Here is a 43,786-nt window from a genome sequence, read left to right as displayed (position 1 = left end):
GGTCAGGGCCGCGGCGTCGGCTGGATCGACGGCGTCGAAACCCCGATCTCGATCAGCGCCGTCACGGACCTGATCAGCAACAGCGGTCAGCAGAAAGTCGTCATCACCGACGAGGGACGCATCATCGCCCTCAGCTCACCCGAACGGTGCTTCACCGCCGCGTAACGCCGGGCGATTCAGCTCCGCGACGGCACCTGCATCATCCCGGGCTGCAAAATCCCGGCCGCGATGACCGAGATCCACCACGTGATCCCGCACTCCGAGGGCGGACCGACGCACACCGACAACGGCGTGTGTCTGTGCTGGTGGCATCACCGCTACCTCGCCGCCTCCGGCTGGGCAATCCGGATGGTCCGCGGCGCCGTGCAGATCATGGCACCACCCTGGCTGGAGACCGGGGCCCGCAAATGGCGGAACGTGACCAAGTCCCGCACCCGGTTGACGGACGCGGTCGAACGGAAGAACGGATAGGGGGTCCCTGGCCCCTGGTCCCAGGTCTCGACATGCTCGACATGCTCGACATGCTCGACATGCGTCCGCTTTTTCACCCAGCGACAGTGGGACCGCTCCGCTTAGGCTGTAGGCATGGAATTCCGCTATCTCGGTTCATCAGGCCTGAAAATCTCCGAAATCACCTACGGCAACTGGCTCACGCACGGTTCGCAGGTCGAGAACGACATCGCCACGCAGTGCGTGCATGCCGCGCTCGACGTGGGGATCACCAGCTTCGACACCGCCGACGTCTACGCCAACACGAAGGCGGAGTCCGTTCTCGGCGACGCCCTCAAGGGCCACCGCCGCGAAAGCCTCGAGATCTTCACCAAGGTCTATTGGCCGACCGGCCCGCGCGGCCACAACGACGTCGGGCTGTCCCGCAAGCACATCATGGAGTCGATCAACGGTTCTCTGACCCGGCTGCAGACCGATTACGTCGACCTTTACCAGGCCCACCGCTTCGACACCGAGACCCCACTGGAGGAGACGATGCAGGCCTTCGCCGACATCGTTCGGCAGGGCAAGGCGCTCTATATCGGCGTCAGCGAGTGGACCGCCGCGCAGCTGCGAGCCGGCCACGCCCTCTCCCAGGAGTTGGGCTTCAGCCTGATCTCGAGCCAGCCGCAGTACTCGATGCTGTGGCGCGTCATCGAAGACGAGGTCGTGCCGACTTCGCGCGAGCTCGGCGTCGGCCAGATCGTCTGGTCCCCCGTGGCCCAGGGTGTGCTCACCGGCAAGTACAAGGCAGGCCAGGCCCCGCCGGCCGGCTCACGCGCCACCGACCTCAAGGGCGGCGCCGACATGATCAGCCGCTTCATGAACGACGACGTGCTCACCCGGGTGCAGAACCTTGAGCCGATCGCCGCCGACCTCAACCTGTCGATGGCTCAACTGGCCGTGGCCTGGGTGTTGCAGAACGACAACGTCTCGGCAGCCCTCGTCGGAGCTTCCCGCCCCGAGCAGGTGCGCGAGAACGTCGAGGCCGCGGGAGTGAAGATCCCGGCCGAGAGCATGAGGCAGATCGACGAGGTACTCGGCGACGTCGTGGAGCACGATTCCGCGATGACCGCGGCTACCGCACCGCAGAGCCGCCCGGCGTAGGGCAGGCTCGGCGTCACACTGCTCGGCCCGAACGAGAATCGCCGTTTGTGCCGAGAGTCGCCGCAACGGCGGGTACTCTCGGCACAAACGGCGACGGTCGCTGCGGTTTTCCTAGAGCAACATTTCTAGAGCACCACTTCTAGAGCACCTTCGACAGGAACGCCTGCGTGCGGCGGTGCTGCGGGTTCGTCAGGATCTCGTCCGGGTCGCCCGCTTCGACGACCACACCGCCGTCCATGAAGACGAGCGAGTCGGCGACCTCCTTGGCAAAGCCCATCTCGTGGGTGACCACGATCATGGTCATGCCCGATTTGGCCAGACCCTTCATCACGTCGAGCACCTCGCCGACGAGCTCAGGGTCGAGCGCACTGGTCGGCTCGTCGAAGAGCATGAGCTTGGGTTCCATCGCGAGTGCGCGGGCGATCGCCACCCGCTGCTGCTGCCCACCCGACAGGTGCGCCGGGTAGTAGTCGGCGCGTTCGGCCAGACCCACCCTGGCCAGCAAATCGAGAGCGCTCCGCTCCACCTGGGCCTTCGACAGCCCCTTCACCCGGATCGGCGCCTCCATCACGTTCTGTAGCGCCGTCATGTGCGGAAACAGGTTGAACCGCTGGAACACCATGCCGATGTCCCGTCGCTGACGGGACGCTTCCTTGGGTGCCATCTCGTAGAGCTTGCCGTTGGTCTCCCGGTAGCCGATCAGCTCGCCGTCGACGCTGAGCCGACCGGCGGAGAGCACCTCGAGGTGGTTGATGCAGCGCAGAAACGTGGACTTGCCCGACCCACTGGGCCCGACCAGGCACATCACCTCGCCACGCTTCACCTCGAGGGAGATGCTCTTGAGCACCTCGTTCGAGCCGAAGCTCTTCGATACCTGCTCGGCCAGAACCATGGGAGGAATCGTGACGGATGCCCCGGCCTGCGTGTTCACGTCGGTCATTTCACGCCTCCGGGGTGGGCTGGTGGATCGTTCTCGCGCGGCGGTGCGATCACCGACGGCTGCCCGGAACCGATGACGGGGACGACCCCGGTGAGGGTTCCCGTTCCGGTGCCGACGGCATCCTTGCGATCCGGCTGCCGGTCGCCCACGCCGCGGGCGAACCGCTTTTCGAGGAAGTACTGGCCGACCATCAGGATGGACGTGAAGAACAGGTACCAGATCGAGGCCACGATCAAAAGCGGGATCGGGTTGAACGTCTCCGCGGAAATATCCCGCGACCGGGTGAACAGCTCGAAGCTGAACGGCACGGCGGTGACGAGCGACGTGGTCTTCAGCATCGAAATGACCTCGTTGCCCGTCGGCGGGATGATCACGCGCATCGATTGCGGCAGGATCACCCGCGTCATGGTCTGCGACCAGCTCATTCCGAGCGCCGTCGCAGCCTCCTCCTGGCCGCTGTCCACGGCCAGGAGGCCGGCGCGCACGATTTCAGCCATATAGGCCGCTTCGTTCAGGGCCAGCCCGATGATGGCGATGGTGAACGTGCTCAGTGCCGCGTTGGTCGAGAAGGACACCCACGGGTCCATGAACGGGATGCCGATGTCGATGCTCGAGTAGATCAGCGAGATCAGACCCCAGATCGTCAGCTGCACGTAAACCGGGGTGCCACGGAAGATCCACAGGTAGAACCAGGCCAGGCTCTTCACCACGGGGTTGGGCGAGAGCCGCATGACGGCCAGGATCACCCCGAGGACGATCGCGATGACCATGGAGTACACGGTCAGCTGCAGGGTCACGACGGCCGCCTGCGAGATGCGGCGGTCGAAGAGGTACTTGCCGACGGCGGGCCAGTCGTAAGCCGGCCGGAGCGCGGCGTCGACGACGATGGAGACGAAGACCACCACAAGCAGAATGGCGAACACCATCCTCCACGGATGCCGCAGCTTGATGGCCTTGATCGGCACCGATGGGGCCGGTTCCCCGGGCGGGCGGGTTGCCCCGCCCGCCTTCGGTGGAGTCGTGGTGCTCATACGTTATCCGTTCGACGCGGCGTTGATCGTGATCGTCTCGATCGCACCATCCGCGACGCCCCACTCGTCGAGGATGTCACCGTAGGTGCCGTCGTCGACCATGGACTGCAGCGCAGCCTGCACGGCCTTGGTCAGCTCGGAGTCCTTGGCGACCACGATGCCATAGGGCGCCACGTCGAAGGTCTCTCCGGCCGGCTGCAGCTTGCCCTCGGTCTGGGCGATCGCGTAGAGAGTGACGGGCGAGTCGGCGCTGAGCGCGTCGGCCTGGCCCAGCACGACCGCGTTGGTGGCCTGGTCCTGGGTGTCGTACTTCAGCTTGTCGATCGCCGGCTTGCCGGCCGCGACGCAGGCGTCACTCTTGGCCGGCACTTCGTCGGTGTCCTCATACGTGGTGGCCTGCACGGCGACCTTCAGCCCGCAGGCGTTGTCCGGGTCGACGTCGTTGCCGACGGCCGAGGCCCACTGGATGCCGGCGACGAAATAGTTGACGAAGTCGACCTGCTTCTCCCGCTCGACGTTGTCAGTGAAGGAGGACACGCCGATATCGGCCTTGCCGCCGGTCACGCTCGGAATGATGTTGTCGAATTTCGCGACCTGGAATTCCGGCTCCAAGCCGAGCTTGGCTGCGACGGCCTCAGCGATCTCGATGCCCCAGCCGATCGGCTCACCGGCTTCGTTCTTGAACTCGTTGGGAGCGTAGGTCGGGTCGGTCCCGATGACGAGCGTGCCGGAGTCGGCGACCTCGGCGGGAAGCATCGCGGCGGCGGCGTCGTCCACGGCGATCTCGCTGGCGGAGGAGTCGGCCGTCGCTCCGCCCGTGGTGTCCGTGGAGTTGTCAACGCAGCCGGTGAGCAGGAGTGCCGTGACGGCGGCGAGAGCCGGGAGCAGGTATTGAGCGCGCATTGCGTAACCTTTTTCGTGGTTGTCGGATGTGTCTGGTTCGTCTTTGAGGTCCGTTAACGGAATTCGACAAAAGCGAGCATATAACAGCACGCTCACGCGGATTCCGTGCGCAGATAACGTTTTGGGCCAGCCCTACTGAGCGTGGACAGGCTTCCCCGTGTCTCAGTATGACCGGAAGCGTGTTTCGCGCGGATTTCACGCCCGAGGGCCGCCCGTCGCGACCGGGCGGCCCGGCAGGTTGGACCACTGCGACCACGAGCCGGGGTAGAGCGCCGGTGAGAACCCGGCGATGGCCAGAGCGGCCGCCTCGTGCGCGGCGGTGACGCCGGAGCCGCAGTAGACGCCCACCGTGCCGCCCGCCGTGACTCCGAGCGCCTCGAACCGGGCGCGCAGTTCGGCGGCCGGGAGGAAGCGCCCGTCGAGGGTGAGGTTGTCGGCCGTGGGCGCGCTGATCGCGCCGGGGATGTGGCCGGCGCGAGGATCGATCGGCTCCGTGTCCCCGCGGTAGCGCTCCGCAGCGCGGGCGTCGAGGAGCGCGCCGGTCTGCGCGAGCGCGGCGGCGGCATCCGTGTCGAGCACAGGCAGCACCCCGTCGGAGAGGGTGATCGTGCCCGGACGGACCGTTTCCGCGCTCAGCTCTGTTGTGGCCAGCTCGCCGACCGCGAGCGGCAGGCCCGCGGCGCGCCAGGCGGCGAGCGCCCCGTCGAGAAGCAGCACGTCGCGCACCCCGGCGTGACGCAGCAGCCACCAGGCACGGGCTGCCGACACCCCGCCCAGGTCGTCGTAGACCACGACCGTGTCGCCGTCACGAAGCCCCCAGCGGCGCGCGGCTGCCTGCAGAGTCGCACGGGTGGGCAACGGATGCCGCCCGTCGGCCGGTTCGCCGGGCCGGGCCAACTCGGTCTCCAGGTCGACGTACACGGCGCCGGGGATGTGGCCGGCCCGGTATTCGTCCGGCCCGGGCGGGCCACCCAGCTTCCAGCGCACGTCCAGCACCCGAACGTCGCTTCGGGACTCAAGCATGGCTGCCAATTCGTCGGCCGTGATCATTATTCGCACGCGCTCACGCTACCTCGGCGGACGTAGACTTGAGTAAGTGAGCAGCTATTGGACCCTTTTGAAGACTCCGGGCGTTGCTCGCGTCATCGCCGCACAACTGACAGCTCGGTTCCCCTTTGGGATGCTGTCGCTCGCGTTCCTGATCCACATCGAGCAGGTCTTCGACTCCTATGGCGCCGCCGGCCTCGTGCTGGGCGCCATGAGCATCGGCCAGGCCGTCGCCGGGCCGCTCACCAGCCGACTGATGGGCCGCTGGGGCATGCGTCCGGTGATCACGGCCACCCTCGTCGTCTGCGCGACCTCCATCGTGACAATGGCTCTGGTCAGCATGCCCATTTATGTTCTGATGGCCGTGGGGCTCATCGCCGGGTTGTCCACACCGCCGATTCAGCCGGCCGTGCGCACCATCTACCCGAAGATCGTCAACTCCCGCCAGCTCACGCCGCTGTTCTCGCTCGACGCGTCGGCCCAGGAGATCATCTGGGTGCTGGGCCCGGTGATTGCCACGTTCGTGGCCATCCAGGTCAGCCCGGTCGCCGGCATCCTGCTCGCCGCCATCTTCCTCATCGGCGGCGGCGTCTGGTTTCTGGTGCTGCCCGAGGTCGGCCGGGTGCGCATCCCCCGTAGCCGCCGCAAACTCGGCGTCGTTCTCAAACGCCCGGCGGTCATGCTCAGCACCATCGTCGGCTTCATGCTGGTAGCCGCCTGCGCCTCGGTCGAGGCGGGTGTGGTGGCCGCGTTCGGGCACGGCAGCGCGGACTCGGGCTGGGTGCTCGGCATCTTCGCTCTCGGCTCGCTGATCGGCGGGCTCGCCCTCGGCCACGCCCCGATCGGCCCTTGGGCGTTGGCCGCACGGATGCTCATCGTCACCGTCGGCCTCGGGCTCGCCACCCTCGGGCTCAGCTTCTGGTGGCTGGCCGCCACCCTGCTGCTGGCGGGAATCGGAATCGCGCCGGCCTTCGCCGTTCTGTTCGGCATCGTGTCCGCGAGCGTCAAGTTCAGTGACACCGCGGAGGCCTACGGCTGGGTGGGCACCGGCCAGCTGATGGGCGCCGCCCTGGGTTCCGCCATCGCCGGTTTCATGATCGACCAGAGCGGCGCCACGGCGGCCATCCTGGTCGCGGCCGGCTTCGCGGGGCTCGGCACGATCATCCCCGCGCTCGGCCGGCGCTGGCACCCCGACCTGCGCGGCCGCGATGCGAGCCCGCTCCCCGACACCGCACCGATCCAGGTGCAGGTCTCCTAGCCGCCTCCGCTCATCGCGCGGTGAACCGACACAATTGCGAGGTTGAGCGTCGCGCGCACCCCTCAATCGTGTCGGTTCACGCCTCGGCGCAGTAGGACGAGGTTAGATGGGGGGATGACGCTCTCACCGTTACTTCCCCTGCATGACGGACACGGTATCCCCCAGCTCGGGCTCGGCGTGTACAAGATCGCGGATGCCGCGGCGGCCGACGCTGTGCAGGTCGCCCTGGAGGCCGGTTACCGCCACATCGACACCGCGGCGCTCTACGACAACGAGACCGGCGTCGGCCAGGGTATCGCCCGCTCCGGCCTGCCCCGTGAGGACGTGTTCGTCACCACGAAGGTCTGGAACGACCAGCACGGCTACGACAAGACCCTGCGCGCCTTCGACGTGAGCCTCGGCAAACTCGGCTTCGACTACGTCGACCTCTTTCTGATCCACTGGCCCGCACCCCGCCAGGACCTCTTCGTTGACACCTGGCGCGCCCTCGAGACGCTGCGCGCCTCAGGTCGCGCCCGGTCGATCGGGGTGTCCAATTTCCAGCCGCACCACCTGGACCGTCTGCTGGCCGAAACGGATGTCGTTCCAGTCCTCAACCAGGTGGAGCTGCACCCGTGGCTGCAGCAGTCCACCGTGCGCGAGTACGACGCGGCCCACGGCATCCTCACCGAGGCCTGGTCGCCGTTGGCCCGCGGCCGCGCGATCGGCAACGAGACCCTCGACGCCATCGGCGCCCGGCACGGCAAGACGGCCGCACAGGTGGTCATCCGCTGGCACCTCGAGCTGGGCAATGTGGTGATTCCGAAGTCGGTGACACCGGTGCGCATCCGGGAAAACTTCGACGTCTTCGACTTCACACTCAACGCCGGCGACCATGCCGCCATCGCCGCCATCGACGCCGGCCAGCGCACCGGCAGAGATCCCGACGACCTGGACTGAATCTCAGCTCGACCCGGATCGGTGCCCGCGGGTCGCGCTCAGAGCCCCGCGCCCCTCTCCCGCACCCCTGACGAATTCGACGGAGATTTCGACCGAAACCCGCCCAAACAAACCGGAAACCGGCTTCAAGCCAAAAATCTCCGTCGAATTGGTTCGCCGGAGCCGCAGTGCCTTGCGACAATGCCGCCTCCACAGGTCCGCGCGAGAGTCCCCGTTCCGGTCGAGAGCGACCCGCGGAACGGGCACTCCCGACCGGACAGGTGCTACCAGCGGCGGTGGATCTGCTCGCGCAGCATCCGGTCGTAGATATCCTGCACGCCCTCGTTGAGCCCGAGGCTGAGCGGGGCGACCGAACCGGCAGCGGCGTTGCCGAGAGCCTGCTGCACCGATCGGGCCCCGGGGATGACCGAGCTGATGCCGTCAATCTGGGCCACCCAGGCCAGCGCGGCCTGCGCGGGCGTGAGCTCCTCGGTCAGGGAGCCCACGAGCGCCGCGAACTCCGCGGCGGCTGCCAGGCCGGTCTCATAGTCCACACCGGAGAAGGTCTCGCCGACGTCGAAGGCGCTGCCGTCGCGGTTGTAGTTGCGGTGGTCGTTCGCCGCGAAGGTTGTCTCCCGGGTGTACTTTCCGGTCAGCAGGCCGCTCGCCAACGGAACGCGGGCGATGATGCCCACACCGGCGGCGCGCGCGGCCGGCACGACGGCCTCGAGCGGCTTCAGCCTGAACGCATTCAGGATGATCTGCACGCTGGCCAGGCCGGGCCGTTCGATGGCTGCGAGAGCCTGGTCGCAGGTCTCGACGCTCACCCCGTAGCCGGCGATGGCTCCCTCGGCGACGAGTGTGTCGAGCGCGTCGTAGACCTCGTCGGATTCGATCACGTCGCTCGGCGGGCAGTGCAGCTGCACGAGGTGCAGGGTGTCCATGCCGAGGTTCGTGCGGGACCGGTCGGTCCAGGCCCGGAAGTTGGCGAGCGTATAGTTCTCGGCCAGCTGGTCGACCCGTCGGCCCATCTTGGTGGCCACGGTGATGCCGGCGGCGGCGTCGCTGCCGGCCAGGAATCGACCGATGATCTGCTCGCTGCGGCCATCGCCGTAGACGTCGGCGGTGTCGAAGAAGGTGACGCCGGCGTCGACGGATGCCGCGAGCACCGCGGTCGCGTCGGCCTCCGACACGTCACCCCAGTCCGCTCCCAGCTGCCAGGTGCCCAGCCCGATCACGGAGACGATTCGGCCGGTTTTTCCGAGGGTTCGTGTGTCCATTTCTCCAGCCTAGCCACGGAAGCCAAAGTGGAAGCAGTGATCGACGAGGCAGCAGCCGCGGACAAGGCCCCGGCCCCGGCCCCGACTCTGTCGTCCGCGTCGATGACCCGGGCCAGTGCCCGGGCGAGCCGCGGCCGGATGAGATGGTCGTTCGCTTCGACGCGGTGCATGGTGACGTGGCGCATCCGTTCGATCACCGTCATGGAGCCGGCCGCGATGAAGGCGTCCAGCATGCCGTAGACCACGTCGACCGGCACTCGCACGGCCGCGATGTCGCTGACCACGGTCTGCGATTCGATGCAGTGCTCCAGCGATTTCACGAACGGGGTCCAGTTGCGCTCCGTCAGCTCGAAGATGCCCTTCGGCAGCAGCCGTGCGATGATGGCCGCGTTTGCGAGAGTGAACTCCTTGTTCAGCCGTAGGAAATCGTAGGCGCGCAGGTAGGCGTTGACCCGGGCCCGCACCCAGCGGTCACCGATGTCGGTCGGCGACAGATAGACCGGCGGCCCCACGAGCACCACCCGGGACACCTGGGTTCGACGGGACGCGCGGGTGCGGGGCATCGCCGCCAGCCGGGCCGCGATCAGGCTGCCGAGGGAGTGGCCCACCAGGATGAACGGCTCGCGGAGCTTCAGCGACCGGATCGTGGTGGCCAGGGCCTCGACGTGGTCCTCGAGCCGATACTCGCACCCTTCGGGGATCGGCGATTCGCCGAAACCCAGGATGTCGACGGCGATGACCCGGTGCCTGGGCACAAGCAGTGGCACCAGTTCCCGGAACGTTTCCGAGGAGGAGGCGATGCCGTGCACGAGAATCACGACCGGACCGGTTCCCTCATCGATTGCGATGTGCAGCAGCGGCGGGCGTGACCAGCCGAGCCGTTCGCAGAGGGTCGCCCACCAGATCATGGTTCCAGTATCGCCGTGAACGGCGTCCCCGATCCATTCGGCGACCGGTGTAGGCGGCGCATGCACGCGAAGCGCGCGCCGCATGCCGAGACTCGATTGTGATCCAGAGCCGGCGACAGCGGTCGTACAGTGGGGCCATGAAGCGTTTACCCGCGATCGCCGCGGTACTCCTGAGTGCACTGCTGCTGGCCGGATGCTCCGTGCCCGGCGCTTCCACCGACTCCGGCGGCCCCGCCACGTCCCCGGGCCTCGCCGAACCGGGCGTCGTCAATCCGGGGACCGTCACACCCGGCGCCGAACCCGGCGAGTCTCTCGACTCGCGCACCTTCCCGGACGGCAGCACTGGCGAGATCGCCTCCAGCCAGCGCGACGTGATCACCACCGGGATGGTGTCGATCACCGTGAAGGACCCGATCGCATCCGTGCAGGATGCCGTCACCATCACCGAGCAGGCCGGTGGTCGGATCGACAGCCGCACCGAGAACCCCGCCACCGGCAACCAGCCGGCGAGCGCGAACCTCACCCTGCGCATCCCCTCGGATGAGCTCGACCGCACGCTGGCGGAGCTGAAGCAGCTCGGCACCGTCAACTTCGTGTCGCTCAACGCCTCGGACATCACCCAGCAGACCCAGGACCTCGATGCCCGGATCACCTCGCTGCAGACCTCGGTCGACCGGTTACTCGCCCTGATGACGAGCGCCACGAACACGACCGACCTGATCGCCGTCGAGAACGCGCTGGCCGAGCGGCAGAGCGAGCTCGAGGGGTTGCAGGCGCAGCGGGATTACCTGTCCGACCAGGTTGATTTCTCGACCATCACGCTCGACCTGTACTCGACCGGCACAGTGGATCCCGGCACCCCGGACGACTTCTGGGATGCCATCGCGGCCGGCTGGAACGCCCTCCTGACAGCCCTCGGTACCGCGATCGTGGCCATCGGCTTCGCGCTGCCCTGGCTGCTCGCTCTCGGCCTGGTCGCAGCAATCGTCTACCTGGTGATCCGGTTGGCACGCAAGCGGCGCACGCCTGCGTAAACTTATTTGGTGTACACGTCTACCGAACTCTCCCCGCTCGGTGACGAGCTGCTCGAACGCATCCGCTCTCGTGCCGCGAAGCATGACCGGGACAATACGTTCCCCGCCGACGATCTGGCCGACCTGATCGCCTGCGGTTACCTCCGCTCGCTCGTGCCTGTCTCCCATGGTGGCCTCGGGCGCAGCGTGCAGCAGGTCGCCGATGACCAGATCCGGCTCGCCGCCCACGCCCCGGCCACGGCCCTCGCCGTCAACATGCACCTCGTCTGGACGGGCGTGGCTCTCACCCTGCATCAGCGCGGCGACGACAGCCTCGATTGCGTGCTGCACGGCGCCGCCGCGGGCGAGATCTTCGGCTTCGGCGTGAGCGAGCCGGGCAACGACCTCGTGCTCTCCGATTCGATCACGACGGCCACCCCGCAGCCAGACGGCGGCTACCGGTTCACCGGCACCAAGATTTTCACCACGCTCTCCCCGGCCTGGACCCGGCTCGGCACCATGGGGATCGACCGGGACTCCGTCGACGGCCCGAAAATCGTCTGGGCGTTCATCGATCGGGGCGACCCGGGCGTCAGTCAGAAGAATGATTGGGACACCCTGGGCATGCGAGCCAGCCAGAGCCGCAGCACCGTGCTCACCGGCGCATCCGCCCGCCCGGAGCAGGTCTTCCGGCGGCTGGATCCCGGGCCGAACCCTGACCCGCTGATCTTTGCGATCTTCGCCAATTTCGAGATCCTGCTGGCTGCCGTGTACACCGGCATCGGCCGGCGCGCGGTCGAGCTGGCCGTGCTGGCGGCGAAGCGGCGCACGTCGCTCAAGCACGACGGCCGAACCCTGGCGCAGGACCCGGACATCCGTTGGCGCGTCGCGGAGGCCGCGATGATGATGGATGGCCTGTACCCCCAGCTCGACGCCCTCGCCCACGATCTCGCCACTCAGGCCGACCACGGCCCGCGGTGGTTCCCGCTCCTGTCGGGTCTGAAGTATCGCGCCACCGAGACCGCGCGCCTGGTCGTCGACCAGGCGCTGCGGGTCAGCGGCGGCTCGTCGTACTTTGCCGGGAACGAGCTCGGGCGACTGTACCGCGACGTTCTTGCCGGGCTCTTCCACCCGTCCGACGCCGAATCGGCGCACGCCACCGTGGCTGCCGCCTGGCTGGGTCCGCTCGATGTCTGATGTCACCCGCGCGATCAACGTCTTCGACAGCGCCGCCTACACCCGCTCGGTCCTCGACCTCACCATGCGGCTCGCGGAGGTCATCTTCGCGGCCGGCGCCGGAGCCGAAGACGCCACGGCCGCCATGGAAGCCATCACCCGCGCCTACGGGCTGAGGGGAACCGAGGCCAACGTCACGCACACGATCATCGCGCTCACCCACGAGGACCCGGCCACGCACGAGTCCATCACCCGGAGCCGCAACGTCAAGTACCGTTCGCTCAACTACAGCAAGCTCGCGGCCACCTCCGAGCTGATCGCCGAGATCCTCGACTCGCCGCCGGATGTCGCCGATGCCCGCAAACGCCTGGCCACCATCGTCAGCGCCAAGCCGCAGGTACCGGCCCTGTACCGCCGGCTGGGCTGGAGCCTCGTCGGAGCCGGGGCCGCCGTGCTCATCGGCGGCGGGCTGGTTGTCTGCGTCGCCGCCTTCGTCGCCACCTTCTTCATCGACCTGATCACGACCTCGCTCGACCGCCGGCAGGTTCCCGTCTTCTACCAAAACGTGGTGGGCGGGGCGATCGGGCCGATTGTCGCCGCGATCGTCGCACTCATCGACACCTCGGCGAATCCGTCCCTGGTCGTCATCGCGACCATCATCATGCTCCTGGCCGGCGTCACCACCTTCGGTGCGGTCCACGACACACTGTCGGGCTTCTACCTGACCGGCACGGCACGGATGATGGAGGCCCTGTTGATCACGGGCGGCCTGGTCACCGGCGTGGCCGGGGCGTCACTGCTGGTGGCCCGCTTCGGGTTCCAATTGCGCGTCGATGCCAACCTCACGCCGACTCTGGCCGACTTGCCCGTGATGCTCGCCGCCGCCATGGTCATCGTCGCCGGTTTCGGCCTCGCCGTGCAGGTGCCGTGGCGGGCGTTCTGGGTGGTCTGCCTGCTCGGCGCCGTCGCCGAGCTGCTCTATCTGGGTGGGGCGAGCGCCGGCTTCGGCCTGGTCTGGTCGTCGGCTCTCAGCGCCATGGGTGTCGGTCTGCTGGCCGCGATCGCGGCCCGGATCGTGCGCACTCCCCCGCTGGTGATCGTCGTTTCCGCGCTCGTTCCCCTCGTTCCGGGGCTGATCCTGTTCCGCGGCCTGCTGCAGCTGTCCGACGGCAACATCGACGGCCTGCTCAGCATGCTGACCGCCGGTGCCGTGGCCGCTGCGCTGGCGGCGGGCGCCATCCTCGCCCAGTACGTGGTGCAGTTCGTCTGGGGTCCGGCGCGCAGGCTTCAGCGCCGCTTCGTGGGGCCGCTGATGGCTTTGCCCGTTCGGCTCGGCCGCGGCCCCGGCACCCGGATCTGACCCGGTGGACGAATCAAGCGGTTCCGGCTAGTTGGGAATATCCGCTTCGCCCTGCGGGTCTTCGGTCTCCTCCTCAACGAAGCGGTAAGGGATCGGTTCCTCGGTTTCGTGGCCGATCCGGAAACTGCGGCGCACGGTTGAGCCGTCTTCCGTCTCCTCAAGCACGACCTCCTGCTGGTACTCGCCGTTCACGTACTCGAGTTTCCGGGGCGTGCCGGCGGCGATCACGTTGGGTCCGTAGAAAATGGCCTCGTAGGTGGTCATGTCGCTCATATTTGGATCCCTTTCTCCGGGTGGAGACGTCTGCCTCCCTGGCGGGGCGCGTCGGTCTCAGCCTACGGCCGGGCGCGCAAGTTGCACAGGCCCGGGTGCCGGTGCGAGCGGGAAGGTGCCGTTTCGCGGCAACCCGCGTAGGGTCGAAGTCACGGTGCCGCTGGGGCTCGGTTCGAAGGAGTACACATGGCTGACAAATCACCCAAGAAGGACGCATCCAAAAAGGTTGCCGGCAAGTCCTTGAAGGAGAAGCGTGCCGACAAGCACGCCAAGGCGAACGAGACGACCGAGAAGGCGCGCAAGGCCTAGCGCCTGCTCCACGATTAAACTCAGGGTGTTGCCGCGCTAGCCGCGGCAACACCCTTTTATGTTCCGAAAGGACCTGCCGATGACCCTTCCCGCCATGGACACCCAAGTGAGCTACCCGGCCGGGCAGACCGAGAGCACCGCGACGGTGCTGCACGTCGAGCCGCTCCCGACCGGACTGCTTGCCGTGCTCCTCGACACCACCCCCGTGCACCCGGTCGACGCGGGTTGGCCCGACCAGGGTCCCGACCGGGCCGTGCTGCGCGCCCAGGGAATCGAGCTGCCGGTGCTGGACTGCGTCGTCGGAGCAACGGACGGGTCGGCGCTGCATCTCGGCCGGGACATCCCGGTGCCGAAGGGAACGCCCGGCTGGGCGTTCGTCGTGGCCCACATCGTGCAGCCCCATGCCGCCCTGATCGAGGGGCAGCCGGTCGACGCCGTCGTCGACACCGGCTACCGGCGACGGATGTCCGCGGGCCACACCGCGTGCCACCTCGCCTCCCTCGCCCTCAACCTGGCTCTCGCAAACCGGTGGAAGAAGGACGTGCGCACCGACGCTCTCGGCAGCCCCGACTTCGACGGCACCGCGATCGACGTGTCCCTCATCGGTGAGAACGAATCCGTGGACACCTACCGGCTCGGCAAATCCCTGCGCCGCAAGGGCTTCGTCACCGAGGAACTGGCCGACCAACTGGCCGAGATCGAATCGATGCTGAACACCTCTCTCGCCGGGTGGGTGGCTACGGACGCGAGCGTGCGCATCGACCGGGACGGCCCACTGCTGACCGACCGCCGGTACTGGGTCTGTGAGCTGCCGGCACACGACGTGCGCATCCCCTGCGGCGGCACCCACGTTTCCTCCTTGGCCGAGCTCGGTGCCGTGCGCGTGGCGCTGTCCACAACCGACGTGGAGGGCACGACCGTGCTCACCATGGAGACGTTCGTCGGCCGATCGGCGCTCGGCGGCTGAGGCCGGCGCAGGTCGGCACGTGAACTCGACTTGGATCAGAAACTCTCATTTCGGAGATTTTTGCGACACGCCTTTCACCCCGGCGCACCACGCCGCATGAACCGAAAATCTCCGAGTTCGGCGACGGAATGGCTCGTCGGCCTGAAGACGAAGACAGAAAGAAGAAGGCCCCCGGTTTCCCAGGGGCCTGCGACTGACGATTGTCACTATCTCGGTGGAGCTAAGGAGATTCGAACTCCTGACCTTCTCATTGCGAACGAGACGCGCTACCAACTGCGCCATAGCCCCTAACTGCTTATGTAGAATATCACGCGCGGCGACCGAGTTTCGCCGAACCGCCCGCTAGAGCCCGAATGGGCCCGGGTTCGGTCAGCCGACGGCGCGGCGACGGCGCAGCACGTCGTCGAGGTCGCTCATGCCGGGAGCGGTGTCTCCGACGACCCCCATCGACGCGAACCGGCTCGCTGCGGGCACGGCCGGAGTATTCTCGCGACCGGGCGCCGCACGCGTGAGCGGGGTGACGGCCACCTCGAGGGCCGCGGCCCGGCGGGCGAGTTCCGCCTCTGCGGCTACCTTCCGCAGCTCGGCGGCGGCATCCACGGATGCCATCGCCGCCTGGGCGACGGATCCGCGCGACAGGTGCATCGGCCGAGGCAGCGGCAGCGGCGTCCAGCTCGGAGCGACGACCGGCGTCTCCTCGAGGTGCACGGACTCGAAGGCCTGCCCAACGCGGGCGGAGGGGTAGCTGACCTCTGAGCCATTCGCGGCGGCAGCGTGCTGGTGGGCGCGGCGAGATGTGCGGGCGAGGCGCGACAGCGCCCCGACAGCGAGCGCGACCGTAGCCAGGCCGGCGAGGACTGCGGTCCAGGCTCCGCCCGCTGCCACCGCGAGAACCCCGGAGACGAAGAAGAGGATGCCCCCGAGCAGGATCAGGGAGGTCAGCGCTCGCACCCGGCGCAGACGCAGAGCGCGAGCGCGACCCGGCGATCCGGCCACGACCCCGGCGCCCACGGCGCCGGCACGCACGGCGGAAGCCTGGGCAGCGACCTCTCGAGCGGCAGCGGCGCGGTTTGTGGCGGCCAGGGCCGCGGCGGAGCGCCGGGCGGACGCGGCGGCATCCGTCACCGCCTTCGCCTCGGCTCGGGCATCGTCTTCGGCCTGGGCCAGCAGCTTGCGTTGGGTCAGGACGGTTCGGGCATTCGCTTCGAGCCGCACCTGCTGGGGCACCTCGGACGTCTCCGCCAGAATGCGCATGGTCTGCTGCAAGCGAACAGCGTTGCGCTCGGTGGTGAGGTACTGGCGTCGGCGCGCCCAGGTCGGCATGAGATAGGTCACCCACAGGGCAGCCGCGACCGCAATCATCACTCCCCCGCCCAGGATCTCACTACTCATAATCTCTAAGGTAAGAGGGCCGTAGCCATGCGGTGATGATTATCGAGGGTGTGTCACGGGCAATTCCCGCACTCATCGGTCACTCACCGTCAACGGATGCGCGGCCGCGGCCCGATCGACGTCCGTCACCCGGGCGGCGTCGGCCGGCGCCTGGCCGAACTGCCAGCGGTGCAGCACGCCCTGGCGCACCTCTTCGGCCACCAGCCCGAAGCAAAAATGGTCGCGCCAGTCGCCGTTAATGTGGATGTACCGGCGACGCAGACCCTCGTAGCGGAAGCCGAGTTTCTCCACGACCCGCAGCGAGGGCACGTTCTCGGGTCGGATGCAGATCTCCATGCGGTGCAGCCCGAGCTGGCCGAAGCAGTAGTCGGTGGCCAGGGCTACGGCTGTGGGCGTGATCGCCTTCCCCGCGAATTCCTCGCCCACCCAATAGCCGATGGTGGCCGACGACAGGGAGCCCCAGGTGATCGACGACACGTTGAGCTGGCCGGCCAGCTCGCCCTGGTATTCGACCAGGAACGGCAGCCCGCTGCCGGCACGAGAGTGCGCAAGCAGGCTGCGGATGCTGGCGCGGGTGTCGAAGGACATCGGCGCATAGGGGCTGGTGGCCTCCCAGGTGCGCAGCCAGCCCCGGTTCTCCATCAGGGAACGGTCGAGGTTGCGGTCATCGCGCAATCGGATCGGTCGCAGTGTGACGGGACCCTCATGAAGCGTCGGTATTGCGATCGCCACAGTGTGCCCGTCTACTCAATGCCGAAATGGTGTTTCCTTAATCTACCGCGCGTGTTTTATTCGAGAGTGGCGACGAACTCGTGCAGCCAGGGCCGCAGGTCCGGTCCGAGGTCCTCGCGGTCGACGGCAAGCTGCACAATGGCCTTGATGTAGTCGAGGCGGTCGCCGGTGTCGTAGCGGCGGCCACGGAAAATGACCCCGTACACGCCGCCGCTGGTGACCGGGTTCAGCGCCATCTCCTGCAGCGCGTCGGTGAGCTGGATCTCGTTACCCTTGCCCGGCTGGGTGCGCTCGAGCACCTCGAAGACCTCGGGGCGTAGCACGTAGCGGCCGATGATGGCCAGGTTCGACGGGGCATCCTCGGTGCTGGGCTTCTCGACCAGCCCGGTGACCCGCACCACGTCGGGATCGTCGGTGGCCTCGACCGCGGCCGCTCCGTAAAGGTGGATCTGTGAGGGCTCCACCTCCATCAGGGCAATGATGCTGGTATTGCGCGTGCTCTGCTCGGCGAGCATCTTCGACAACAGCGGGTCGCGCGCGTCGATGATGTCGTCACCGAGCAGCACCGCGAACGGTTCGTTGCCAACATGCATCTTGGCCCGCAGCACCGCGTGGCCGAGGCCCAGCGGGTCACCCTGGCGTACGTAGTGGATGTCGGCCAGGTCGGTGGCGTGGTTGACCTTCTCCAGTCGGCTGTGGTCGCCCTTTTTCTTCAGGATCGCCTCGAGTTCGGTCATGCGGTCGAAGTGGTTTTCCAGCGCGTTCTTGTTGCGCCCGGTGACCATCAGCACGTCGGTCAGGCCCGCGGCCACGGCCTCCTCCACCACGTACTGGATCGCCGGTTTGTCGACGACCGGCAGCATCTCCTTCGGCATGGCCTTGGTGGCCGGAAGAAAACGAGTGCCCAGTCCTGCAGCAGGAATGACGGCTTTGGTAATTGGTGTCCCCATGGTCCCTACGATATCGGCATCTAGGATGAGATATATGGATTCCGATATCGGTCACCGAAAGCGCGCGCTTCGCGCCGAGCTGCGGGAGCGCCGCCAGAACCTGACCTCGGTCGAGCGGGAGGCCGCGACGGCCGGATTCACTCAGAATCTGCAGAGCATCACTCTGGATCTGTCGGCCCGGTCCATCTCCTGCTACCTGTCCTCCCGCAACGAACCGGACACCCGCCCGTTCGTGAACTGGGCGGAGGCCCAGGGCATCCGGGTGCTGTTTCCGGTGTCCCGCGATGACGGACTCCTCGACTGGACCGTCGGCGAGGACCAGACCGAATTCGAGGGTCTCTCGGGCGCCCCCGAGGCAGGCGGCAGCCTGCTGGGCCCGATCGCGATCAACGACGTTGACCTCATCATCGTGCCGGCCGCCGCCGTCGATGCGACCGGCCTGCGCATGGGCTGGGGTCGCGGCTACTACGACAAGACCCTAGGCTCGATGGAGAAGTGCCCGCCGGTGTATGCCGTCGTCTTCGACAACGAATTCGTCGACGAGGTGCCCCGCGAGGTTCACGACCAGCCGGTCGACGGCCTGGTCACCCCCACGCGCATCATCGCGTTCTGATCGGCCCTCCCCCTACTTCCTGTTCAACGAAAGCCATTTCATAATCGGAGATTCCGGCCCACGGGCCGGTCCCCCATCGGAGTTCCAGTGCCTACCTATTCCTACCGCTGCACCGAGTGCGACACCGCGTTCGACATCCAGCAAGCATTCACCGACAACTCGCTCACCACGTGCCCGACCTGTGGCGGCAAGCTGCGCAAGGTCTTCTCGTCGATCGGCGTGACCTTCAGCGGTTCCGGCTTCTACAGCAACGACGCCCGGTCGGATGCGAAGCGCTCGCTCGAGCGCTCGTCGAAGACCCCGGACAAAAAGTCAGACAAGAGCTCAGACGCGAAGTCGGGCGATTCCGGCTCCGGCACCGGTTCCGGCTCCTCCAGCGAGAAGTCCGCGGCCCCCGCGAAAGACAGTTCCGGCCCGACGAAAGTCGCAAGCATCAGCACCAGCAACACGCCCGCGTCCGCCGCGAAGGCCTCCTAACCCCCAGCACCTCACCGCCTCAGCACCTCAGCACACCACTCGCCTGTCCCGGCGCCGAGACCTCACCGGAGTATCACCATGATCCAGGGCTTCAAAGAATTCATCATGCGCGGCAACGTCATCGAGCTTGCTGTCGCCGTGGTCATCGGCGCGGCGTTCACCGGGGTGGTCAGCGCGATCGTCACGGGCATCTTCAACCCGCTGATCGCGGCGATCTTCGACTCGGAGAGCCTGGCGGAGGCGATGGTCATCGGCCTTCCCGGCGGGGGCGGCCTGTCGTTCGGTCTCGTGCTCGCCGCGGCCATCAACTTCCTGCTGGTCGCGGCCGTCGTCTATTTCGTCTTCGTGATGCCGCTCAACCACCTCAAGCACACGCAGGAGCGTCGCCGTGCAGTCGGAATTCCCTCCACCGCCGATGCCGCCGCCCCCACAACGGAACTCGACCTCCTGACCGAGATCCGCGACCTGCTGGCCGCCGGCGCGACACTCGACCAGGGTCCGAAGCACACGCTCTAGATGAGTGAGGCCTCATCGATTGGTTACCGCTCCCGGCAAGCCAATTCTGACCGGCCCCCGTTGACGCTGCCCAGTACAGGCGGAAGGCCGTGTCCGGGGTCGAACCAATTCGACGGAGATTCTGACGTTTGAGCGGGATTTCGGCCTGTTTCCGGACGATACGGGCAGAATCTCCGTCGAATTCGTTCGGGCCGCGGGCGGAGCGCGTGGTGGATACCGAACGGCACAAGCGCTGCTGCACAGCAGGCAGGGGTTGTGGCCAACTCAGGAGATCCGTCCGGCCGGGTCGGGCATCCGCGCCGGTTCCGCACTGCTCCGCGGCGGCTGGTGAATGCGGCCGGCGGATGTCCTGAGTTAGCCACACACACACACACACGGGCTCGGCGGGCCCATCGCCCACGACGATGCGGCCTCACTCATCCACGGCAGTCACCAACTCCGTCCCTTCGGCTACCAGTGCGGCGGGCGGTCCTGACGGAGCCGTTCGTCGTTGACGCCGCGGGTGCCATGTCCGGCGGGATCGGCGGGCACGATGCCGCCCTCCTCGCGCAGAACCGGTGGGTGCGGATCGGGGTCGGTGTCGGGCGCGGGCGTCAGCCGAGCACGCCGGGACGTGCCGGCCGATTTGACGACGGACTGCCGGGGAACGACGGATGCGTCCCGGTGGCCGACCTTATCCCGGTGGTCGAACTTGTCGAGACCATCCCGCTCGGGTACGCCGCGCTCAGGCACCAGGTCGGCGCACCGGACCGGACGAACCAGGCCCCGTCGAACCACGCCCCGACGAACCACGCCCCGTCGAACCAGGCGCCGTCGAACCAGGCGCCGTCGAACTAGGCGCCGTCGTACCATGCGCGGCCGAGCCATGCGCGGAGGATGCGGCAGCCGCCGCCGCCGCCGGCACCGACAGTCCGACGAGTGCCGCCACGCGGGCGGCCACCGCGTCCGGGTTGCTGAAGAGTTCGAAGCTGTGCACCCGCAGGTAGTGCCAGCCGAGGCGGCGCAGCACTTCGGGGCGGAGCCTCAGAGACTCGCGCAAGCTCGACCGGCCGACGACGGCATCCGTTTCGACGACGACGGCACGGCCCGCGTGCGAGCCGGCGAGGGCCAGCTTGCCGCGGTGGCCGAGCGACACGGTGAGGCCAAGGCGTTCCAGGCGGCGGGCCAGGTCGACCAGCATCGCCTCGCTTGCGTCGGGAACCTGGGCCTCGTTGCGGCGCGCCTCGGTCTCGCTGAGCACCTGGGAGAGCGCGAGGATGCCGTGGCGCTGGCGATCCTCGTCGATGTCGGAGGGGCGGAAGCAGGAAACGATGTCCATGGCCCGGCGGGCCCGGGTCATGCCGATGGCCAGCAGCCGCTCACCGCCCGGTTCACCGAGCGAACCGAAGTTCGTCAGGAGACGGCCGTGCGGGGTGCGGCCGTAGCCGATGGAAAAGATCACCCGGTCGCGGCTCTGCGCCACGGCCTGCTCGAGGGTGAGCACAGTGAATGGCTCGGCCCGGTCTTTCAGGATGAAGTCGGAGAGGTCGGTACGCTTGGAGAAGGCGGACAGCACTGCCTGGTGCACACGCACGGAGTGCCGCGCGCTGGCCGTGATGACCATGAGTGATTCCTTCGGGCGTTTGACGGCGTGGTCCATGACGAGTTCGACGACCTTGGCCACCTCGGCGTCGACGCTTTCCACGGCCCCGGAGTCGGCGTCGGGCATGCCGTGCCCGCCGGCCACGTAGTTGATGGTGAGGCTGCCGTGCCCGAGGTAGCTGCCCGCCCAGGGCAGGGAGTCGATGCGCCCGCCGTAGAAACGGTGGTTGACGAGTTCCGCGAGGTCTTCGCCGCCAGCGCGGTAGCTGCGGGTCAGGGTGAGGGTCGGCAGCAGCTCGCCGAGGCGGGCCAGGGCCGAGTCGGCGTGCAGGGCGTCGACGTTGGTCTCCTGCTCGACGCGGTCGTCGGCGGCGGCCGTGATGCCGGTCTCGAACGACGACGGTGTCTGCGTGACCGGGTCGCCGAACGCGACGATCTGCCGGCCGCGACGGATGGCGCCGACGTTCTCGGCCAGAGTGGTGGCGCCGGCGTCGACGAGCAGGACGGTGTCGAAGCTCATCTGGTCGGCGAGTGCCGCCACCTCGTAGGGCGAGGCCAGCCAGACCGGGGCGAGCACGCGGCCCAGGTGCGGGGCGGCCTTGTGCAGGCGGGTGGGGGTGGCCCGGTCGGCGCGCAACAGGCGCCTGAGGTTGTCGGCCTCCTCGGGCCAGTCGACGACGCCGATCTTCCAGGTCTCGGCGAGCAGCCAGGCGAGGAGCTGCCCGGTGGTCGAGGCGTGCGCCTCGTCGACCAGGCGGAAGTCGGCCTCGAGCCGGTCGAGAACCTGCGTGTTGGCGTTCAGGAGGGCCTTGTCGCCGCTGAGCATGGTCTCGAGCACGGACTGCCACCAGGCGAGTTCGAGCTCGTCGGCGACGTCTCTCTCGGACACGTGGCGCTGGGCCAGGTCGGTCATCAGCGGGTCGAGATTGTGTTCGCGCAGGGTAGCGAGCAGCGCGGTGCGCTCATGTAGGTTCGCCAGTACCTCGCTCTCGGCGGCCAGGCCGGAGATCGTGTAGATGAGCTCCTTCACCGGGCGGTTCGACAGCTGACGCGTGGTTCCGGCCGCTCCGAGCGGAATGTCGAGGCTCGCGAGGTCTTCCGAGACGCGCTGGTAGGCCACGTGCACATCCGAGATACCCACAGGCACCTCGGGGGTGACGCCGGCGACTACGAAGCGCTGCCACAGGGTGCGCTGCTGCTGGATGCGGCGCAGGCTCTCGTTCATGTCGCTCACGTGCACGCCGGGGCGCAGGTATTCCACAGCGAGCTTGCGCAGACGGCGACGGTTCGCGCCGGTCATCTCGGGCGACTCCCGGCGGGACGCGGTCGCGGAGATCAGTTCGGTCAGGGACCGGTCGAAGACGGCCGGCTGGAACTTGTCGAGCGTCTCCCGGATGTCGAGCAGCAGCCTCAGGTAGACGCCGAGCTCGGCGATGGTCTCGAACGGTCGCAGTCGGGTCTGGCCGACGAGTCCGGCGGCACGCTCGAGCAGGCGCGGGAGTTCGATCTGGTTGACCCGTTTGGCCAGCTGGTGCGCCGCCGAGGCGTCCGCGGTGGAGGAGAAGGAGGCTCCGTACCAGGGCGAGTCGCCCGGTCCGTAGCGGAATTCACCGAGTGCAGCCGCCTTGATCAGGGTGGCGGCGGCGGCCGGCCGACCCTGCGCCAGGCGTTCGAGCGCGCGTCGGTCGAGCCTGGCCGTGGTCGAGGGAGGTGAGGGCAGCTGCGCGAGGCGTGCCAGCTCACCGAGGGCGTCGAGAACAGACACCCCGAGCGCCGGGTCGCGGCGGGTGAGCGCCGACCGGTAGTCGAGTAGCACCTTGCGCAGGCGCACGAGCGCGTCGTCGACGTCGCCGACCATGGGCTGGGTGGCCTTCTCGTTGCGGGTGATCGCCTGGATCAGGTCCCGGCGCAGGGTGCGGGGGGTCACGGCGACCCCGGGCAGCCCGACCTGCACCAAGCGGTGCGCGATACCGTCGAGGCTGGAGCGGCGGGCGCTGACGACGAGCACGCGCTTGTGCTGAGCGATAAGCGAGCCGATCGCGTTCACAATCGTCTGCGTGCCGCCGGTGCCGGGAAGGGTTTTCACGACGAGCGAGTTGCCGGCCGCGATCTGTGCGACGACGTTCTCCTGCTCGGAGTCCGCGTCAAGCAGAAGGATGTCGGTGGCCGGTGGCCGGGAATCCTGGCCGAGCGGGACGACCGGGTTGTACGCGGTCTCGATGGCGCGCCGGGCGCTGGCGTTGCCACCGATCGCGTCGAGCAGCGGATGGTCCAGGTTGGCCGCATCGGCGGCGAGAGCGCGGCCGACGTCAGCGAACACGGAGGCCACGAGGCGCGGTACCACGTTGAACCAGGGCAGGTGCGAGGTGAGGCCGCGCAACCGGTCGATCACGGGCTGCGGTTTGAAGGCGCCGTTGGTGACGGCCAACGCCACGAACGCATCCGCATCCAGAACGATCTCGAACTGGTCCTTCAGCGCGCGGGCCAGTTCCGGGTTGAGGAACGGCTGGCCCTTGAGCTTGAGTTCGAAATCGCGGCCGTAGCGGCGAATGGCGAGGGGGCGCAGCAGCACGGGAGCGCTGTAGTCCACATCGTTGTGGCGCCACTCGGCGAGGCCGATGGCCAGGTGCACCGATTCGATGCCGCGCATGGAGCGCAGTTCGATGCCCTTCTGGGTGATCTCGCCGGCCGCCAGCCGCGCGTTGCGCAGGGCCAGCTCGTCGCGGATCAGGTTGGAGAGCAGAGCCGTCTTGCCGGTGATGAACTGGGGCAGACCGCCCGGATGGGTGGCGCTCAGTTCGATCCGCGTGCGGGGTCCGTCGCTGAAGTGCAGCAGCGGGGAACGCCCGCCCACTTCGGCGAGTTCGTCGCGCCAGCGCTGCCAGACCGGGTCGGCCACATTGCCCACGGTGAGGGACGGATCGCCCAAGCTGACCGCGTGCGGAGCCGCAGAATCGTGCGGGTCGGTGGGCGGAGCATCCTGAATCTCCGTCAGGATGCCGTCGTCATCTAGTTTCTTATCGAGGCGCCACACACTCGACACCATAAGCCAAATCCCTCCGATTCCCCGGCAGGCGGCCCGGAATTGCGCGGATTCAGCCCCGAATTGTCTCAAAACGGGGCCTCCGGATGCGCGTGCGGCCGTCAGCGATTCGGCTCGCCTCGGCGAGAATGGTGCAATGAAACTCCCCCTCGTCGAACTCCACCTGCACATCGAGGGAACCCTCGAACCGGAGCTGCTCTTCGAGCTGGCCGCGCGGAACGCGGTGACTCTGCCGTGGGCGTCGTTGGCGGAGCTGCGCGCCCAGTACGACTTCGCCGACCTGCAGTCGTTCCTGAACCTCTACTACCGGGCCCTGGACGTGCTGCGTGAACGGATCGACTTCACCGACCTGACCCGCGCCTACCTGGCCCGCGCCCGCACGGCCGGGGTGCGGCACGCGGAGCTCTTCTTCGACCCGCAGGCGCACACGAGCCGGGGCGTCCCGCTGGTCACCGCCCTGGCGGGGGTGCGCGACGCCCTGGACCGGTCGGTCGACGAGTGGAGCATCAGCACGAAGCTGATCGTGACGTTCCTCCGGGACCGTCCACCCGCCGAGGCCCTGCAGATCCTGCGAGAGATTCTCGCCGGTGGGGTGCCGATCGACGGCATCGGGCTGGACTCGGCCGAGGTCGGCTATCCCCCGGAGCTCTTCACCGAGGTCTTCGCTCTGGCCCGCGAGAACGGTTTGCGCCTGGTGGCGCATGCGGGCGAGGAAGGACCGCCCGACTTCGTCTGGCAGGCCCTCGACCTGCTCGGGGTGGAACGCGTCGACCACGGCATCCGCAGCCTGGAAGACGAGGTGCTGCTTGACCGGCTTGTGCGGGACCGCATCCCGCTCACGGTCTGCCCGTTCTCGAATGTGCGACTGCGCGTGATCGACACCCTCGCCGACCACCCCATCGTGCGGATGCTCGACCGCGGGCTGCTCGCCTGCATCAACTCCGACGACCCGGCCTACTTCGGCGGCTACATCGACGACAACCTGGCCGCGGTCGATGCGGAGTTCGGCCTGGGACCGGACCGGCTGGCCCTGCTCGCCCGGAACGGGATCGAGGCGTCGTTCCTGACGAACGGGGAGAAGGCGGCCCTGACTGCCGAGGTCGATGCCTGGCGTGCTGCCCAGCCGGCGCCGGCTATAGCCATCCGTTCTTCTTGAAGACGCCGTAGAGGCCGACGCCCATCGCGAGCATGAGGGCGAGTGCGAACGGGTAGCCGAACACCCAGGTGAGCTCGGGCATGTGGGTGAAGTTCATGCCGTAGATGGTGCCCACGAGCGTGGGCGCGAAGAGGATGGCCGCCCAGCTCGAGATCTTCTTGACCTCTTCGCTCTGGACGAGGCTGGTCTCGGACAACCGCCGGGTCTCCTCGTTCTGGCGCTGGGTGACAAGGGTGCTGTGCACAGTGAGGGCATTGTCGAGGAGCTGGCGGAACGCGTCGCCGCGCTCGACAACCCGCAGGGTGTGGTCGAGCACGTCACGCAGGTAGTGGCTGAGCTCCGCGGGGACGTTGTAGGTGGTGAAGCCCTTCTGCAACGACTCCAGCATGCCCACGAGCGGCTGCGTCGCACGCTGGAACTCGATCACCTCCCGGGAGAGGTCGTAGATGCGCCGGGCGACGGCCTGATCGCCATCGAAGAGCTGGTCCTCGATCTCGTCGATGTCGTTCTCCAACCCGGCGACGACCGGCCCATACTCGTCGACGATCTGGTCGAGGATGGCGTAGAGCACGGCCTCCGGCCCGAGGGCCAGCAGCTCCGGCGTCTTCTCCATGCGCTCGCGCACCTGCGCGAGGTCGGGCGACTCGGCGTGGCGGATGGTGGCCACGAAGTCCGGGCCCACGAAAACGTGCAGCTCGCCGAACTCGACGCGTTCTTCCTGGTCGAGGTAGCGGGCCGGACGCAGCACGACGAAGAGGATGTCGTCGAAGCGTTCCAGCTTCGCCCGCTGGTGGCCCTTCAGCGCGTCTTCGACCGAGAGGTGGTGCAGGCTGAATTCGGCCGCGACCGAGCGCACCTCGTCGGGTGAGGGCCGGTACATCCCGATCCAGGCGAAGCCCTGGTGGGCCTTCATCACCTCATAGGTCTCGTCGAGCGTCGTCGGGTTCGCGGCCCGGCGGCCCTTCACATATACAGCGTTGTCGATCAGTGCCACGCGCGCTCTCCTTAGCTAACAGCTACCAGTGTCGCACCGGACGGGCCGCCCGCTGAGCGGGCTCACGCACTGACCGGCCTCGCGCACTGACCGGGCACGCGCTCTGACCGGGCACCGGCGGGGAAGGTAGGTTGGGGGTCGTGAACCCTGAGCGAGCCGGAGACGTCTTCATCGTCGTCGCTCCCCGCGGGTCCACGGATGCCGACGACCGTCGGTTCCTGGCGGCCGCGGCTGCCTGGGCGCTCGGCGTTGATCCGCGCCTCGTGCGCATCGAGCGGAACTGTCCGCACTGCGGCGGCCGGGACCACGGCCGGCCGCTGGTGGCGGTGTCGCCCGGGGCCGGAGCGGGGACCCACCCGCTGCACGTCAGCCTCAGTCGCGCCGTAGGGTGCGTCGCGTTCGCCCTGACCTTCCTCGGCCCGGTCGGGGTGGACATCGAGAGCGTCGCGGACGTCTCCCGGGCCGGGTTCGATGCGGTCGCGCTCGGGCAGGCGGAGCTCACCGCCCTGGCCAGACTGTCGGCCCCCGCCGCGGGCGCCGCCGCGGGCGCCGCCGCGGGCGCCGCCGACACCGCACGCGCGCGGGCCCGGTTGTGGACCGCGAAGGAGGCGGTGCTGAAGTGCACGGGCGACGGGCTCCGAGTGGACCCGCGCAACCTGACCGTCTCGTTGCCGGGCGGCGGCGGCCGGGGCTCGCCGCGCCTCGACGCCTGGCGCGGAGCCGACGTCGACGTTGACGTCGACGCGATTCGGCTTCGCGACTTCGACCCGGGTACGGCGCTCATGGGTGCCGAGTACGTGGGCACGGCGCTCGTCGGCACGGCGCTCGTCGGTACGGTGGCCGTTCTCGGCGAGGGCAGGCGCGCCGCGGACGGGCCGACCGTGCATATCGTGCCGAATGCGGACATCCGTCACCACCTGAATGGTCCGGCCTAGCCGGTTGAGTCCGAGACCGCCGTACAGCACTCCGCCCCGAACGAATTCGACAGAGATTTTGCCCGAAAGGGGCTCAAAAACCGGAAAATGACTCGCATTCGAGAGAATCTCCGTCGAATTGGTTCGACGCCGGGCGGGAGGGTCGGTCGGCTGGCCCAGCCAACCTCGCCTAAAGCTTGGGCAGGGCGCTCCGGTAGATCCAGCGGTCGACGATCCGGCGAATTTCACCGCTATCGGTGTGCACGGAAAGGAACTCCACAAGGTCCTCGGTAGTGATCGAACCGTGGCGGCGCGCCCGCGTATAGGCGCGCACGGCGCCGAAGAAGGCGTCGTCGCCGAGCGACCGGCGCACCGCGTGCAGGGCCAGGGCGCCGCGCTTGTAGACCCGGTCGTCGAACATGTCGTGCGGCCCCGGTTCGCCGACGACGATGTCCCGCGGCAGGGCCGCGATCTCGGTCCGGTGCACGGCGGCACTCGCATCGGTCGTTGGTCCACCGCCGGCCTCCGCCCACAGCCACTCGGCGTAGCAGGCGAACCCCTCGTGCAGCCAGATGTCCTGCCACCGCACGACGGTCAGGCTGTTGCCGAACCACTGGTGGGCCAGTTCGTGGGCGATCAGCCGGTCGCTGCCGTGCGCACCGTCGACGTGGTTGCGACCGAAAATGGCGAGGCCGTGGGCCTCGAGCGGGATCTCCAGCTCGTCGTCGGTGACCACGACCGAGTAGGCGTCGAACGGGTAGGGACCGAAGCGGTCGGCGAAGAGGGAGATCATCTCCGGAAGTCGGGCGAAGTCCACCGCCACCTCGCGGGCGAGGTTTGCCGGGAAGAAGATGCGTTGGGCCACCGGGGCGGCGGCGGCGTCGGTGCGCCGGTAACGGCCGATCAGCACCGTGGCCAGGTAAGTAGCCATCGGCTCCTTCACCTCGTAGGTCCAGCTGGTGCGGCCAGACCGGGTCGTGCGCGCGATCAGCGTACCGTTCGCCACGACCGTGTAGGGGTCCTCGCAGCTGACCCGGATGCGGAACGAGGCCTTGTTGCTGGGGTGGTCGTTGCAGGGGAACCACGACGCCGACCCGGTCGGCTGGCCGGCCACGAGCACGCCGTCGTCGAGTTCCTCCCAGCCGACCTCGCCCCAGATGCTCTTCAACGGATGCGGCGCGCCGCGATACCGCACGGTCACCTCGAACAGCGCCCCGGCCTCGATCGTCGCCACCACCGTGATGGTGAGCTTTCGCGCCCTCTGGCTCACCTTCAGCGCCCGCACCCCGTCGACGGTGACCCGGTCCACAGTGAGACCATCGAAGTCGAGGCTGAACCGGTCCAGCCTCATCGATGCCCGGGCCTGCACGGTGGCTGTGGCCCGCAACTGGTTGGTGGTCACCCGGTAGTCGAGGTTCAGGTCGTAGTGCAGGGCGAGGTAACCGCCGTTCCCGTTGCCCGGCAGGTACGGGTCGCCCGCGGTGGCGGCGCCGTGGGTGGGAGCGGCCCCTCGAACGCCGGCCGGGCCGAGCGCGGATCTGGGCGGCAGCGGGGTGAGGCTCTTGGCCGGGCTCTGAGCGGGGCCTGAGGGCGGTGGGGTGCGAGGCATGGTGGGCATCAAGTTTGCCATGGCAGACTGCGCCACGGCGAAATGGGGTTGCCCGACCACACCGACCCGGCCGGCACGCGTTCTCCGCGCATCACCAGCGAGGCAGGCCCCACAGTGGCGCCCTCCTCGATGTCGGCCGCCGGCAGAATCACGCTGTGCGGCCCGAGCGTGGCGCCCGCCGCCAGGGTGACCCGGTCCAATTGCATGATGCGGTCGTGGAACAGGTGCGTCTGCACCACGCAGCCCCGGTTCACGGTCGCACCGTCTTTGATGCTCACCAGGTCCGCCTCCGGCAGCCAGTAGGTCTCGCACCACACGCCGTACCCGATGTGCGCGCCGAGAGTGCGAAGCCACACGGCGAGCGCCGGCGTGCCGGCCGCCTTCGCCGCGAACCAGGGTCGGGCGACCATCTCGACGAAGCTGTCCGACACCTCGTTGCGCCAGATGAACGACGACCAGAGCGGATGTTCCGTAGCGTCGATCCGGCCCACCAGTAACCACTTCGCGGCCGTGGTCACCAGGGCGGCGACGGCCCCCGCGGCCAGCAGCACCAGACCCGAGAGCGCGATCGTCCACCCCAGGCCGACCGTGAGCCAGAGCGCATCAAGGGCGACGAGCACGCCGAGGGCGATCAGGACCGTGACGATGACCGGCATGATCCGGAGCATCTCCCACAGCGCCCGCCAGGTGACGAGCCGGGCCGGTGGGTGGAAGGTGCGGGCCTCGTCGACATCCGTCACCGTGCGGCGCAGCCGTTCGGGCGGGTTGCCCAGCCAGGACGACCCGCGTTTCGCCTTGCGCGGCGTGGAGGAGAGCACCGCGACGAGCCCGTTGCGCGGCACCGTGCGGCCCGCGCCCGCCATGCCGCTGTTGCCGAGGAACGCCCGGCGGCCGATCTTGGCCGGCCCGATGTGCAGCCAGCCGCCGCCGAGTTCATAGCAGGCGACCATGGTGTCGTCGGCGAGGAACGCGGCCGGGGCGATGGTCGTCAGGGCGGGGATGAGAAGCACGGTGGAGGCTTCCACGCCGGCGCCCACCTTCGCGCCGAGCAGGCGCAGCCAGATCGGGGTGAGCAGGCTCGCGTAGATCGGGAACAGGACCGTGCGGGCGCCGTCGAGGATGCGCTCGGTCATCCAGACCTGCCAGCCGATCCGGCTGCGCACGGGATAGTACCCCTCCCGCAGGCCCACACCGAGCAGCCGAACGGAGCCGAGCACCAGCAGCGCGTAGACCAGCCCGGCTGCCACGACCGCGAGCGGGGTGGCCAGGGCGGCCCGCCCGGCCGCGTCGGCCAGGGTCGCGGCGTCGCCGATGGACGCCCCGACGATGAGCGCTCCGACGAGCACCGCGATCGCGGGCAGGGCCGTCATGGCGATGGCCCCGGTCGCGAAGGCGGTCAGCCAGCGGGTCCCGCGCGGCGGGCGCTCGGCCGGCCAGGAGCCGCGGGCGGCGCCCATGCGGGCGGCCGGGGAACCGGCCCAGCGTTCACCCGGCGGCACCGGTCCGGAGACGGCCGAGCCCGGCTCGATTACGGCGCCCCGCCCGATGTCGGCGCCTCCGAGCAGTGCGCTGCGGGAGCCGACCGTGGCGCCGGCGCCGATCCGCACCGGCCCGATGCGCAGCACGTCGCCGTCGATCCAGTAGCCGGACAGGTCGGTCTCGGGTTCGATGGCTGCCCCGGCACCGATGTCCAGCATTCCGGTTACCGGCGGCAGGGAGTGCAGGTCGACGTCGGTGCCGATGCGGGCGCCGAGGGCCCTGGCGTAGTAGCTGATCCAGGGGGCACCGGCCAGGCTCACGGCATCCGAGAGCAGTGCCACCTGTTCGGCGAGCCAGAGGCGCAGGTGCACCGATCCGCCGCGCGGATAGTTGCCCGGCTCCACGCCGCGCAACAGCAGCCGGGCGGCGACGACGGAGATGGCCATCTTGCCGGGCGGGGTGACGAAGAGCACGAACCCGAGCGCCACCCACCACCAGGAGATGGTGGGCGCGAAGGAGGCGCCTGCCCAGCCCGCGAGCAGGTTGTTCGCCGCCGCGAGGTAGACCAGCCAACGCGCGCCGACCAGCACGTGCAGCGGCACGCCCAGCAGGGTGATGGTGAGGCGGCTGCGCCGGGGCACCGGCTGAACCTCCCGCACGATACTCGCCGCCGCGGGTGCGCGTCCGTCGAGCTCGTCGGCGAGGGAACCGATCCGGGGGTAGTCGTAGATGTCGGAGACTCGGGTGTCGGGGAACCGCTCGCGGACGGTCGACACGAACTGGGCCGCGGAGAGCGACCCGCCGCCGTGGGCGAAGAAGTCCGCGTCGGGGCCGTCGGCCGACACCCCGAGGATGGCGGCCCAGCCGGCGGCAAGCCACGCCGCCGTCGGCGAGAAGGCCTCCGCCTGCTCACCCCCGGTGGCGGGAAGGGGCCAGGGCAGGGCACCGCGGTCCACCTTGCCGGAGGTGCGCGTGGGCAGCTCGTCGACGACGTGCACCAGCGGCACGAGCGCGGCCGGCAATTCTTCGCGCAGACGGATGTTGGCGGCCGCCCGGTCGAAGAGGGCCCCCTCCACCTGGGCCAGGTAGCCGACCAGGATCTGGTTGCCGGCCGGGGTTCTCTGCACGACCGCGGCCGCTCCGGCCACCCCCGGGAGCGCGCGCAGGGCCGCCTCGATCTCGCCGAGTTCGATACGCCGGCCGCCGAGCTTGACCTGGTCATCGGCCCGGCCGACGAACACGAGACCCTCGCGCTCGTAGCGCACCAGATCGCCGCTGCGGTAGGCGCGGTGCCAGCCCAGCTCGGTATGCGGGGCGTACTTCTCGGTGTCCTTGCCGGCGTCGAGGTAGCGGGCCAGCCCGACCCCGCCGATAATGAGTTCCCCGGTCTCGCCGTGGGCCACCCGGGCACCGGCGGCGTCCACCACGGCAAGGTTCCAGCCGGCCAGAGGAAGCCCGATCCGCACCGGCCCGCGGCCGTCGAGCAGGGCGGCGCAGGCGACGACGGTGGCCTCGGTCGGGCCATACGTGTTCCAGACCTCCCGGCCGCGCACGGCGAGGCGCGAGGCGAGCTCGGGTGGGCAGGCTTCGCCGCCGAAGATCAGCAGCCGCACCCGCTCCAGCGATTCCTCCGGCCACAGGGCCGCGAGGGTCGGCACCGTCGACACCACGGTGATGCCGTGCTTGATCAACCACGGGCCCAGGTCGACCCCCGAGCGCACCAGGGAGCGGGGCGCCGAGACGAGGCAGGCACCGTTCCGCCAGGCCAGCCACATCTCCTCGCAGGAGGCGTCGAAGGCCACAGAAAGGCCGGCCAGCACCCGGTCCGCGGGACCGATCGGGTCCGACCGGAGGAACAGGTCGGCCTCCGCGTCGACGAACGCGGCGGCGGAGCGGTGGGCCACCGCCACCCCCTTGGGTACCCCGGTGGAGCCGGAGGTGAAGATCACCCAGGCATCGTCGTCGGGGGCCGGCATGGCGCCGATCGTGCCGGCAAGGGCCAGGTCGTCCCCGGGCGCCAGCATCCGTTCGGCGAACATCTCCGCGTCGATGCCGGTGCGCACCTCGAACACGCCGCCCGCCCCGATCACGCCCACGACCCGGGCCTCGCCGAAGACGAGCCGGGCGCGTTCCTCGGGGTCGTCGGCGTCGACGGGCACGTAGGAGGCGCCGACCAGGAGGGTCGCCAGAATGGAGAGATACAGTTCCCGGGTTCCCGACGGGATCCGGATGCCGACGGTGTCGCCGCGGCGCACCCCGCGGCGACTGAGCTGCTCCGCCTGCTCGGTGACCAGGCGCACCAGATCCCGGTAGTTGATCGCCCCGTCGACGTCTTCGAGGGCGAGCGCGCCCGGATGCCGGCCGGCGGTCGCGAGCAGGATGTCGACCAGGGTGCGGGCCGGCGCCGCGCGGTGTCCGGCCTCGAGCACGTCCTGGCCGGGCTCAATCGGGGTCAGGGTCACGCAGGCTCCTCGTCCAGGTCGCGGTGCCAGCCACCGCGCGCCACCAGTTTAGAACCCGCAGGTAACAGGGAGGTGTCCGGTTACGGTGACACCGGCGACGGGTGCCGCGACGCGTCAGATCAGACCGTGGCGGCGGAAGGCGTTCCAGACGCCGTCGCCCTGCACGGTGGTGGTGACCTCGTCGGCGTAGGCCTTGACGGCATCCGAGGCGTTGCCCATGGCGATGCCGACCCCGCAGACCTGCAGCATCTCGATGTCGTTGCTGCTGTCACCGATGCCGAGGGCGGATGCCGCGTCGAGGCCGAGCCGGTCGAGGAGCCGCAGGATCGTGGAGCCCTTGTTCACACCATTCAGCGTCACCTCGCCGCTGCCGCGCCCCATGTGCGGGATGGTTCCGGTGATGACATGGAAGTCTCCGCTGAGCGCGTCCGACACCCGGTCGTACGCCCGGAGGTCGCCGGCGAGGAACACCGACTTCGCGATGCCCGTGAGACTGAAGGGGCGCACATCGGCGAAGGCTTTCAGCGCCGGGTGTGCGACGGCACCGGTGACGGATGCCGTCGCATACCCGGCTCCCACCTTCCGCTTTTCGCCGGACGCGTAGTAGTCCGCGAAGCGGTCATGCACGCCGGGGCTCGGGTACAGCTCGTCAAAGGACTGCAGGTAGAAGTCGTACCCTGACTCCTCATAGAAGCTGATCATCCGGGCCACGGCCGCTTCGGGCATCGAGCGTTCGATCACGAGCTCATCGCCGATCTCCGCGAACCCGCCGCCGGAGCTGATGAAACCGTCGAATCCGATGTCGCGGATCGCGGGGTAGATCTCCACGGACGCCCGTCCGGTGCTGAGGTACACCAGGTGCCCGTTGTGCCGGGCGGCGCGCACCGCGTCGATCGCCGACTCCGCGATCATCGAGCCGGTCTCCATGAGCGTGCCGTCAACGTCGACGAACGCGATGCGGGGGGAAATCATGAGGCACTCCAGACGAGGTGGTCTCCGGGACGTGTGCATCATCGGAGACGACCGGAGTGTGGTGATCGTATACATCGACGCTAGCTGCTGAGGCGTGTACCGCGTGACCGGGTAACATCGGCGAACCGGTCGACAGATCTGTCGCCTAGCCTGAAGGGGTCCGGATGATCGTCTGACCGACACCGTCAGGGCTGCGGGTCAACGACGCCAAACGGCGCTCAGCATGCCCGAACCAGAAATGAGAACCACCATGACCGTTTCGAACAAAGTCGCACTCGTCACCGGAGCCGGGCAGGGAATCGGACGCGGCATCGCACTCCGCCTCGCCCAGGACGGCTTCGACATCGCCGTCGCCGACCTCGACTTCCAGGCAGAAAAGGGGGCCGGTGTCGTCGCCGAAATCGAGGCTTTCGGGCGCAGGGCCGTCTTCGTCACCGCCGACGTCTCCAACCGCGATGATGTGTTCGCCGCCGTCGACACCGCGGCCGAGAAGCTCGGCGGATTCGACGTGATCGTCAACAACGCCGGCATCGCCCAGGTCACGCCCATGCTCGAGGTCACGGCGGACGATCTGGAGAAGATCTTCCGCATCAACGTGAACAGCGTCGTCTGGGGGATCCAGGCCGCGGTCGCGAAGCTCGACGAACTCGGCCACGCCGGCAAGATCATCAACGCCGCCTCCATCGCCGCCATCCAGGGCTTCCCCATCCTCGGCGCCTACTCGGCCTCGAAGTTCGCCGTCCGCGGCATCACTCAGGCTGCCGCCCAGGAGCTCGCACCTCGGGGCATCACGGTCAACGCCTACGCCCCCGGCATCGTCGGCACCGGCATGTGGGACCTGATCGACGAGAAGCTCAGCGCCATCAACGGCAAGCCGCTCGGCCAGAACCTCAAGGAAAACGTCGACGGCATCGCGCTCGGCCGCATCGAGACCCCGGAGGACGTCGCCAAGATCGTGTCGTTCTTCGCCGGCCCCGACTCCGACTACGTCACCGGCCAGGTCCTGCTCGTCGACGGCGGGATGCTCTACAACTAGGGCCTGGAGCGCCCCGGGGAACGACGCTCAGTGACACCCGGAGGCGAGGTTGGGAGCAATCCGGACCTCGCCATCCGTGCGCGGACGCTGGGTGTTTCTGGAAGGATTCGAATCCCCAACCGGTTCCCGGCCGTCGCCCTATTTCTTCTTCTTCGACTCGCTGTCGTCACTCGTTCGTCTGTTCAGTCGCAACCGTCGGCCGATCGCGATGTCCTCGCGTACCTTGTCGGCGGCCTTGTCGCTCTTGCGGGTGTCCCGCGGCGGCAGCTGAAGTTCTTCTTCTGCGGCGATGCCCGCCTGCAGCTCACGGCCCCGTTCCAGCTCGGCGTCGAATTCGGCACCGAAGAGCAGGGCGAGGTTGGCTATCCATAGCCAGAGCAGGAACACCACGATGCCGGCCAGGGAACCATACGTGCGGTCGCAGTTGGAGAAATTGGTGACGTAGAGGCCGAACAGGAATGAGGAGATCACCAGAGTGAGGAATGCGAGTAACGCACCAGGCTGATCCATCGGAACTTGGGCTGCTGGGCGTTGGAGGTTGCCTAGTACAGGATTGCGATGATCAATACGGCGGCTACCGCCAGGCTGGGCCACTTGATGACCGACCAGACGAACTGGACGGCCGACCCCAACCCGAGAGTGTTGCCGAGCGCATCGGTGACCGGACCCGACACGATCAGAACGACAAGCGCCACCACAATCAGCACAAACCACGGTCACGCCCAGCTGCATCGGGCGCAGCTTCCAGAACGGCCGGCCCTCGTCGATCTCGTAGATGCGGTTCATGGCCCGGCTGAACGCGCCGACGTACCCGGATGCTGACCACAGCGCCAACAGGATCCCGACGACGAGGGCGACACCGGCCGCCGGCGAGGAGCTGAACTGCTCGAGCGGGCCGCGCAGAGTGTCGACCGTGTCGCCGGGCGCGACCTCGTCAACGAGCGACAGGATTGAGTTCGTCGAGTTTGCACCCTGACCGAACGCTCCCAGGAGCGAGACCAGCGCAATCAGTGCGGGGAAGATCGACAGCACGGCGTAGTAGGTGAGGGCGGCGGCGAGGTCGGGGCACTGGTCGGCCGTGAATTCCCGCAGGGTCTTGCGCAGCACATACCGCCAGGACGGCTTGACGATCTCGCTCCGCGAGTCGGGTTTGCGGGAATCGTCGGGCGCCGGTGCTCGCTCGCTTTTTTCGCGCGCACTATTGCTAACCATGGGTGCTCTCCTCGGCTTCGCCAGCGATCGATTCGTGCGCGCCTCCGTCGCGCCGCCGCTGAGTGAGTTCGATTAGTTTCTTTGACTCCGGGAAGGAATTCAAGCCAATTCTGCACATCAGGTCAATCACACTATTTCCGTGACGAAGCGGGAAATTCCCCGTTTTTAAGGAAGGAAGTCGACCGCTCTACGGACACGTCGACACAAGGGCGATGTGCTGGTCGGTCGGCATCGACGGATGATTCGTGGTGCCCCTGGAGGGATTCGAACCCCCAACCGTTTCCTTAGGACGGAACTGCTCTTCCGTTGAGCTACAGAGGCTGGCCACTGAAGTTTAGCGGTTGTCGGCCGGCGCCGCAGCGCGCCGCTGCGACGCGCTTACGTCGGCGGGTACAGGAAGAGCGGAACCTCACTGGCCGACACGGTGCGCGTGTTGTACGCGTGACTGCCGTTCCAGTTGTATTCCTCGAGAATGACCGAGCCGTCGCTGTTGACCGACTGCACGTAGGCCACGTGGTTGTAGTTGAACCAGGCGACCGCGCCGACGACGGGAGTGTCGCCGGTGGCCCAGCCCTGGTCAGCCCAGGCGCTGGCCCAGTTGCTCGCGTTGCCGCCGCTGGGGGTGAGCTTGCTCCAGGTCCAGGTCCACGGGGAGCCGGTCGACCCGGCGTCGCGGTTGAGCCGATATGCCACGAAGTCCACGCATTCGCGGTAATAGTAGCCAAGCGGAGACAGTCCGCCGCCCTGGGTGTCGGTGGCCCGGTCGAACCACGGGTAGTCGTCGCCCTTGGCGCGCACGCTGTATACAGCGAAGTCGGTGGCAGCCGATCGGGCTGCCTCGGCGGTCTGCTGCGCGGCCAGTGCACGCTTGGCCTCGGCATCCCGCTGGGCGAGTTCGTCGCTCGTGGTCGCCGTGAAACCGTCGCGAGCGACGGTGATGGCTGCGGCGCCACTGTCCACCGTGACGCCCTGCGTGTCGGCAACCCGCGAAGTCGTCGAGGCGGTGTCGCTCGCACCGGGCGCGAACGCATAGGCCGGAAGGCCGGCGGTGAGGAACAGTCCCGGAATGGCCAGCAGGGTCACGGCGATTTTCATGGGCCGCCGGCGGCGCGACCGGGGCACCGGGCGGCTGACGGCCGGTGCGACCCGCGGGGGAGCGACCGGATTGAGCCGGTTGCTCCGCGCCGCGATCGATGCCTTTTCGAGGTCCAGAGCCTTGGTTTCCGCCACCGCAACCGCATCGGGAATGCGCACAGCCACCGGCACGTCCATGCGCACCGGAATGTTCACGGTGGCGTCGGCTCGGGCCTCTGCCGCCTCACGCTGCGCACGCAGTTCGCGGCGCGAGAGCGGAAAAATCGGGGTCTCTGGCGAACCAGAAGTGCCGGGTACGCCGGATTGGGGCAAAAGATGATCCTCTAACGCACCGAGATCGAGGTTCGGCGCTTCTCAACCCTAGGCGACGGCGACCAGGAAGTCACCTTCTGGCGTTACATCCCTGTTATATTCGCGGGTCAGGCGGCAGGAGCAAGGAATTCATCCCACTGCGGTAACGGCCGCTCAGCGCCGCGCACCACCCAGGTCGTGCCGACCGGCAATCCCGGGTGGAACAGGAGTTTCCAGCCCATCTCGGCCGGCGTCCGGTCGCTTTTGAGGTTGTTGCAGCGAAGGCAGCAGGCCACGAGATTGTCCCAGGTGTCCCGACCTCCGCGCGACCGAGGCATTACGTGGTCGATCGTGCTGGCGGTCTTGCCGCAGTACCCGCAGCGATGCTCGTCCCGGCGCAGCACGCCGCGACGGCTGACCGGCACCGCCCTGGACCGAGGGATGCGCACGTAACGCGTGAGCAAGATGACGCTCGGTCGCTCCCAGGAACCGGAGGCAGCACAGATCGGATGCCCCTGGTCGGCCTGCACGATCGTTGCCTTGTGATTCATGACCAGCACGAGTGCTCGTTTGAAGGACACCACGGCAAGGGGCTCATACCCCGCATTGAGGACCAGTGTGCGCATGCGTTCCCTTTCGAAAAGGGCTGGACGGCTTCCAGCCATTCGAACTACGACAGTCAGTGAGAAGGAGCGAACAGGCAAACAAAAAGGGCGCCGTCACCATGACAACGCCCTACCGGCCACACGGTGTCCCTGACACGCGCAACTCAAGTTTGCTCGACTGCTCTGCCGCAGCGCGGAGCGGCAGCGCACATCCATGGTGTGGATCGTGCGCCGCTCGCGCATGGGCTCTCCCGAAAACTCGCAAAACATCAGAGCAACAGGTTAACCCACATTCGGCGGCACCGCGAAGTGCGGGACGCCGAATGTGCTAGGTGTTACGAAACATTCATCTGGCGGCCGGCCGGCTCGGATCTTCCGGCAGGCTCAGATGCCGAGACGCACGATGTAGTACGAGCTGGTCCAGATCGGCTGCACACGCACGGCCGCCCCCTCATACGGCGCGTGCAGGATGTTGCCGTTGCCTGCGTAGAACCCGTCGTGGCCGTCCATGATGACGAGGTCACCCGGCTGAGCCTCAGATTCGGGGATTCGGGTGCCCGCCGCCCCCTGCCCGGTCGAGGAATGCGGCAGCGAGATGCCGAACTGCGCGTAGACGTACATGATGAAACCGGAACAATCGAAGCCGGCCGGGGTGGCCCCGCCGTAGACATAGGGGACACCCTGGTAGCCGGCCGCGACACTGTAGACGGATGCCAGGTCGAAATTCGGGTATGCCGGGGCAGCCAGGTAGTCGGCCGACGACGGACCGGAATACGACGCGGCGTAGGAGGTCATCGCGGCCGCGGCTTCCAGTCGGCGCCCCTCGGCGGCCGCTGCCTCGGACGCGGCAACGGCCGCCGCTGCTGCGGCCGCTGCCGCCGCCAGTTCCTCGGGGGTGGTGGCGGTGAACCCGTCGCGCGCGACGCTCACGGTATCGGCCGCGGCGGCGACCGCCACGGACTGCGCACCCGATTCGGTCAACTCGGCCGAGGCCGTTGACGCGTACTCCTCTTCGGTCGGCGCGAACGCATAGGCCGGGATGGCCATGGTCGCGACGAGGCCGCCGGCGAGAGTCATGAACACGATGTTCGCCACGGCGCCCCGGCGGCGTGACCGCGGGACGGAACGGGGGCCGGCGGCCCGATAGTGGCTGAGCTCCGCGTGTTCGTTGTCGTTGGTGATAGAAGCGCGGGTGATGGGAGCGAGGGTGATGGATCCGGTGGTGGCTATCGAGTTCGGGGCTCGACGGAAAATCTTCTTACCTAATGCGGCCAAAGTGTTTACCTCCGGCGCCTCGACAACACTAGGTAGTTGCCCCGTCCACTGCGCTCGTCGCGTGTGTGAGGAACGAATCAAGAGACGGGAAAGAAAGGCGTCTTGATCCGTGTCCGTCGACCGGAATCTGGACTGTGGACGACTCCAAGCTAACTGACGCACATCCGTTTGTCACGCCACCGGCTACTTTTTCTAACATATTGATAACAAAATTGTGGGGCGAGGGCTCAACGGCGACGGGGCAGGCGGTGACCTCCGAATGGCTAGGCGACCGCTGCCGGCGTGGCGACGAAGATGTGGCCGGCGACCTCGTTGGGCAGTTCCAGTCCGTCCTCGAACCCATGCACCTGCACGAGCACATAGGAGCCCACGGCGGAGAAAACCCCCGTGGCCCCGGGGAGCACACCGAAGTTTTTCAGCTGGGCCAGGAGCTCGGGGTCGACCTGAACGGGTTCGCCCAGACGGCGCACCACGGCGGTGACCGGACCGGCAGATCCGGTGACCAGGTCGACGAGGCTCGTCACCCCGGCCATGAACGCGACGGCCGGCGAATCGCCCAGCTCATCGAGGCCGGGGATGGGGTTGCCATACGGAGACTCGGTCGGGTGATCGAGCATCTCCAGGATTTTGCGCTCCACTCGCTCACTCATCACATGCTCCCAGCGGCATGCTTCGTCGTGGACGAATTCCCATTCGAGCCCGATTACGTCGCTGAGCAGGCGTTCCGCAAGCCGATGTTTGCGCATCACATGCACGGCCTTGCTGCGCCCGTCGACGGTGAGCTCAAGGTGCCGGTCGCCGGAGACGACTACGAGGCCATCCCGTTCCATCCGGGCCACGGTCTGCGACACGGTCGGCCCGGAGTGCCCGAGGCGTTCCGAGATGCGTGCTCGAAGGGGAACGATGTGCTCCTCTTCGAGATCGAGAATCGTGCGGAGGTACATTTCGGTGGTGTCGATGAGATCCGTCATGCCCAGCGTTCCTCTCGGCTCGGTACGTACTGCCCAACCTTATCGCCGCGAGAGCGGCCGTTAGAATCGCCCTATGTCGAACCTGATAATTCCCACGGAACTTCTGCCCGATGATGGACGATTTGGCTGCGGCCCGTCGAAAGTTCGAAAAGGACAACTCGAACATCTTTTAGAGTTCAGCGCGAGCGTGATGGGCACCTCCCATCGCCAGGCACCCGTCAAGAACTTGGTCGGTCGCGTGCGCACCGGCCTCGCGGACCTCCTTCGCGCCCCTGCCGGTTATGAAGTCATTATCGGCAACGGCGGGTCCACCGCGTTCTGGGACGCCGCCGCGTTCTCCCTTATTCTCCGCCGCAGCCAGAACCTCGTCTTCGGCGAGTTCGGCGGCAAGTTCGCCGCGGCCGCGGCCGCTCCGTTCCTCGAAGCGCCCGACGTGGTCAAGGCCCCGGCCGGATCGCGCAGCGAGTTCGTCGTGACCGAGGGTGTCGACGTCTACGCCTGGCCCCAGAACGAGACCTCGACCGGCGTCATGGCTCCGGTCACCCGCGTAGTTGCCGACCCCAACGCCCTGACAGTGATCGACGCCACCAGCGCGGCGGCCGGTATCGACTACGAGGCCGACCAGGCGGATGTCTACTACTTCGCGCCGCAGAAGAACCTCGCCTCCGACGGAGGCCTGTGGATGGCGCTCTTCTCCCCCGCCGCGATCGAGCGCGTCGAGCAGATCGCCGCGAGCGGGCGCTACATTCCCGAGTTCCTCAGCCTGAAGAACGCGATCGACAACTCGCGCCTCAACCAGACTCTGAACACTCCGGCCGTGGCCACGCTTCTTTTGATCGAGAACCAGCTCGACTGGATCAACGGATGCGGCGGCCTGGCGTGGGCGTCCGCGCGCACCCTCGAATCGTCATCCGTTCTCTACGACTGGGCCGAGAGCGTGCCGTTCGCGACGCCGTATGTCACCGACCCGGAGCACCGGTCACAGGTGGTCGCGACGATCGACTTCGACGACGCGATCGATGCCGCCGCCATCGCCAAGACCCTGCGCGCCAACGGGATCTCCGACACCGAGCCCTACCGCAAGCTCGGCCGCAACCAGTTGCGGGTTTCCACCTTCACCGCGATCGAGCCCGAAGACGTGCGCCAGCTCGTCCGCTCGATCGAGTTCGTGGTGCAGAACCTGGGCAAGTAGGCCTCGACATGCGGCTCTGGCTGAGAGACAGTGAGCGTCGGCCAGACCCGCTGCCGGCTCGAACGGATTCCCGCAAGGCTTTCCTTGCGGGCTCCGCCGGCTGGCTAGTGGCGCTCGCGCTCGCGCTCGTCTTCCGGGACGAACTCGCCGCCGCCGGAGTGGGCTGGTGGCTCTGGGCTGCCCTCATCGGCCTCGGCCTCGGCCTGCTCGGGATTGCCTGGGTACGGTTCCGGCGCCGTTAGGGCCTCACCGAAGTCGATCCCGTCAAGCACATCTTCGCCGCGGTCTTCGTCGTCGTCTGACTCGTCGCCGTCATCTCCGTCATCTCCGTCATCTCCGTCATCTCCGTCATCGCCGTCATCGTCAGATTCGTCGTCGTCGTCCGATTCGTCATCATCGCCCAACGCCTCGGCGTCGGCCACGGCCGCAGCCAGTTCCTGGGCCGTGCGGTAGTCGGCCAGGCGGTCAGACCACGGCACCCACTCCGGCGCGATCAGGGCGTCGTCGCCCGGCGTGAGCTCGGCTTCCAGAACCGACGGCTCGGAGCTCTTGTCCACCCGGGCGAGGGTGACCGTCCAACGCCAGCCCGGGTAGCCGGACAGGTTGCAGTCGAACAGCAGCGAGAGCACATGCTCGCCTTCGACGAGGTGGCCGAGGGGTTCGCCGATGCTGTCGGCCGGCGTGATCTCCAGCAGCGCGGTGCGCGCCTGGTCGACCGCGGACAGCAGGCGCTCGTCGGCAGCGGCCTCAGGCATCGAGTTCCTCCGCGACCTTGCGCAGCATGGCCGCGATCTTGTGGCTGTGGGTTTTGTCGGGGTAGCGGCCACGACGCAGGCTCGCTCCGATGCCGTCGAGGAGTTTCACCAGGTCCTCGACGATGACGGCCATGTCGTCAGCCGGCTTGCGGCTGAGTTTGACCAGGCTCGGCGGTGCCTCGAGAACGCGAACGGACAGCGCCTGTGCGCCCCGCTTGCCGTCGGCGATGCCGAATTCGAGCTTCGTTCCTGCCTTGACCGTGACTCCGGCGGGCAGTGCAGAAGCGTGGAGAAAGACCTCGTGGCCGTCATCAGAGGTGATGAAGCCGAAACCTTTCTCCTCGTCGTAGAACTTGACCTTGCCGGTGGGCATCTGGACCTCGCTGAATTCCGGGCGCGCGGATTGCGCGCCAACCACCCCCAGCCTATTCGGTCGGACCGGTTCCCGCCCCGTATCCTTGAGTCTGTGACCAATCAAACTCCACCCGCCGCGAGCCGGCTCGAACGCATCCTTGCTTACATGGTTGCGGGTGTGGTGGGTCTGTCCATCCTCGCGTTCCTTGCCGTCATCCTCGGCACAGCGGCCGGGGCCGGGGCGGACAACGGTTTCGGCCAGGGGGTCTGGCCGGCGGTGCTTGCTTTGCCGCTGTTTGGATTGCCTCTCGGATTCGTGCTGATCATCGTCCTCATGGTGATGTCCGGCATGCGTCGCGCTCGTGAGGCACGACAGAATAAGGAGTAGCAATGCTCGCACTCGCTTCGCGCCTTCGGGCGCTGGATGACGCAACGTTGCGTCGCACGATCGACATCCGCATGGTCTCGGCCACGGGCATCCGTGATTTCTTCGACCTGGCCGAGGCTCTCCTCGAACCAACCGCAATCCAACGGGTGCTGGCACGGCTCGATCGGGCCACCCTCGCCGTTCTCGCCGTCGCCGGTGAGCTCAGCCAGGGAACGGAGGTCGGCACGGCTGCCGCGCCGTCGCTGTTCGACCTCGCCGAGCGCCTGTCCGAACTGGCAGGTTCGCCCGTCGACGTGGCCGAGGTCGCCGGCCGTGCCGCCGAACTGGACTCCCTCATGCTCGCGCGCCTGACCGACGGGCGGTTCAGTCCCTACCCGGCGGTGGCCGCGCAACTGCTGACCTGGCCGGACCTGGGCCTGCCGACCGCGCTCGAGCTGGCTTCGACGCCCGCACCCGCGGCGCTGGCCAGTGTCGACACCACCGATACCCGCTTCACAGACCGTCTCGCGGCGGAGCGTGCCTTCGCCGCGGTGTCCTCCATCGCCGAACTGGTCACCGAGCTCGCCCGCGAGCCGGCCAGGGAGCTCAGCCGGGGCGGGCTCGGCCTGCCCGACACCAAGCGTCTGGCCGCCGTGATGGGGGTCGAACTCGAATTCGTGCCCTCCTTCGTCGCGACCGCGGCCCGAGCCGAACTCATCGCCCATTCCGACGGCTACTGGAATGAAACCGAAGCCGGCGAGGCC

40 protein-coding genes, 2 tRNA genes and 2 pseudogenes (1 of these 44 running past the window's edge) are annotated in these 43,786 nt (G+C 68.0%); 19 read left to right on the top strand and 25 right to left on the bottom strand.

Annotated elements, in window-relative coordinates:
- Positions 1-174: 174 nt before the first annotated feature.
- Positions 175-471: an HNH endonuclease signature motif containing protein gene (locus CXY82_RS16810; protein ID WP_104171894.1), complete on the top strand. Its 297-nt coding sequence runs from the start codon at positions 175-177 to the stop codon at positions 469-471.
- Between the two features lie 114 nt (positions 472-585).
- A complete protein-coding gene (locus tag CXY82_RS16805) occupies positions 586-1,596 on the top strand; it encodes an aldo/keto reductase family protein (RefSeq protein WP_104171893.1) in 1,011 nt (336 codons plus the stop codon).
- A 139-nt stretch (positions 1,597-1,735) separates the two neighbouring features.
- On the opposite strand, the gene CXY82_RS16800 is transcribed toward CXY82_RS16805, so the two are convergent.
- From CXY82_RS16800 to CXY82_RS16785, 4 genes are all read right to left on the bottom strand, one after another.
- Positions 1,736-2,536 (bottom strand): amino acid ABC transporter ATP-binding protein, encoded by an 801-nt coding sequence (locus CXY82_RS16800; protein ID WP_104171892.1) that lies wholly within the window; start codon positions 2,534-2,536, stop codon positions 1,736-1,738.
- Positions 2,533-3,567, bottom strand: coding sequence for an amino acid ABC transporter permease (locus CXY82_RS16795; RefSeq protein ID WP_104171891.1), 1,035 nt, complete (start codon positions 3,565-3,567; stop codon positions 2,533-2,535). Before CXY82_RS16795 ends, CXY82_RS16800 begins: the two co-directional genes overlap by 4 nt.
- Before the next feature lie 3 nt (positions 3,568-3,570).
- Entirely contained in the window at positions 3,571-4,470 is a 900-nt protein-coding gene (locus CXY82_RS16790; RefSeq protein WP_104171890.1) for an ABC transporter substrate-binding protein, read from the bottom strand.
- Positions 4,471-4,665: 195 nt separating this feature from the next.
- A complete protein-coding gene (locus CXY82_RS16785) occupies positions 4,666-5,520 on the bottom strand; it encodes a sulfurtransferase (protein WP_104171889.1) in 855 nt (284 codons plus the stop codon).
- Between the two features lie 46 nt (positions 5,521-5,566).
- Here CXY82_RS16785 and CXY82_RS16780 point away from each other — a divergent pair, with 46 nt between their 5' ends.
- Both CXY82_RS16780 and CXY82_RS16775 read left to right on the top strand, forming a co-directional pair.
- Positions 5,567-6,775 (top strand): MFS transporter, encoded by a 1,209-nt coding sequence (locus tag CXY82_RS16780; RefSeq protein WP_104099564.1) that lies wholly within the window; start codon positions 5,567-5,569, stop codon positions 6,773-6,775.
- A gap of 114 nt (positions 6,776-6,889) precedes the next feature.
- Positions 6,890-7,714, top strand: a complete 825-nt coding sequence (locus CXY82_RS16775; protein ID WP_104171888.1) for an aldo/keto reductase — start codon at positions 6,890-6,892, stop codon at positions 7,712-7,714.
- Between the two features lie 263 nt (positions 7,715-7,977).
- Here the strand turns inward: CXY82_RS16775 and CXY82_RS16770 are convergent, their stop codons facing one another.
- Complete coding sequence (locus tag CXY82_RS16770; RefSeq protein WP_104171887.1) at positions 7,978-8,973, bottom strand: aldo/keto reductase; 996 nt, start codon at positions 8,971-8,973, stop codon at positions 7,978-7,980.
- Entirely contained in the window at positions 8,928-9,965 is a 1,038-nt protein-coding gene (locus tag CXY82_RS16765; RefSeq protein WP_233199399.1) for an alpha/beta fold hydrolase, read from the bottom strand. The genes CXY82_RS16770 and CXY82_RS16765 overlap by 46 nt, the downstream gene beginning before the upstream one ends.
- Before the next feature lie 53 nt (positions 9,966-10,018).
- On the opposite strand from CXY82_RS16765, the gene CXY82_RS16760 reads away from it, so the two are divergent.
- From CXY82_RS16760 to CXY82_RS16750, 3 genes are read left to right on the top strand one after another with little or no spacing between them, the layout of a single operon-like run.
- Entirely contained in the window at positions 10,019-10,915 is an 897-nt protein-coding gene (locus CXY82_RS16760; RefSeq protein ID WP_104099568.1) for a DUF4349 domain-containing protein, read from the top strand.
- 9 nt (positions 10,916-10,924) lie between these two features.
- Positions 10,925-12,091, top strand: coding sequence for an acyl-CoA dehydrogenase family protein (locus CXY82_RS16755; RefSeq protein WP_233199398.1), 1,167 nt, complete (start codon positions 10,925-10,927; stop codon positions 12,089-12,091).
- Positions 12,084-13,430 (top strand): threonine/serine exporter ThrE family protein, encoded by a 1,347-nt coding sequence (locus CXY82_RS16750; protein ID WP_104099570.1) that lies wholly within the window; start codon positions 12,084-12,086, stop codon positions 13,428-13,430. Before CXY82_RS16755 ends, CXY82_RS16750 begins: the two co-directional genes overlap by 8 nt.
- 27 nt (positions 13,431-13,457) lie before the next feature.
- Here the strand turns inward: CXY82_RS16750 and CXY82_RS16745 are convergent, their stop codons facing one another.
- Complete coding sequence (locus CXY82_RS16745; protein WP_104171884.1) at positions 13,458-13,703, bottom strand: hypothetical protein; 246 nt, start codon at positions 13,701-13,703, stop codon at positions 13,458-13,460.
- A gap of 186 nt (positions 13,704-13,889) precedes the next feature.
- Here CXY82_RS16745 and CXY82_RS18350 point away from each other — a divergent pair, with 186 nt between their 5' ends.
- Together CXY82_RS18350 and CXY82_RS16740 are read left to right on the top strand one after the other, a co-directional pair.
- On the top strand, positions 13,890-14,012 hold the full coding sequence (locus CXY82_RS18350) for a hypothetical protein (protein WP_255408599.1): 123 nt from the start codon (positions 13,890-13,892) through the stop codon (positions 14,010-14,012).
- Between the two features lie 79 nt (positions 14,013-14,091).
- Complete coding sequence (locus CXY82_RS16740) at positions 14,092-14,979, top strand: metal-dependent hydrolase (protein ID WP_104171913.1); 888 nt, start codon at positions 14,092-14,094, stop codon at positions 14,977-14,979.
- 215 nt (positions 14,980-15,194) lie between these two features.
- On the opposite strand, the gene CXY82_RS16735 is transcribed toward CXY82_RS16740, so the two are convergent.
- From CXY82_RS16735 to galU, 4 genes are all read right to left on the bottom strand, one after another.
- Positions 15,195-15,267, bottom strand: a tRNA-Ala gene (locus CXY82_RS16735).
- Positions 15,268-15,348: 81 nt separating this feature from the next.
- On the bottom strand, positions 15,349-16,371 hold the full coding sequence (locus CXY82_RS16730) for a hypothetical protein (RefSeq protein ID WP_104171883.1): 1,023 nt from the start codon (positions 16,369-16,371) through the stop codon (positions 15,349-15,351).
- A gap of 72 nt (positions 16,372-16,443) precedes the next feature.
- A complete protein-coding gene (locus CXY82_RS16725; protein WP_104099574.1) occupies positions 16,444-17,103 on the bottom strand; it encodes a GNAT family N-acetyltransferase in 660 nt (219 codons plus the stop codon).
- Between the two features lie 56 nt (positions 17,104-17,159).
- Positions 17,160-18,053: a UTP--glucose-1-phosphate uridylyltransferase GalU gene (gene galU, locus CXY82_RS16720; protein WP_104171882.1), complete on the bottom strand. Its 894-nt coding sequence runs from the start codon at positions 18,051-18,053 to the stop codon at positions 17,160-17,162.
- Positions 18,054-18,087: 34 nt separating this feature from the next.
- On the opposite strand from galU, the gene CXY82_RS16715 reads away from it, so the two are divergent.
- From CXY82_RS16715 to mscL, 3 genes are all read left to right on the top strand, one after another.
- Positions 18,088-18,666 (top strand): 5-formyltetrahydrofolate cyclo-ligase, encoded by a 579-nt coding sequence (locus tag CXY82_RS16715; protein WP_104171881.1) that lies wholly within the window; start codon positions 18,088-18,090, stop codon positions 18,664-18,666.
- A gap of 87 nt (positions 18,667-18,753) precedes the next feature.
- The gene (locus tag CXY82_RS16710) at positions 18,754-19,143 is read left to right on the top strand and encodes an FmdB family zinc ribbon protein (protein ID WP_104171880.1); all 390 of its coding nucleotides are present in this window, start codon (positions 18,754-18,756) and stop codon (positions 19,141-19,143) included.
- 78 nt (positions 19,144-19,221) lie between these two features.
- The gene (gene mscL, locus CXY82_RS16705) at positions 19,222-19,659 is read left to right on the top strand and encodes a large conductance mechanosensitive channel protein MscL (protein WP_104171879.1); all 438 of its coding nucleotides are present in this window, start codon (positions 19,222-19,224) and stop codon (positions 19,657-19,659) included.
- Positions 19,660-20,109: 450 nt separating this feature from the next.
- Here the strand turns inward: mscL and CXY82_RS16700 are convergent, their stop codons facing one another.
- Together CXY82_RS16700 and CXY82_RS16695 are read right to left on the bottom strand one after the other, a co-directional pair.
- A complete protein-coding gene (locus tag CXY82_RS16700; RefSeq protein ID WP_104171878.1) occupies positions 20,110-20,391 on the bottom strand; it encodes a hypothetical protein in 282 nt (93 codons plus the stop codon).
- Positions 20,384-24,286: an AAA family ATPase gene (locus CXY82_RS16695; RefSeq protein ID WP_233199397.1), complete on the bottom strand. Its 3,903-nt coding sequence runs from the start codon at positions 24,284-24,286 to the stop codon at positions 20,384-20,386. The genes CXY82_RS16700 and CXY82_RS16695 overlap by 8 nt, the downstream gene beginning before the upstream one ends.
- A gap of 133 nt (positions 24,287-24,419) precedes the next feature.
- Between CXY82_RS16695 and CXY82_RS16690 the strand changes: the two genes are divergently transcribed.
- Complete coding sequence (locus CXY82_RS16690; RefSeq protein WP_104171877.1) at positions 24,420-25,439, top strand: adenosine deaminase; 1,020 nt, start codon at positions 24,420-24,422, stop codon at positions 25,437-25,439.
- On the opposite strand, the gene CXY82_RS16685 is transcribed toward CXY82_RS16690, so the two are convergent.
- Positions 25,417-26,433 carry a magnesium and cobalt transport protein CorA gene (locus CXY82_RS16685; RefSeq protein ID WP_104171876.1) on the bottom strand — a complete coding sequence of 339 codons (1,017 nt, stop codon included), beginning with the start codon at positions 26,431-26,433 and terminating at the stop codon, positions 25,417-25,419. The genes CXY82_RS16690 and CXY82_RS16685 overlap by 23 nt on opposite strands.
- 140 nt (positions 26,434-26,573) lie before the next feature.
- Between CXY82_RS16685 and CXY82_RS16680 the strand changes: the two genes are divergently transcribed.
- Positions 26,574-27,368, top strand: a complete 795-nt coding sequence (locus tag CXY82_RS16680) for a 4'-phosphopantetheinyl transferase superfamily protein (protein WP_158252214.1) — start codon at positions 26,574-26,576, stop codon at positions 27,366-27,368.
- A gap of 169 nt (positions 27,369-27,537) precedes the next feature.
- Here CXY82_RS16680 and CXY82_RS16675 read toward each other — a convergent pair whose 3' ends face one another.
- From CXY82_RS16675 to CXY82_RS16665, 3 genes are all read right to left on the bottom strand, one after another.
- On the bottom strand, positions 27,538-28,965 hold the full coding sequence (locus CXY82_RS16675; protein WP_233193924.1) for a M1 family metallopeptidase: 1,428 nt from the start codon (positions 28,963-28,965) through the stop codon (positions 27,538-27,540).
- Positions 28,965-32,897, bottom strand: coding sequence for a Pls/PosA family non-ribosomal peptide synthetase (locus CXY82_RS16670; protein ID WP_104171874.1), 3,933 nt, complete (start codon positions 32,895-32,897; stop codon positions 28,965-28,967). The genes CXY82_RS16675 and CXY82_RS16670 overlap by 1 nt, the downstream gene beginning before the upstream one ends.
- 114 nt (positions 32,898-33,011) lie before the next feature.
- On the bottom strand, positions 33,012-33,869 hold the full coding sequence (locus tag CXY82_RS16665) for a Cof-type HAD-IIB family hydrolase (protein WP_158251975.1): 858 nt from the start codon (positions 33,867-33,869) through the stop codon (positions 33,012-33,014).
- 250 nt (positions 33,870-34,119) lie between these two features.
- Between CXY82_RS16665 and CXY82_RS16660 the strand changes: the two genes are divergently transcribed.
- The gene (locus tag CXY82_RS16660) at positions 34,120-34,905 is read left to right on the top strand and encodes an acetoin reductase (RefSeq protein WP_104100116.1); all 786 of its coding nucleotides are present in this window, start codon (positions 34,120-34,122) and stop codon (positions 34,903-34,905) included.
- Positions 34,906-35,043: 138 nt separating this feature from the next.
- On the opposite strand, the pseudogene CXY82_RS16655 reads toward CXY82_RS16660, so the two are convergent.
- The 6 genes and pseudogenes from CXY82_RS16655 to CXY82_RS16630 all read right to left on the bottom strand — a co-directional run bounded on the left by CXY82_RS16655 (position 35,044) and on the right by CXY82_RS16630 (position 40,354).
- Positions 35,044-36,117: pseudogene (locus tag CXY82_RS16655) on the bottom strand (YihY/virulence factor BrkB family protein).
- A gap of 246 nt (positions 36,118-36,363) precedes the next feature.
- Positions 36,364-36,438 (bottom strand) — tRNA-Arg (locus CXY82_RS16650).
- 57 nt (positions 36,439-36,495) lie between these two features.
- The gene (locus tag CXY82_RS16645; RefSeq protein ID WP_134542857.1) at positions 36,496-37,524 is read right to left on the bottom strand and encodes a CHAP domain-containing protein; all 1,029 of its coding nucleotides are present in this window, start codon (positions 37,522-37,524) and stop codon (positions 36,496-36,498) included.
- Positions 37,525-37,631: 107 nt separating this feature from the next.
- Positions 37,632-38,129: an HNH endonuclease gene (locus CXY82_RS16640; RefSeq protein ID WP_104100118.1), complete on the bottom strand. Its 498-nt coding sequence runs from the start codon at positions 38,127-38,129 to the stop codon at positions 37,632-37,634.
- 363 nt (positions 38,130-38,492) lie between these two features.
- Positions 38,493-39,383 (bottom strand): C40 family peptidase, encoded by an 891-nt coding sequence (locus tag CXY82_RS17675; RefSeq protein ID WP_233199396.1) that lies wholly within the window; start codon positions 39,381-39,383, stop codon positions 38,493-38,495.
- Between the two features lie 263 nt (positions 39,384-39,646).
- The gene (locus tag CXY82_RS16630) at positions 39,647-40,354 is read right to left on the bottom strand and encodes a metal-dependent transcriptional regulator (RefSeq protein WP_104171871.1); all 708 of its coding nucleotides are present in this window, start codon (positions 40,352-40,354) and stop codon (positions 39,647-39,649) included.
- A 73-nt stretch (positions 40,355-40,427) separates the two neighbouring features.
- Here CXY82_RS16630 and serC point away from each other — a divergent pair, with 73 nt between their 5' ends.
- Together serC and CXY82_RS16620 are read left to right on the top strand one after the other, a co-directional pair.
- Positions 40,428-41,546 (top strand): phosphoserine transaminase, encoded by a 1,119-nt coding sequence (gene serC, locus CXY82_RS16625; protein WP_104171870.1) that lies wholly within the window; start codon positions 40,428-40,430, stop codon positions 41,544-41,546.
- An 8-nt stretch (positions 41,547-41,554) separates the two neighbouring features.
- Positions 41,555-41,722 (top strand): annotated as a pseudogene (locus CXY82_RS16620) (DUF2530 domain-containing protein); the annotation flags it as partial.
- On the opposite strand, the gene CXY82_RS16615 reads toward CXY82_RS16620, so the two are convergent.
- A complete protein-coding gene (locus CXY82_RS16615; protein ID WP_233199395.1) occupies positions 41,651-42,301 on the bottom strand; it encodes a DUF3027 domain-containing protein in 651 nt (216 codons plus the stop codon). The pseudogene CXY82_RS16620 and the gene CXY82_RS16615 overlap by 72 nt on opposite strands.
- Complete coding sequence (locus tag CXY82_RS16610) at positions 42,294-42,674, bottom strand: cold-shock protein (protein WP_104171911.1); 381 nt, start codon at positions 42,672-42,674, stop codon at positions 42,294-42,296. The genes CXY82_RS16615 and CXY82_RS16610 overlap by 8 nt, the downstream gene beginning before the upstream one ends.
- 93 nt (positions 42,675-42,767) lie before the next feature.
- On the opposite strand from CXY82_RS16610, the gene CXY82_RS16605 reads away from it, so the two are divergent.
- Both CXY82_RS16605 and CXY82_RS16600 read left to right on the top strand, forming a co-directional pair.
- Positions 42,768-43,043, top strand: coding sequence for a hypothetical protein (locus CXY82_RS16605; protein WP_134542856.1), 276 nt, complete (start codon positions 42,768-42,770; stop codon positions 43,041-43,043).
- Between the two features lie 2 nt (positions 43,044-43,045).
- A protein-coding gene (locus CXY82_RS16600) for a helicase-associated domain-containing protein (protein ID WP_104171868.1) crosses the window boundary here: on the top strand, positions 43,046-43,786 show its beginning. The gene runs 1,134 nt beyond the window's last position; only the first 741 of its 1,875 coding nucleotides appear in the window; its start codon is at positions 43,046-43,048; the stop codon falls past the right edge of the window.

This window comes from Cryobacterium sp. M23 (genome assembly GCF_002929655.1).
Taxonomy (GTDB): domain Bacteria; phylum Actinomycetota; class Actinomycetes; order Actinomycetales; family Microbacteriaceae; genus Cryobacterium; species Cryobacterium sandaracinum.
This window is presented reverse-complemented; position numbering and strand designations above follow the sequence as displayed.

What these genes read in the sequence shown, in the direction of transcription:
- CXY82_RS16740 (WP_104171913.1), top strand. Translation starts at nt 14,092, where the DNA reads ATGACCCTTCCCGCCATGGACACCCAAGTGAGCTACCCGGCCGGGCAG.
- CXY82_RS16805 (WP_104171893.1), top strand. Translation starts at nt 586, where the DNA reads ATGGAATTCCGCTATCTCGGTTCATCAGGCCTGAAAATCTCCGAAATC.
- CXY82_RS16630 (WP_104171871.1), bottom strand. Translation starts at nt 40,354, where the DNA reads ATGACGGATCTCATCGACACCACCGAAATGTACCTCCGCACGATTCTC.
- CXY82_RS16800 (WP_104171892.1), bottom strand. Translation starts at nt 2,536, where the DNA reads ATGACCGACGTGAACACGCAGGCCGGGGCATCCGTCACGATTCCTCCC.
- CXY82_RS16770 (WP_104171887.1), bottom strand. Translation starts at nt 8,973, where the DNA reads ATGGACACACGAACCCTCGGAAAAACCGGCCGAATCGTCTCCGTGATC.
- CXY82_RS16750 (WP_104099570.1), top strand. Translation starts at nt 12,084, where the DNA reads ATGTCTGATGTCACCCGCGCGATCAACGTCTTCGACAGCGCCGCCTAC.
- CXY82_RS16615 (WP_233199395.1), bottom strand. Translation starts at nt 42,301, where the DNA reads ATGCCTGAGGCCGCTGCCGACGAGCGCCTGCTGTCCGCGGTCGACCAG.
- CXY82_RS16690 (WP_104171877.1), top strand. Translation starts at nt 24,420, where the DNA reads ATGAAACTCCCCCTCGTCGAACTCCACCTGCACATCGAGGGAACCCTC.
- CXY82_RS16785 (WP_104171889.1), bottom strand. Translation starts at nt 5,520, where the DNA reads ATGATCACGGCCGACGAATTGGCAGCCATGCTTGAGTCCCGAAGCGAC.
- CXY82_RS16695 (WP_233199397.1), bottom strand. Translation starts at nt 24,286, where the DNA reads ATGGTGTCGAGTGTGTGGCGCCTCGATAAGAAACTAGATGACGACGGC.
- CXY82_RS16760 (WP_104099568.1), top strand. Translation starts at nt 10,019, where the DNA reads ATGAAGCGTTTACCCGCGATCGCCGCGGTACTCCTGAGTGCACTGCTG.
- CXY82_RS16745 (WP_104171884.1), bottom strand. Translation starts at nt 13,703, where the DNA reads ATGAGCGACATGACCACCTACGAGGCCATTTTCTACGGACCCAACGTG.
- CXY82_RS16730 (WP_104171883.1), bottom strand. Translation starts at nt 16,371, where the DNA reads ATGAGTAGTGAGATCCTGGGCGGGGGAGTGATGATTGCGGTCGCGGCT.
- CXY82_RS16790 (WP_104171890.1), bottom strand. Translation starts at nt 4,470, where the DNA reads ATGCGCGCTCAATACCTGCTCCCGGCTCTCGCCGCCGTCACGGCACTC.
- galU (WP_104171882.1), bottom strand. Translation starts at nt 18,053, where the DNA reads ATGGGGACACCAATTACCAAAGCCGTCATTCCTGCTGCAGGACTGGGC.
- CXY82_RS16765 (WP_233199399.1), bottom strand. Translation starts at nt 9,965, where the DNA reads ATGCGGCGCGCGCTTCGCGTGCATGCGCCGCCTACACCGGTCGCCGAA.
- CXY82_RS18350 (WP_255408599.1), top strand. Translation starts at nt 13,890, where the DNA reads ATGGCTGACAAATCACCCAAGAAGGACGCATCCAAAAAGGTTGCCGGC.
- CXY82_RS16640 (WP_104100118.1), bottom strand. Translation starts at nt 38,129, where the DNA reads ATGCGCACACTGGTCCTCAATGCGGGGTATGAGCCCCTTGCCGTGGTG.
- serC (WP_104171870.1), top strand. Translation starts at nt 40,428, where the DNA reads ATGTCGAACCTGATAATTCCCACGGAACTTCTGCCCGATGATGGACGA.
- CXY82_RS16675 (WP_233193924.1), bottom strand. Translation starts at nt 28,965, where the DNA reads ATGCCCACCATGCCTCGCACCCCACCGCCCTCAGGCCCCGCTCAGAGC.
- mscL (WP_104171879.1), top strand. Translation starts at nt 19,222, where the DNA reads ATGATCCAGGGCTTCAAAGAATTCATCATGCGCGGCAACGTCATCGAG.
- CXY82_RS16715 (WP_104171881.1), top strand. Translation starts at nt 18,088, where the DNA reads ATGGATTCCGATATCGGTCACCGAAAGCGCGCGCTTCGCGCCGAGCTG.
- CXY82_RS16775 (WP_104171888.1), top strand. Translation starts at nt 6,890, where the DNA reads ATGACGCTCTCACCGTTACTTCCCCTGCATGACGGACACGGTATCCCC.
- CXY82_RS16610 (WP_104171911.1), bottom strand. Translation starts at nt 42,674, where the DNA reads ATGCCCACCGGCAAGGTCAAGTTCTACGACGAGGAGAAAGGTTTCGGC.
- CXY82_RS16665 (WP_158251975.1), bottom strand. Translation starts at nt 33,869, where the DNA reads ATGATTTCCCCCCGCATCGCGTTCGTCGACGTTGACGGCACGCTCATG.
- CXY82_RS16660 (WP_104100116.1), top strand. Translation starts at nt 34,120, where the DNA reads ATGACCGTTTCGAACAAAGTCGCACTCGTCACCGGAGCCGGGCAGGGA.
- CXY82_RS16795 (WP_104171891.1), bottom strand. Translation starts at nt 3,567, where the DNA reads ATGAGCACCACGACTCCACCGAAGGCGGGCGGGGCAACCCGCCCGCCC.